53 protein-coding genes, 3 pseudogenes and 1 riboswitch are annotated in these 57,519 nt (G+C 42.6%); of the genes and pseudogenes, 16 read left to right on the forward strand and 40 right to left on the reverse strand.

The genetic code is table 11. The annotated features are described in order from the left end of the window. Positions 1-901: calcium-binding protein (locus V7K67_RS23525; protein WP_335168634.1), on the forward strand; the 901-nt coding region annotated here is incomplete at its 5' end. Between the two features lie 311 nt (positions 902-1,212). Here the strand turns inward: V7K67_RS23525 and V7K67_RS23530 are convergent. The 3 genes from V7K67_RS23530 to V7K67_RS23540 form a co-directional block, all read right to left on the reverse strand. Beyond that, positions 1,213-1,815: a superoxide dismutase gene (locus V7K67_RS23530; RefSeq protein WP_334706680.1), complete on the reverse strand. Its 603-nt coding sequence runs from the start codon at positions 1,813-1,815 to the stop codon at positions 1,213-1,215. 944 nt (positions 1,816-2,759) lie between these two features. Next, positions 2,760-4,367 carry a bifunctional pantoate--beta-alanine ligase/(d)CMP kinase gene (locus tag V7K67_RS23535; protein WP_335168636.1) on the reverse strand — a complete coding sequence of 536 codons (1,608 nt, stop codon included), beginning with the start codon at positions 4,365-4,367 and terminating at the stop codon, positions 2,760-2,762. 73 nt (positions 4,368-4,440) lie between these two features. Then, on the reverse strand, positions 4,441-6,291 hold the full coding sequence (locus V7K67_RS23540; protein ID WP_334730084.1) for a sensor histidine kinase: 1,851 nt from the start codon (positions 6,289-6,291) through the stop codon (positions 4,441-4,443). A 533-nt stretch (positions 6,292-6,824) separates the two neighbouring features. Between V7K67_RS23540 and V7K67_RS23545 the strand changes: the two genes are divergently transcribed. Further along, entirely contained in the window at positions 6,825-7,751 is a 927-nt protein-coding gene (locus tag V7K67_RS23545; protein ID WP_334730083.1) for a cobalamin-binding protein, read from the forward strand. 114 nt (positions 7,752-7,865) lie between these two features. Here the strand turns inward: V7K67_RS23545 and V7K67_RS23550 are convergent, their stop codons facing one another. Further along, entirely contained in the window at positions 7,866-8,168 is a 303-nt protein-coding gene (locus tag V7K67_RS23550; RefSeq protein WP_334709426.1) for a TMEM165/GDT1 family protein, read from the reverse strand. A gap of 14 nt (positions 8,169-8,182) precedes the next feature. Between V7K67_RS23550 and V7K67_RS23555 the strand changes: the two genes are divergently transcribed. Further along, positions 8,183-8,323 (forward strand): hypothetical protein, encoded by a 141-nt coding sequence (locus V7K67_RS23555; RefSeq protein WP_335168639.1) that lies wholly within the window; start codon positions 8,183-8,185, stop codon positions 8,321-8,323. A 102-nt stretch (positions 8,324-8,425) separates the two neighbouring features. Here V7K67_RS23555 and V7K67_RS23560 read toward each other — a convergent pair whose 3' ends face one another. Continuing rightward, on the reverse strand, positions 8,426-8,854 hold the full coding sequence (locus V7K67_RS23560) for a TMEM165/GDT1 family protein (RefSeq protein ID WP_334730081.1): 429 nt from the start codon (positions 8,852-8,854) through the stop codon (positions 8,426-8,428). 126 nt (positions 8,855-8,980) lie between these two features. Beyond that, a complete protein-coding gene (locus tag V7K67_RS23565) occupies positions 8,981-9,331 on the reverse strand; it encodes a YkgJ family cysteine cluster protein (RefSeq protein WP_334730080.1) in 351 nt (116 codons plus the stop codon). A gap of 345 nt (positions 9,332-9,676) precedes the next feature. Between V7K67_RS23565 and psb30 the strand changes: the two genes are divergently transcribed. Continuing rightward, on the forward strand, positions 9,677-9,820 hold the full coding sequence (gene psb30, locus V7K67_RS23570) for a photosystem II reaction center protein Ycf12/Psb30 (protein WP_069068686.1): 144 nt from the start codon (positions 9,677-9,679) through the stop codon (positions 9,818-9,820). Between the two features lie 195 nt (positions 9,821-10,015). Here psb30 and V7K67_RS23575 read toward each other — a convergent pair whose 3' ends face one another. After that, complete coding sequence (locus V7K67_RS23575) at positions 10,016-12,148, reverse strand: single-stranded-DNA-specific exonuclease RecJ (RefSeq protein ID WP_335168641.1); 2,133 nt, start codon at positions 12,146-12,148, stop codon at positions 10,016-10,018. A 104-nt stretch (positions 12,149-12,252) separates the two neighbouring features. Next, complete coding sequence (locus V7K67_RS23580) at positions 12,253-12,678, reverse strand: hypothetical protein (RefSeq protein ID WP_335168643.1); 426 nt, start codon at positions 12,676-12,678, stop codon at positions 12,253-12,255. A 622-nt stretch (positions 12,679-13,300) separates the two neighbouring features. Here V7K67_RS23580 and V7K67_RS23585 point away from each other — a divergent pair. The 3 genes from V7K67_RS23585 (at position 13,301) to V7K67_RS23595 (ending at position 16,650) form a co-directional block, all read left to right on the forward strand. After that, a complete protein-coding gene (locus V7K67_RS23585; protein ID WP_335168645.1) occupies positions 13,301-15,826 on the forward strand; it encodes a sigma 54-interacting transcriptional regulator in 2,526 nt (841 codons plus the stop codon). 137 nt (positions 15,827-15,963) lie between these two features. Continuing rightward, positions 15,964-16,302, forward strand: coding sequence for a hypothetical protein (locus tag V7K67_RS23590; protein ID WP_334709419.1), 339 nt, complete (start codon positions 15,964-15,966; stop codon positions 16,300-16,302). 156 nt (positions 16,303-16,458) lie between these two features. Continuing rightward, positions 16,459-16,650, forward strand: coding sequence for a hypothetical protein (locus V7K67_RS23595; protein WP_334730076.1), 192 nt, complete (start codon positions 16,459-16,461; stop codon positions 16,648-16,650). Here V7K67_RS23595 and V7K67_RS23600 read toward each other — a convergent pair. The 15 genes and pseudogenes from V7K67_RS23600 to nifH all read right to left on the reverse strand — a co-directional run bounded on the left by V7K67_RS23600 (position 16,623) and on the right by nifH (position 31,164). Beyond that, positions 16,623-16,877: a hypothetical protein gene (locus tag V7K67_RS23600; RefSeq protein ID WP_335168647.1), complete on the reverse strand. Its 255-nt coding sequence runs from the start codon at positions 16,875-16,877 to the stop codon at positions 16,623-16,625. The genes V7K67_RS23595 and V7K67_RS23600 overlap by 28 nt on opposite strands. 789 nt (positions 16,878-17,666) lie before the next feature. Further along, positions 17,667-18,251, reverse strand: coding sequence for a cytochrome c oxidase subunit 3 (locus V7K67_RS23605; protein WP_335168649.1), 585 nt, complete (start codon positions 18,249-18,251; stop codon positions 17,667-17,669). 145 nt (positions 18,252-18,396) lie between these two features. After that, positions 18,397-20,046: a cytochrome c oxidase subunit I gene (ctaD, locus tag V7K67_RS23610; RefSeq protein WP_334730075.1), complete on the reverse strand. Its 1,650-nt coding sequence runs from the start codon at positions 20,044-20,046 to the stop codon at positions 18,397-18,399. 122 nt (positions 20,047-20,168) lie between these two features. Continuing rightward, positions 20,169-21,110 (reverse strand): cytochrome c oxidase subunit II, encoded by a 942-nt coding sequence (locus V7K67_RS23615; RefSeq protein WP_334709432.1) that lies wholly within the window; start codon positions 21,108-21,110, stop codon positions 20,169-20,171. Positions 21,111-21,228: 118 nt separating this feature from the next. Then, positions 21,229-21,834, reverse strand: coding sequence for a DUF2231 domain-containing protein (locus V7K67_RS23620; protein WP_335168651.1), 606 nt, complete (start codon positions 21,832-21,834; stop codon positions 21,229-21,231). Next, positions 21,834-22,325, reverse strand: coding sequence for a DUF2231 domain-containing protein (locus tag V7K67_RS23625; protein ID WP_334730073.1), 492 nt, complete (start codon positions 22,323-22,325; stop codon positions 21,834-21,836). The genes V7K67_RS23620 and V7K67_RS23625 overlap by 1 nt, the downstream gene beginning before the upstream one ends. A gap of 509 nt (positions 22,326-22,834) precedes the next feature. Continuing rightward, positions 22,835-23,335: a phosphate-starvation-inducible PsiE family protein gene (locus V7K67_RS23630; protein WP_334709411.1), complete on the reverse strand. Its 501-nt coding sequence runs from the start codon at positions 23,333-23,335 to the stop codon at positions 22,835-22,837. Positions 23,336-23,524: 189 nt separating this feature from the next. Then, positions 23,525-23,758: a hypothetical protein gene (locus V7K67_RS23635; protein ID WP_334709410.1), complete on the reverse strand. Its 234-nt coding sequence runs from the start codon at positions 23,756-23,758 to the stop codon at positions 23,525-23,527. 512 nt (positions 23,759-24,270) lie between these two features. Further along, positions 24,271-25,092, reverse strand: coding sequence for an NADPH-dependent oxidoreductase (locus V7K67_RS23640; RefSeq protein ID WP_334730072.1), 822 nt, complete (start codon positions 25,090-25,092; stop codon positions 24,271-24,273). Positions 25,093-25,262: 170 nt separating this feature from the next. Next, on the reverse strand, positions 25,263-25,973 hold the full coding sequence (locus V7K67_RS23645; protein WP_334730071.1) for a 2OG-Fe(II) oxygenase: 711 nt from the start codon (positions 25,971-25,973) through the stop codon (positions 25,263-25,265). Positions 25,974-26,442: 469 nt separating this feature from the next. Then, positions 26,443-26,583 (reverse strand): annotated as a pseudogene (locus tag V7K67_RS23650) (TOBE domain-containing protein); the annotation flags it as partial. A 125-nt stretch (positions 26,584-26,708) separates the two neighbouring features. After that, positions 26,709-27,827, reverse strand: a complete 1,119-nt coding sequence (gene nifV / locus V7K67_RS23655; protein WP_334709431.1) for a homocitrate synthase — start codon at positions 27,825-27,827, stop codon at positions 26,709-26,711. Positions 27,828-28,039: 212 nt separating this feature from the next. Then, positions 28,040-29,323, reverse strand: a complete 1,284-nt coding sequence (locus V7K67_RS23660; protein ID WP_334730070.1) for a substrate-binding domain-containing protein — start codon at positions 29,321-29,323, stop codon at positions 28,040-28,042. A 388-nt stretch (positions 29,324-29,711) separates the two neighbouring features. Then, the gene (locus tag V7K67_RS23665; RefSeq protein WP_334730069.1) at positions 29,712-30,098 is read right to left on the reverse strand and encodes a hypothetical protein; all 387 of its coding nucleotides are present in this window, start codon (positions 30,096-30,098) and stop codon (positions 29,712-29,714) included. 166 nt (positions 30,099-30,264) lie between these two features. Next, positions 30,265-31,164 (reverse strand): nitrogenase iron protein, encoded by a 900-nt coding sequence (nifH, locus tag V7K67_RS23670; protein WP_334709405.1) that lies wholly within the window; start codon positions 31,162-31,164, stop codon positions 30,265-30,267. Positions 31,165-31,256: 92 nt separating this feature from the next. Here nifH and V7K67_RS23675 point away from each other — a divergent pair, with 92 nt between their 5' ends. Together V7K67_RS23675 and vnfD are read left to right on the forward strand one after the other, a co-directional pair. Continuing rightward, positions 31,257-31,715, forward strand: coding sequence for a hypothetical protein (locus V7K67_RS23675; protein WP_335168655.1), 459 nt, complete (start codon positions 31,257-31,259; stop codon positions 31,713-31,715). A 491-nt stretch (positions 31,716-32,206) separates the two neighbouring features. Further along, a complete protein-coding gene (gene vnfD, locus V7K67_RS23680) occupies positions 32,207-34,192 on the forward strand; it encodes a nitrogenase vanadium-iron protein, alpha chain (RefSeq protein WP_335168657.1) in 1,986 nt (661 codons plus the stop codon). Between the two features lie 698 nt (positions 34,193-34,890). On the opposite strand, the gene V7K67_RS23685 is transcribed toward vnfD, so the two are convergent. The 3 genes from V7K67_RS23685 to V7K67_RS23695 form a co-directional block, all read right to left on the reverse strand. Then, complete coding sequence (locus V7K67_RS23685; protein WP_334733186.1) at positions 34,891-36,441, reverse strand: metallophosphoesterase family protein; 1,551 nt, start codon at positions 36,439-36,441, stop codon at positions 34,891-34,893. Positions 36,442-36,559: 118 nt separating this feature from the next. Beyond that, positions 36,560-37,531, reverse strand: coding sequence for a YegS/Rv2252/BmrU family lipid kinase (locus V7K67_RS23690; protein ID WP_334709402.1), 972 nt, complete (start codon positions 37,529-37,531; stop codon positions 36,560-36,562). 404 nt (positions 37,532-37,935) lie between these two features. Then, positions 37,936-38,556, reverse strand: coding sequence for an NADPH-dependent FMN reductase (locus tag V7K67_RS23695; protein WP_335168659.1), 621 nt, complete (start codon positions 38,554-38,556; stop codon positions 37,936-37,938). Positions 38,557-39,083: 527 nt separating this feature from the next. On the opposite strand from V7K67_RS23695, the gene V7K67_RS23700 reads away from it, so the two are divergent. Then, a complete protein-coding gene (locus V7K67_RS23700) occupies positions 39,084-40,793 on the forward strand; it encodes a fumarate reductase/succinate dehydrogenase flavoprotein subunit (RefSeq protein WP_334733171.1) in 1,710 nt (569 codons plus the stop codon). A 164-nt stretch (positions 40,794-40,957) separates the two neighbouring features. Here the strand turns inward: V7K67_RS23700 and V7K67_RS23705 are convergent. Continuing rightward, positions 40,958-41,230 (reverse strand): annotated as a pseudogene (locus V7K67_RS23705) (REP-associated tyrosine transposase); the annotation flags it as partial. A gap of 101 nt (positions 41,231-41,331) precedes the next feature. Here V7K67_RS23705 and V7K67_RS23710 point away from each other — a divergent pair. Continuing rightward, entirely contained in the window at positions 41,332-41,559 is a 228-nt protein-coding gene (locus tag V7K67_RS23710) for a 4Fe-4S dicluster domain-containing protein (RefSeq protein WP_012408944.1), read from the forward strand. A 38-nt stretch (positions 41,560-41,597) separates the two neighbouring features. Here the strand turns inward: V7K67_RS23710 and V7K67_RS23715 are convergent, their stop codons facing one another. Next, positions 41,598-41,849, reverse strand: a complete 252-nt coding sequence (locus V7K67_RS23715; RefSeq protein WP_334733172.1) for a type II toxin-antitoxin system HicA family toxin — start codon at positions 41,847-41,849, stop codon at positions 41,598-41,600. A gap of 172 nt (positions 41,850-42,021) precedes the next feature. Between V7K67_RS23715 and V7K67_RS23720 the strand changes: the two genes are divergently transcribed. Both V7K67_RS23720 and V7K67_RS34575 read left to right on the forward strand, forming a co-directional pair. Next, positions 42,022-42,996: a HEAT repeat domain-containing protein gene (locus tag V7K67_RS23720; RefSeq protein WP_334733173.1), complete on the forward strand. Its 975-nt coding sequence runs from the start codon at positions 42,022-42,024 to the stop codon at positions 42,994-42,996. Positions 42,997-43,015: 19 nt separating this feature from the next. Next, positions 43,016-43,132 (forward strand): DUF4058 family protein, encoded by a 117-nt coding sequence (locus V7K67_RS34575; RefSeq protein ID WP_442943912.1) that lies wholly within the window; start codon positions 43,016-43,018, stop codon positions 43,130-43,132. Here V7K67_RS34575 and V7K67_RS23725 read toward each other — a convergent pair. Continuing rightward, the gene (locus V7K67_RS23725) at positions 43,078-43,551 is read right to left on the reverse strand and encodes a 2'-5' RNA ligase family protein (RefSeq protein WP_335168662.1); all 474 of its coding nucleotides are present in this window, start codon (positions 43,549-43,551) and stop codon (positions 43,078-43,080) included. The genes V7K67_RS34575 and V7K67_RS23725 overlap by 55 nt on opposite strands. Positions 43,552-43,770: 219 nt before the next feature. Between V7K67_RS23725 and V7K67_RS23730 the strand changes: the two genes are divergently transcribed. Beyond that, positions 43,771-44,844, forward strand: coding sequence for an Mrp/NBP35 family ATP-binding protein (locus V7K67_RS23730; RefSeq protein WP_334733175.1), 1,074 nt, complete (start codon positions 43,771-43,773; stop codon positions 44,842-44,844). Positions 44,845-44,859: 15 nt separating this feature from the next. Here the strand turns inward: V7K67_RS23730 and V7K67_RS23735 are convergent, their stop codons facing one another. From V7K67_RS23735 to V7K67_RS23770, 8 genes are all read right to left on the reverse strand, one after another. Continuing rightward, entirely contained in the window at positions 44,860-45,450 is a 591-nt protein-coding gene (locus V7K67_RS23735) for a Uma2 family endonuclease (protein WP_334733176.1), read from the reverse strand. A 57-nt stretch (positions 45,451-45,507) separates the two neighbouring features. After that, a complete protein-coding gene (locus V7K67_RS23740; RefSeq protein WP_335168665.1) occupies positions 45,508-46,488 on the reverse strand; it encodes a 2-dehydropantoate 2-reductase in 981 nt (326 codons plus the stop codon). A 108-nt stretch (positions 46,489-46,596) separates the two neighbouring features. Next, the gene (locus tag V7K67_RS23745; protein ID WP_335168667.1) at positions 46,597-47,115 is read right to left on the reverse strand and encodes a GNAT family N-acetyltransferase; all 519 of its coding nucleotides are present in this window, start codon (positions 47,113-47,115) and stop codon (positions 46,597-46,599) included. 194 nt (positions 47,116-47,309) lie between these two features. Then, positions 47,310-48,179 (reverse strand): inositol monophosphatase family protein, encoded by an 870-nt coding sequence (locus V7K67_RS23750; protein WP_334733179.1) that lies wholly within the window; start codon positions 48,177-48,179, stop codon positions 47,310-47,312. 301 nt (positions 48,180-48,480) lie between these two features. Continuing rightward, on the reverse strand, positions 48,481-49,158 hold the full coding sequence (locus tag V7K67_RS23755; protein ID WP_335168669.1) for a PEP-CTERM sorting domain-containing protein: 678 nt from the start codon (positions 49,156-49,158) through the stop codon (positions 48,481-48,483). Positions 49,159-49,161: 3 nt separating this feature from the next. Continuing rightward, positions 49,162-49,893: a cobalt-precorrin-6A reductase gene (locus tag V7K67_RS23760; protein ID WP_335168678.1), complete on the reverse strand. Its 732-nt coding sequence runs from the start codon at positions 49,891-49,893 to the stop codon at positions 49,162-49,164. 2 nt (positions 49,894-49,895) lie between these two features. Next, complete coding sequence (locus V7K67_RS23765; protein WP_334733181.1) at positions 49,896-50,312, reverse strand: DUF1636 domain-containing protein; 417 nt, start codon at positions 50,310-50,312, stop codon at positions 49,896-49,898. A 22-nt stretch (positions 50,313-50,334) separates the two neighbouring features. Then, a riboswitch (cobalamin riboswitch) is annotated at positions 50,335-50,509 on the reverse strand. A 168-nt stretch (positions 50,510-50,677) separates the two neighbouring features. After that, the gene (locus V7K67_RS23770) at positions 50,678-52,948 is read right to left on the reverse strand and encodes a RelA/SpoT family protein (RefSeq protein WP_334733182.1); all 2,271 of its coding nucleotides are present in this window, start codon (positions 52,946-52,948) and stop codon (positions 50,678-50,680) included. Between the two features lie 296 nt (positions 52,949-53,244). Here V7K67_RS23770 and patD point away from each other — a divergent pair, with 296 nt between their 5' ends. Continuing rightward, the gene (patD, locus tag V7K67_RS23775; protein ID WP_335168672.1) at positions 53,245-53,598 is read left to right on the forward strand and encodes a heterocyst frequency control protein PatD; all 354 of its coding nucleotides are present in this window, start codon (positions 53,245-53,247) and stop codon (positions 53,596-53,598) included. 323 nt (positions 53,599-53,921) lie between these two features. On the opposite strand, the gene V7K67_RS23780 is transcribed toward patD, so the two are convergent. Then, complete coding sequence (locus tag V7K67_RS23780) at positions 53,922-54,518, reverse strand: TetR/AcrR family transcriptional regulator (protein WP_334709387.1); 597 nt, start codon at positions 54,516-54,518, stop codon at positions 53,922-53,924. A 298-nt stretch (positions 54,519-54,816) separates the two neighbouring features. Here V7K67_RS23780 and V7K67_RS23785 point away from each other — a divergent pair, with 298 nt between their 5' ends. Further along, a complete protein-coding gene (locus tag V7K67_RS23785) occupies positions 54,817-56,406 on the forward strand; it encodes a DHA2 family efflux MFS transporter permease subunit (RefSeq protein WP_335168674.1) in 1,590 nt (529 codons plus the stop codon). A 132-nt stretch (positions 56,407-56,538) separates the two neighbouring features. On the opposite strand, the pseudogene V7K67_RS23790 reads toward V7K67_RS23785, so the two are convergent. After that, a pseudogene (locus tag V7K67_RS23790) lies at positions 56,539-56,649 on the reverse strand (DUF4277 domain-containing protein); the annotation flags it as partial. Positions 56,650-56,692: 43 nt separating this feature from the next. After that, positions 56,693-57,519, reverse strand: an 827-nt coding sequence (locus V7K67_RS23795) for a WD40 repeat domain-containing protein (protein ID WP_335168676.1), incomplete at its 5' end; no start/stop codon positions are given.

Raw genomic sequence — 57,519 nt, forward strand, 5'->3', positions numbered from 1 at the left:
AGGTGACGATACATTGAATGCTAGCGGTTCAAAAGGCGATAACCTGCTCTCTGGGGGCGATGGCAATGATTATCTTGACATCTCTGGCTATTACGACTACGACGAATTATCCCCTGGTTACAAAAGCGACTCTCGCTCTTTAGGGAATAACACCCTCAATGGAGGAACTGGTGACGATACATTGAATGCTGGGGGTTCAACAGGTAATAACCTACTCTCTGGAGGCGATGGCAACGATTTTCTTGACATCTCTGGCTACTCCTCCTCCCCCTTAGACTATCGCTCTTTAGGGAATAACACCCTCAATGGAGGAACTGGTGACGATACATTGAATGCTGGGGGTTCAACAGGTAATAACCTGCTCTCTGGAGGCGATGGCAATGATTATCTTGACATTTCTGGCAGCTACTACAACTCCAACGGCTCCTTCTACGACTCTCGGTCATCTGGCAATAACACCCTAGAAGGAGGTGCAGGTGACGATACATTGAATGCTAGCGGTTCAACAGGTGCTAATCTCCTAGATGGAGGTGATGGCAATGATATACTCATAGGTGGCAACGGTAATGATAGCCTCTATGGAGGAGCTGGTACTGATACTTTTGCTTTCAATAATTATAATGGAGGTGTAGATAGTCTTTATGACTTCAACGCCGCTAATGAACTGATTCAGGTATCGGCTGCTGGTTTTGGTGGTGGTTTATCACCAGGTTCAGTCTCAGCTAGTCAATTTATCATCGGAACATCTGCAACAACAAGCAATCAACGATTTATCTATAACAACACTACAGGTGAACTGTTCTTTGACCAAGATGGCAGTGCGTCTGGATTTACTCAGGTAAAATTTGCACAACTATCGGCTGGATTGTCACTAACCGAAAACAATTTTGTGGTTGTTTAATCGTAAATTAGCGTTTTTCAATCACTAAGCGGCACGGATTGCAAGGTACTTTCAATATTTTAAGTGATATAGCAAGCGGATTTCTGTGAACCATGAATTAGAATCCCCGTGCGTTCACGCCGGGGAGTATGTCAAATATTTAGTAAAAAGATAATCCCCATAAATAAATTTAGGGGATTTAATAAGGACGTATTATTTCATTCCATAAATAAATTTAGGGGCTTGTGACCATTTTGCTTTTTCTTTCTTTTGCCTTTTTACTTTTTACTTTTGCCTTGTTCGGTCACAACCAATTTAAGGCTGAGAGTTGATTAAGCTTTAGCAAAGTTTTCAGCAGCAAAGTCCCAGTTGGCCACTTTGTCTAGGAAATTCTTGATGAACGCTGGACGGGCATTTCTATAGTCAATGTAGTAGGCGTGTTCCCAAACATCCAAGGTTAAGAGTGCCTTCTGTCCATGAGCTAGTGGATTTTCTGCATTTGGTGTTTTAATTACCTTCAGCGTACCACCATCATCAATCAACCAAGACCATCCGCTACCGAACTGAGTTGCAGCGGCGTTAGAGAACTCTTCTTTGAATTTGTCAAAGCTACCGAAGTCTTTATCAATCTTGGCTGCAAGTTCACCAGTGGGTGCGCCACCACCTGCTGGCTTCAAGGAATTCCAGAAGAAGGTGTGGTTCCAAACTTGGGCGCTGTTGTTGAAGATTCCCGCTTTAGAGGAGTCTTTGAAGGAAATTTGGATTACCTCTTCCAAGGATTTATTCGCAAGTTCTGTACCTTCAATCAGCTTGTTTAGGTTGTCTACATAAGCTTTGTGATGCTTGCCATGATGATACTCTAAGGTTTCGCCTGATATACCATAAGGCTCTAAAGCATTCAATTCGTAGGGTAGGGCGGGTAGTGTAAATGTCATTTTATGAAATCCTCTCTTTATCGGTTTCCAGTTGAAAGCTATTGCAGAAGCTCAGGAAATTAGCAGCTTTTGTTTTTGACAGTTTTATGCTTTTCATAATGAAACATAAAACTTAACATCGTTATTCTACTACCAAAGTGAAGATGAAAACAAAGTACTTTTGTGATAAGTTAAATCACTAGTAATTACTGACTATAAATAAAAATGGCTAATATTTCACAAATTCCAGAGACTAATAAGTAATTAGCATTTAGCAATTAAGGCTTTCATACTTCCATCTTTGGTAGGATTATTGTGATGTGAGAAATCAGTCTAAAGCCAGATGATTTAATACTTAATTAATCTAATATTTTTAATACCAAGGCTCAAAGGTTGATTTTCAATCGAGATAGCCAATAGTCAAATTAGCTATTTTGTTTTTAAATGTGGTTTTGAGGATGGTAAGTGAATAATCATTCACCCACCACCCTTTGAAATTAAACAACTAATACCGTTTCTTTGTGAAGCTGCATATATTTCCCCCCGGCTACGCCGTACACACAAGTCCTTCTCACTCCGTCTAACTCCCCCTTGGTAAGGCTACGGTGTACAAGTCTGAAATAGCTTGGAATTTGGGTTTGAACTCTGGTTTTACCCCACCCTAACCCTCCCCGATATATTGGGGAGGGAAAGAGATTTCTGATTTCCCCCCAATATATCGGGGGGATTAAGGGGGGTAGTTTTGGGATACAAGGGGAAAATAGACTTGTGTATACACGGTAGCTTGGTAAGGGGGAGAACCGGATATTCCCCCCAATACATCGGGGGGATTAAGGGGGGTAAATCCAGGGTTTGGGCTTCATTACCAAGATGTGTGTACACCGTAGCCTTACCAAGGGGGGACTCAGGGGGGTATTATTATGTGCATCTTCATGCAGAATCGGTATAACAACAAACAGCGGTGATTACCACTGAGATAAACGCTGCTGGTAATAGTTAACGATTTGTGCTGTGACTTCAGATACGTCCAAACCATCGGTTTGAATTTCGATCGCATCTGCTGCTTTTTGTAAAGGAGAAACTTTGCGAGTGCTATCTTTCCAGTCACGTTGGGCAATGTCGTGTTCCAGCTGCTCTAAACTCACTTCGGGTTGACCTTGTTTGTTAAAGTCTTGCTGGCGACGACGGGCGCGTTCGCTGACTGAAGCAGTTAAGAAGATTTTCACTTCGGCATCGGGGAACACGTGAGTACCGATATCCCGACCTTCAGCGACTAAACCACCTCTTTTACCCCAGTTTTGCTGTTGTTTAACCAGTGCTTGACGTACAGCGCTTTGTGCGGCGATCGCCGATACTTGAGATGTTACCTCAATGGTGCGAATTGCCTGGGTAACATCGATACCGTCAATCCAAACCCGCACGGACGATTGTAAGTCTTGGGTAGGAGTAAGTTCAATTTTACACTGGTTAGTTAATTCCGCGATCGCACACTCATCATCAATAGCAATCCCTTGTTGTAGTACTAACCAAGTGACAGCACGGTACATCGCTCCTGTATCTAAATACACTAAACTCAGGTTTGCTGCCACTTGTCGCGCCACTGTGGATTTTCCAGCACCGGCTGGGCCATCAATGGCGATAATGGGTTGACGATCGCGCAATATTGTATTGTCAATCAAACGTGTAGCACCAAGACGAGCTGCGATCGCCAACATTCCTTCCTCCTCAACTTTTTCTAAAGACATCAACGTAGTCGGTTCAACCAATTCAATATATTCCACTGAGACCGTGCTGACCATTGCTACTTCTTGCTGTACCATTGCTATCAACTTGTTGCTATTGCGATCGCCTGCAATGAAAGCAGCTTCAGCTCGTTGCAAGCCACGATATAACACCGCTGCTTGCTCTTTTGCCGTTGCAGTCAAATATTGATTACGAGAACTGAAGGCAAGACCCGACGCTTCTCGCACTGTTGGACAAGCAACAATTTCTACTGGCAAATTTAAGTCAGCTACTAAGCGTTTTATAATTGCGAGTTGCTGACCATCCTTTTGACCAAAGTAGGCACGATTGGGCTGCACCAAATTGAAAAGTTTGGTAACAATCGTAGCTACACCCTGAAAGTGACCTTGGCGAGAACGACCACACAAGCCTGTTATCATAGCAGATGGGGGGATAACTTGTGTAACTTTTGATTCTTGTATACTCTTCTGGGGAACTGCCATTTCTTCCGGAGTCGGTGCAAAAATGGCATCTACCCCAGCTTGTTCGCAAAGTTGTTGGTCTTGCTCTAAAGTGCGGGGATAGCATTGGTAATCCTCATTGGGAGCAAATTGCAGGGGATTGACGAAAATGCTCACAATCACCGTAGAATTTTCTTGCCGCGCCCGTTGGATCAAGCTTAAATGACCTTGATGCAAATTCCCCATCGTTGGCACCAGTCCGACTGCCGTCTGATACCAGCCAGTAATGTCATCTAGTTTCAGATCCTCAGTAACCGCTATCTGTTTGTTTTCTAAGCAGCGTTTAGTTAAATAGCAGCGTAAAGCTGCCACTGTTGTCAGCAGGCGCACAAAAATACCCCTAGTTCTTATCGATCCCTCCCCCGTTAGTTTATATCTGAAATCGAGCTAAGAGTTAAGCTTCTCATATCATGTCTAGCTGAGGGGAGCAGGGGAGAGGGGGAGAGGTTTGAAAAGTGCTTTCCCCCTCTCCCCCATCTCCCTCATCTCCCAGATGCACAGAATTTGGTAGAAACAGAGTGAACTGACTACCCTTTCCTAAAGTCGATGTCACGGTAACATCTCCATCATGCAAACGCGCTAATTTGCGTGTTAATGCTAAACCCAAACCAGTGCCTTCATACTGCCGATTTAACCTACTATCAAGTTGTTTAAACGGTTCAAATAGAAATTGAAACTGATTCGAGTCTATGCCAATTCCAGTATCTGAAACTGTAAAGGTTATTCCTTGAGGTACTTTTTTGACTAGCAGCGATACCTGACCAGCTGGGGTGAATTTAATGGCATTGGTGAGCAGGTTGAGTAGCATTTGCTTGATGCGCCGTTCATCAGCAATGCAAATATCAGCCTCTCGATCAATTTCATAGGTGAGTTGCAATCCCTTTTCTAAGGCGCGATCGCGCACTGTCCAGATGGCATAATTACATAAATCTGACACTGGTAAAGATGACAGTAACAGTTCCTCTTTACCTGCTTCTACCTTAGATAAGTCAAGAATATCGTTAATCAGCGCTAGCAGATGTTCACCACTACTATATATAGAACTTACATATTCGTTCTGCTTTTCATTGAGAGAGCCAACTATTTCTTGTTGCAGCAATTGTGACAAACCCATAATCGCATTCAGAGGCGTCCGTAACTCATGGCTCATAGTTGCTAAAAATTCACTTTTTGCCCGATTGGCAGCTTCTGCTGCTTCTTGAGAGGCACGTAGTTTCAACTCTGTTTGCTTACGTTCAGTAATATCCTCAATCATCGCTAAAAAAAACTCAGGTTCACCATTGCTGCCTGGTATAACAGAAACAGAGATATGAGTCCAAACTAAGTTACCATTTTGATGCAAGCAGCGTCTTTCCATCTCAATGCGATGTCTTTCGACAAGCTGTTCCTGATGTATCGAGGCTTGAAGACCAAGGCTCGAATTTCTCTTGAAGTCTGTGCGAATTCCTGACATCAGTTGTTTGTAAAGTTTTAAATCACCCCTTTCTGTAGAAATGTAATCAGTAAAGCTCTTGCCGTATAACTCTTCTCGGCTATATCCTAAAATCTCGCACAGTGCTACATTAGCATCAACTATCTGCGCTTTCATATCTATGAGTCCAATGCCGATAGAAGAACGCTCAAAAATCGCCCGGAATTGCGCCTCACTCTGTCGCAGCGCTTCCTGTACGATATTTCGCTCGCTCGCTTCTATAGCCAGCGTCACAAAATCTGCAATCGAGCCTGCAAAAGTCTCTTCTTCCAAAGTCCATTGGCGACCTTTGCCTATATGTTCGTGACACACTACGCCTATCAAACGACCCTCTAGCCAAATTGGTGCATCTAGTAGGGATGTAATGCCCATAACTGAAAGATAAGACTTAGATAATTCTTGGGTTCTAGTATCGTTTATGGCATTATGTGCGGCAATGGTACGTTCCTCTTCTAAAGCCTGGAAATAAGCCGGATAATTTGTTTTTAAAAGCGAGTTACCAAAGGTATGCTCCTTAGTACTCACGTCATACAAATCAATGCATTCAATTTTTGAACGTTCTTCATTATATAACCATACCCCAACTCGCTCTACTAGGAGCGTCCCAGCAGATGTTTCTGTGATTTCTCTCAACACTGCATTGAGATTACCCTGCTGAAATGTCTTGCTTCTTGCTAGCTGCACTAGTGTCTGGCTTTGTCTTCGCCGACTATTTTCTCTGATTTGTAAAGCCTCTTGGGTCTGATTGTACTCTGTAATATCTCTAGCTGACACCACTTGCATTAGTTGCCCTCAAGAAGAAATAATTTTGCCTTGCAGCTCTACGCAAAAAGTAGAACCGTCTTTGTATAACTACAATTACTTGATATGGTTTTTCATAACCGGAAAGTATAATTTTTCTAATCAAATTTGATGACTATGGCTAATGAGTTCCGAGCTAGATATTTCTGATTACTTCTGTTACTTCATAGCAGTAATTTTTGCCAGGGGATAATTAGCATTGTAATGATCTTAAGTATCAAGTAATTCTACTATCAAGTAATCCCACTATCCAATGAAGATACTGTTAATTAGTATAATGTTTTGAACTTAGTTTTGAGGACTGGGAAGTGGAAAAATCTTTCTTAATCCTTAATATTTGATACTTAATTCTTAATATTTAATCCCTAATCTTCAGTCTCCAGTCTCCAATACCCAGTTAAAGTTATTGCTTAGTGCTGACTACTAAAACACCCTTGATTCTCCTAGAGAAAGATATCTAATGACTTAAATTTTGTCAAAATCAAGCTAACGGCAGCTTTTACGGAGGCGGAGCGATGACGGATAATAATGTAAGAATTGTTTCCCTGATTCCCGGTGGAACGGAGATTTTAGCGACACTAGGGTTGGTTAATGCGATTGTGGGGCGATCGCACGAATGCGATTACCCTCCAGAAATCCACAATCGCCCCATTTGTACCCAAGCACGTTTAAACTCCAATGCCTCTAGCAGCCAGATTAACGATGAAGTGAACAATTTATTGCAATCTGCTCTTAGTATTTATGAAATCAAAACAGATGTTTTAGAGCAGTTGCAGCCTACCCACATTCTCACTCAAGACCAGTGCGATGTTTGTGCTGTCAGCTTACACGAAGTTGAAAAGGCAGTTGCCACACTCGTTGACAGTAAACCTCAGATTATTTCTTTACAACCCAATATTCTCCAGGATGTTTGGGCTGATATTGAACGAGTCGGCAACATCTTTGGCGTAGACTCGGTAAAAGTCTTAGAAAATTTAGAAGCTCGCGTCAAAATTTGTCACCACAGAATCCAAGGACTTTCTTTACATGAACTCCCTACTGTCGCCTGTATCGAGTGGACTGATCCTTTGATGGTCGCTGCGAATTGGATTCCTGAATTAGTTAACTTAGCAGGAGGACAGTCTCTATTTTGCGCTACAGGTCAGCCTTCTCCTGTCTTGCCGTGGGAAACTCTATTAACAACGAATCCAGATGTAATTGTTTTTATGCCTTGTGGCTTTGATTTAAATCGCACTCGCCAAGAAGCCCAGTTGTTAACTCAACGCCCAGAGTGGGGAAAACTACACGCGACTGAAGCTGGTAGGGTCTACATCACTGATGGCAATTCCTACTTCAATCGCCCAGGGCCACGACTGGTAGATTCTCTAGAAATTTTGGCAGAAATTTTGCATCCAGAAATTTTTCAATACGGCTACAAAGGAACTGGCTGGGAAACTTTGTGAGGAAGAATTCAGAACTCAGAATTCAGAATTCAGTATGAATTCAAGCCTTTGGAGAATTCCAATCCTCCACAAAGAGTAATTCTGATTCCTGGATTCTGAATTCTGAATTCTTCTTTAGGGTGTTTGTTCAGAATCTACTGCTGGTTCATTGTTAAATAACAGCAGGCGTGCAGCAAGGATGGCAAATCCGACAGCCGCGATCGCTTTTAGGACGCGTGTAGGTAATAATTCGGCTACTGCACCCCCTGCTAACGATCCCAACAGGCTTGTCAACAGCAATGCGCCTGCTGCACCAAAAAACACTGCACGCGGAGAATTACAACGCCCTGAAAGTGCGATCGCTGCTAGCTGACTTTTGTCACCCAATTCTGATAAAAAAACTGTAATAAAGCTCAGTCCTAAAAGATGCCAATCCATATAATTAAGGGGGAATGGGGAATGGGGAATGGGGAATGGGTGAGATGAGGGAGATGAGGGAGGTGGGGGAGATGAGGGAGATGAGGGAGATGAGGGAGGTGGGGGAGATGAGGGAGGTGGGGGAGATGAGGAAGATGAGGGAGAATAACTTCTAACTTTTAACTTATGTACAGATGCGATTAACCGCGTCTCAACTCCTAACTCCTAACTCCTAACTCCTAACTCCTAACTCCTAACTCCTAACTCCTAACTCCTAACTAACCTTGGAATACATCCCAAAACAGCATTAAGGAAATTACCAACAACATCATACCTGCTGATTTTTCTACAGTTTTTGGGCTGAGTCGGCTGGCTATCCAACTACCTAAAAGTACGCCTAATAAGCTGGTGCTGATCAGCGCCGCCGCCGAACCGATAAATACCACCCACGGCGAATGAGATTCTGCACTCATTAACAGAGTGGATAACTGAGTTTTATCTCCAATTTCTGCTAGAAAAATAGTGACAAAAGTTGTACCAAAAACTACCAGCGCTGATTGCTGCTTTTGAGGACTATCGGCAACTACAGGATCAACTGATGGAGCGATCGCAGGAGTTAAGTTAAAATCATTACTGTCTTTTAGTTCTAGCTCAACCTCAGTCTGAGATATGCCAGGAATGCCCAAAGGTACAGAGTCAAGTTTCACAGGTAGTAGTTTTGGTTGCTAGGGTGCTTTCATATTTCTATCATATTCTCAGATTGTTGTAATAAATTGCAACTTCACAGATAGAGATAAAAAATTATGGGGTGTCTTTGCTTCTTTGCATACTGCTCACAGCCCAACAGCTTGATTAAAGCGTAGTATTTCCAGACTGCGATCGCCGTATACTCCTTCTATTTGCTGGTGACAGCAGTCAATAGCAAAATCGTTGACTTCTTCTGGTTCAACCCCGTACATATCTTGAAACACTTCTGATTCCACACGACAGAACCGAGGACGACTTGAATAGATGCGACATTCTCGCGTGGTATGGTCGAAATTAACGCACCATCCCCCTTCGCCTACCATGCTGAGGTAGAGTTCTAGTTCTGGTGGTGAGAGATACTCTTCTAAGTCTGGACGATCTGCTGGATCAAGATTACAGCAGGCTCCACATTGCTTTACACATTGCCAAGTTGACATTTTGGATTGGGGATTGGGGACTGGGGATTGGGGATTGGGGATTAGGGATTGGGAAGCAATACGGTTCGGCTAAGATTTTTTGATGAAAATTCGAGATCACAAAGACGCGATAAATCGCCATCAAAATGAAAGACTGATTATTGTAGAGACGCGATTCATCGCGTCTCTTGCCTTAACCGAACTAGTCCCCCAGTCCCCAATCCCCCTATTTTACGTTTTTATGTCTTTTCTTATAATTTTGTTAAGTAAATTAAATCTAACAACCCATAGCCAGATATGATCGATTGCGGGTTTTGTAATTAAGTTATTGAATTTTTTAAGACAATTGAAGGGAGAAAAGGAAAAATGTTTGATGCTGTGTCTGACTTGTTTAACGCTTTTACCAGTATCAATTGGGAAGTTATCTTCCAATTGCTGTCCGTGGCGCTAATTGTGATTGCTGGCCCAGCAGTAATCTTTGTGCTGGCATTTCGCAACGGCAACCTATAAGAGTGCTGAGTGCTGATTCAGAGTTAGGAGTGAGGAATTAAATTTTCTTTCTCAACTCATACTCGTAACTCATAAATCAGCACTCGCAGTGTCACAGTTACAAGTGATAAGTTAATTAACAACTGCTAATTGCTAATTGCTAATTGCTAATTGCTAACTGCTAATTGCTAATTGCTAATTGCTAATTGCTAACTGCTAACTCCTAACTGATAACGCCTGAAGGGCAGCTTGGATAATATTGTCATACTGTGGTTGAGAGATATCAACTTCTTTGGCATTTTGACGATTAGTGCCCAGCAAACCAATTATATGTCCTGGCTGCATGGCTAAGACTCTCCCTTCAGAATTTTTAATTCTTAATTCTGCTTCAATACCGTTTTTATAGAAACCACAAGTATACTGTCGCTGGTTGTACTCAAAGTTGGTGCTTGACTGAATAGGTGGCGAAGCAAAAAATTGTTGAAGCTGAATTGGCAACCTGACACCGATTAACTCTAGTTCAATGGTGGTGTTGTCGTTAAAGTAATTTTCTCTCAGTTTGTAGGCGATATCCACTCGCGATGGTAAGCGGAAATAGTCGCCCCAACGCCAGGCGATCGCTTTGATTTTATACTCCTGATTATCGATAGTTTGGGCAATTGTCAATTTGATGTGTCCCTTGCCGACGATTTTTTGCTCAACCACTTGGACATTAGGTGTCCAGAAAACTGGATCGGGGTTGTCCATACCGCAGGGGTGTAGGGCATTAAGCTGTTGATAAAGCTGCTGATTAATGTGATTGAGGTTGACTTCGGCATCAATTTTGAGCAGAGGCTTGAGATGCTGGGGCTCAAGACACTGGTTAGCAAACTCAATCAAACGCGATCGCAACACCTGTAAATTTTCTGCGGGTAGAGAGAATCCCCCGGCTGCTTTGTGTCCACCAAATTTTCCTAGTAAATCGTGACAATATTCCAAAGCTTCAAATACATGGAACTCTGGAATTGAGCGTGCTGAACCGCGTATATGTCCCTGATCTTCATAAGTGCCGATAAACACGGGAACACCGTAGCGTTCCACTAGGCGGGAGGCGACGATGCCAATAACGCCGTGATGCCAATTTGGTTGAACAACAATTAATACACGTTCATCTTGTAGAGATGCAACAAATTCTGTTTCTACATAAGCGATTGCTTCTTGTTCAATTTGCTGACACATCTCCTGACGAGAGGCGTTGACTTGTTCGCACTGCATTGCTCTTTCCAGCGCCACCCCCATATCATCTGTAGTCAGCAATTCAATCACAGTTTGAGGATTACCAATCCGACCAATAGCATTAATTCGTGGCCCCAGACGAAACCCGATATCTTCAGGCTTTAGCGATTTTGGATTTTGGATTTTGGATTTTGGATTGGAGATTTTCTCCTCTGCTCCCCTGCTCCCCTGCTCCCTTGCTTCCCCTGCTCCCCCTGCTCCCTCATCTCCCCTAGCCTGTACACCGCCTACCTGAATCAACGCCTGCACTCCAGGTAAGTTGGATTTGGGTAAATGCTGTAAACCACGTTTCACCCAACGGCGATTTACACCAGTTAAGGGGGCTAAATCTGCGATCGTTCCCAGTGTAAATAGTGCTAGCATCGGCTGAATTAAGCCCTTAGTCTGCCCTAGCTGTTGTGCTAGAGAAACTGCCAAGATGTAGGCAACGCCAACACCAGCAACACCCCGATAAGGTGAGGATTCAGCTATTAGTTTGGGGTTGAGGATAGCATTAGCTGGCGGTAATTTTTGGGGGATATCATGATGATCGGTGATAATCACTGCAAGACCAAGTTCTCTAGCTCTAGCAACTGGTTCAAACGCAGAGATGCCATTATCAACAGTGAGAATTAGCCCTACACATTCGCTGTGAAATTCTTCAACTATACGTTTATTAATACCGTAGCCTTCGTGCATCCGGCTGGGGATAGCATAATCTACTTGTGCGCCTAAAGTGCGAAGACTACGCAAAAGTAGAGCAGTGCTGGTCATTCCATCAGCATCATAATCACCACAAATAGCAATTTTTGTTTGAGAAGCGATCGCATTTTCCAACAACTCCAAACTAATTGCCAAATCTGGGAAATCTTCTAACGGCGAAGGCAAAACTAAAGACTCCGGCTCTAAAAATGCTTGTACCTGTTCTGGTGTTTCCATACCCCGATTAATCAACAACTGGCTGACAATGGGTGAAATATTTGTCAAAGCTGCCAGATTTTGGGCAAATTCTGGTTTTTGCGGATAAATCTGCCAGCGCTGATCGGGTAAGCGTCGGCGAGGCTTTGAAAGTTCAGATACAGGTCGGTCTAGCACAATACAAGTTAGGAGTTAAAAGTTAGGAGTTAAAAGTTAAGAGTTTTGAATTAAAAGTTATTTCTTAACTGATAACTCATAACTCCTAACTCCTAACTTGTCTGTTAAAACACGTTTATCCTACCATCATCCATAATATATAACGAGCGATCGCCTGGAGAGTGCCAGGTCGGCCGGAGTTCGAGCCGCAATGTCCCAAAGTTAGGTTTGGAGACAATTGCTTGTAGTGATAAACCCTTTTCGCTCCAAAATATCAGAGATGTATCTGGCTCAGTACCCTCTATTTGTTCTAGATTTAATTTCTGCCCTGGACTCAAGGATATTGCATCAGTCCTGGAGGGTTTTTGGATTTTAATCAGGTTAGGTGTGCTATTTATCACTTCAAATCGGATGTATTGCCCAGGTATAAACTGAATTGGGTGCGACCCACACTTAGAGGCACAAGTTCGAGCTAGGGTAGCACTGGGATTATTGATTGCTGCTACTAGAATGGTAGCTGCAACTAAAACAAATGACAGAGGCTTAAACATAATACACAGTATAAGTACTAGGCTTAAATATTACTTCAATTTCGAAATATTAAGCCTCAGCATATTTTCCAGAATTAAGCTAATGCAAAGCAACATCATTCTTCGATAAGCGATTTAATCGTGATTTAGCCAGTCGTCGAGTTGTTGTTGAGTCACTACTGGGTGCTATCGCTTCGCTATGCTAGAACACCGATTCAGTAATAAAACGCGAGGCTGGGAAACCAGATTTTTAGGTCATTTAAACCACAATTTCCTTCATCCGCCTAAAATAAACCCGAATTTTTCGTCATGGCTCTGAATACTGAATCGGTGTTCTAGTACAACACGGCGTAAATAAACCACCCATTTAAAATAGCCAGAAAGCTTACAAAATAAGCATTTTTTCTTTTTACTTTTGCCTTCTTGTACTAGTTGGACTGGTGTAAGCCATAATCAAGACAGAATTAGGAATCAGGAACTGTGGATACCAATGCCTTAAAAAGCGGGAACCGGAATCAAAGTCCCCCAATTTATCGGAGGATTTAGAGGGATCTCCAACTTTTGATACCGACAAGGGGACTTTTAAAACATCCTCTCAGGGATAATTCTGATTATACATAACAGCCTACACGGAGAATTTAAGATGACATCTCCAGAAACGGTTATATGGCTACAAGAACGCACCACTTTAGGAATTCTCTCCCCTGAAGTGTTAAATGCGATCACTCAAGTAATTGAAGAACAAGTTGTGCCGGCCGAAACTGACTTAGTTAGCGAAGGCACTTCTCCAGAAGCCCTTTATATTCTTGTGGAAGGTCAACTCGAAAGCAATAGCACCAATGAAACCAACCCCGCCTTAGCTTGCGGCTTCCTCCCCGGAGCAGTGATTCACCTCAAAGAATTGCTGTTGGAAGAATTAACTCTATTCACAATTACTACGGTGACAGAATGTCACTTATGGGTTATGCCTGCTGCTAAATTTCGTGCTTTAGTCACCCAATATCCCGAAATTGCTCAGGCTTTTTCCCGCCAATTGGTTCAAGAATTAGCTCAGGTTACATCTGCACTTGGCTATGAGCAAGAACGTTCCGTAGCCTTGCGACCCTACTTAGTTACCAAAGCGCAACGGGGAATTGTCGGTACAAGTCGCTATGCTGTGCGGCTACGGGAGCAAATTCGAGAAGCGGCTGCTGACCGCAAATCAGTAGATATTTTTGGAGAACCAGGGTTAGAAAAAGATAACATTGCAGCTCTCATCCACTTTGGTTCTCCAAAACGGCGAGAACCAATTATTAAAGTAAATTGTGGTATTCTCCAAACTAGCGGTGCAGATTTATTCGGTCGCACTGGCGGGAAAGTAGGACTGTTGGAATGGTTGGGGGAAGGTACTCTCGTTCTCAACAACATCCAAGAATTGCCCGAAGAATTATTAGCTCCGGTGACGCAGTTGCTCAAAACTGGGACATATACACCCGTCACTCGTTCTGGAGAGCCAACAGCCCCATCTCGCCCCTGTAAAGCCAGAATTCTGATTGTTTCAGAAAAAACTCAGCCAACGATTGAACGTTCTGTTGGTCACATTATTAAAGTCCCACCGCTACGGGTGCGGAAAGCTGATATTCAAGTACAGGTAGAATATTATACTAGTCTCTACACTCGATCTAGAGGCGTTTCTAAACCGCATATTACCCCCGAAGCCTTGCGTCGCCTACAATCTTATGATTTTCCTGGCAACCTCAAGGAATTAAAAAATCTCGTAGAAAGAGCGATCGTGCAAGCGGAGGGTGCTAATGAATTAACAGAAGAAATTTTCTGGCCAGCTGAAACGAAGAAAAAACGATTTCGATTGAATCTGTTAAATGCCTATCCGCCTTTACGGCGGTTTTTACGTAGTCCTTGGTGGCCCGATCGCATTAACTATAGTTTGACTGCAACGGCTTTTGCGATTATTGTTGCAGTGTTATTTATTGGGCCACAAACCCGCGATCGCAATTTCGTATTAAATCTATTTTGGGCTTGGTGGTGGCCTTTCTTCTTATTTCTCTTTCCCTTTTTAGGTCGTGTCTGGTGTTCTGTTTGTCCCTTCATGATCTACGGGGAAATTACCCAAAAGCTATCTTTATGGTTGTGGCCTCGAAAACTCAAGCGCTGGCCCAGAGAACAAGCTGAAAAATGGGGCGGATGGTTCATGTTTGGTTTATTTTCCCTAATTTTCTTATGGGAAGAACTCTGGCATTTAGAAAATACTGCCTACCTTAGTGCTTGTTTGCTGCTATTAATTACCGCCGGGGCGATGATTTTCTCGGCTCTTTTTGAGCGACGGTTTTGGTGTCGATATCTCTGCCCAATTGGGGGAATGAATGGTTTATTTGCCAAACTTTCCATGACGGAACTCCGGGCACAGCAAGGTATTTGTTCTGCCAGTTGCACCACCTATCAGTGCTATAAAGGAGGGCCGCAAAAGGGCGAAGGGCTGGAAACAAATGGATGTCCCTTATATTCTCACCCAGCGCAGTTAGAAGATAACAGAGATTGCGTACTGTGCATGACTTGCCTCAAAGCCTGTCCCCATCGTTCTGTTGAATTCAACTTGCGCCCTCCTGGTATTGAACTGTGGACAACTCATGTACCCCGCAGCTATGAAGTAGCATTACTATTTTTGCTGTTGGGTGGGATATATCTGCATCGCTTGCCAGAATTGCTATCTTGGTTGGAGTTACAAGTGGATTTAACTCAGTTTTGGCAGCACTTGGGATTATCGTTGCTAGTGTTAATTATCCCAGCAATTTTTACCTTCGCGGCTTATGGCTTGCTCCAAGTGTTCAATTTTAACCGTAAGCCTCGAAAATTTGTAGAACTTGCTTATGGCTACCTACCATTGGTATTGGGGGGAAACTTGGCTCACTATCTGCGCTTGGGCTTAGGCGAAGGCGGGCGAATTTTACCTGTTACCTTTGCTACCTTTGGTATGGGTGGTGAACAACTGCCAATATTGGTTGCTCATCCGGCAGTGATTGCCTTTTTGCAAGGTACAACAATAGTTTTCTCAGTGTTAATGACTATATTATTAACGCAAAAAATTGCAAAGCAACCAGTAAGAGCGCTCCTTTGGCAACACCTAGCAGCAATTGGGTTGGGAGTTAGTATGTGGGCAATTATCGTATTTTGAGCTTCACATATTCCACCAGGCGATGAAAAATCGCCTGGGCTAGATGCAAAATGTGAGTTAAAAACATTCTTCTTTCCAACGAACGTGATAGAAAATACTTATATGATTTTTCGCTCATAGTGTAAGGATTACAGATAATGCACGTTCTAAAAAGATCCATCAAACCAGCAACCTATATATCGTTCCTCCACATTTACCAAACTACTTGGGGGACCGCTGGTGATATTTGTTTAATCCGTGAATCTGTAGCTAATGATAGTACAGCGAAGTTTATCGGGCACAAAATCGAACTAGCAATTCCAAAAGGTTTGGAGCGCGATCGCATCGCCAACTGTCCGATAATCAAAGTTGCAGGCAATGTCGGCGACGGACATCCGAAAGAGCATCCCTTGGAATGGGAAGCTTATGAAGGTGTAGATCCAGAACTGGCTCTAGCGGCTCTCAAACCTTGGGGCTTCAAGTTAATTGAACTCTAATGTGGCCATTGGATTCCTCACTTTTTTGTAGTAAATTCAACAGGTCGCGCCCTTTACTTCCCCAACTTCTCCAAGAGACGCACTGTTAGGTCAGCCAAGCTTGAAAGTGAGTAATGGTGGAACTGAGGATTGGGGCTTGACGATAGAAAGTGCCTAATGCAGAATTCTTCCTTGGTTTTCGCAACGGCTCCTATTTTACCATTTGATGCTGGAGCGATCGCAGTTGATCAAAGAGTGCGATCGCAACAGATTCGTGTGTCCACGATGGATTTCAGAATAGCAACGGTCGGCATCCAGGCAGCCCTAGATATTAAAGGAGACTATTCTCCTGGCATCAGTAAGCGGTAAAGGAAGTTTTTACTTACTTGATTTTGTCTAGCCATTTCTAGAAGGAGAATATCTCCATTTTTGAGGAGGACAAAAAAGCATTGAGCATCGAGGTAATCATCGTTGCGTAATCCTTCATCAGCTACCTTTGTTTCCTCTATCTCTTCATAGTTCAAGTAATGCTCTTTGTCCTCAACATCTACTACATTAAATACGATCGGCATTGCTTTTAAAGTATAAGAGTACATTGTCGATCGTAAATCCTATAGTTGCTTCGAGTCTGTTGGTTTAGTTGCAAAATACAACCCTCCTGGAATGTCCTGGGAGGGTTCTCAATTAGGCAAGTTGGAAATAATCAAGGCAACCAAAGCACGCTTCAAAATGTCGATTTTGCATTATCGGTTGTTAGTTTTCATTAAAAAGCGGATGCTTTGTCTGTGTTTCCTAGTCACGCTCTTTTAGGGCTGATTTCAAATGCTGATTCAGAACGGTAAAAGCACACATCAAACGCTAATAAGAAATTCATGTGTCCTAAAATCACAGGAGCATTCCTATCTTGTGTCCAAGCAAAAGCTAGCTCTACAGTCGGAAATTGCTCAATAGATATCTCCAGAAATTAAATATGCGTTATCCAGAATCCTTGTAGAGACGTAGCAGTGCTACGTCTCTACATTCATTTTCACCAGATGTCTAATAGTTGCCGTTAAAACTAATGCTCGCGCCTCGAACCTAGCCAAATTACCACCTAACGGAACTGAGAGCCTTTGACAGTTTTCGCCTATCTTGCTTGCATTTGCCTGGACTCAATCGAGAGATACACCTATAATCCTTGGACATATGAACTTTTTTGCAGAGTTTAACGTGTGTTTTTATCGACATGAGCTAGCGTTTGAAGTTTGTCCAAGAGCAAAATGAAAGGTGTTGCACAACCAGCAGCCACTGGGGTATAGCACATCAAAATTAGCATTCAAACAAGGGTTTATAGCATACTTTGCGCTCGCCCATCATTTAACGATGTCAAATTATGTGCTAGTTTGTCATTGCCAGATATAAATCAGGACAAACAAAACAATCCAGATGACATCAACAAAGTGCCAGAAAATAGAAGTGGCATTTACACCAAAATGACCTGTGTCGTAGTTACCAGGAATGAAAGAGCGACCAAAAACAAGTATCTGTAACAAAATGCCAGTAAGAACGTGCAAACCGTGGAAACCTGTCAGTAAGTAGAACATCCCACCAAAGACACCTGTGGTAAAGCCAAAAGAAAGATGGCTCCACTCGATCGCTTGTCCGACTAAAAAGTAACTTCCCATTGCGATCGAAAGCATTAGAAACTGGCGAAATGCTATCAATTCATGGCGTGCAAGGGCACGTTCTGCCAAGTAGATGACAAAGCTACTAGAAACAAGAATTACCGTATTAATTGCCGGATCTCTGACTTCCAGTCCAGAAACGCCAGCTGGTAGCCAGTCAGGATTTGCTGTTTTATAGACAATATATGCTGTAAAAAAACCGAGAAAAATGAAAGTCTCTGACAGCAAGAAGACAATGAAGCCGAACATCTTGCTGCCTTCTTCATCATGGGTATGCTCGTGTGAGGGATTGATGGAACTGTCCATTGCTTGAAACTCCTATATATTTATCTCACGCAGAGGCGCAGAGAAAGAGAAGTAGTAGTTTGCGATCGCGTAATACCTCATCTCAAACTCTCTGCGTCCCTCTGCGTGAACCTCTGCGTACCTTTGCGTTTAAAAATCAACCATTTTAATGCTCGGCTACCAATGGTTCAGACTTACCGTAGCCGTATGGTTCACTTACAACAACTGGAATTTCCTCAAAGTTCTCAACAGGAGGTGGTGAAGAAACTAACCACTCCAGTCCAATTGCTCGCCAAGGATTCTTCGGTGCTTGCTGGCCATGTATCCAAGAACCAATCATATTCAGAATGAAGGGTAAGGTAGACACACCTAGCAAAAATCCGCCGATACTGGCGATAATATTCCAAAATTCATACTCTGGGGCATAAGAAGAAACTCGACGCAACATTCCCTGTAATCCTAGTGGGTGCATTGGGAAGAAGTTGAGGTTAGTGCCAATGAAGGCCAGCCAGAAGTGTAACTTGCCCAAGCCTTCGTAATACATACGTCCAGTCATCTTGGGGAACCAGAAGTAAATAGCAGCAAACATCCCCATTGTTACCGTGCCATATAGAACATAGTGGAAGTGACCCACCACATAGTAAGTGTTGTTGACATGGACATCAATGGGAACAGAAGAGAGGGTGATGCCAGTAATACCTGCAAATACAAACAATATTAATGCACCAAACGCAAACAGCATTGGTGTATCAAATCGGAGCTTGCCACCCCAAATCGTTGCAGTCCAGGCAAATACTTTAATGCCAGTGGGGACAGAAACGAACATGGTTGTGAGCATGAAAAACAGCCGCATCCACCCTGGAGTACCACTGACGTATAAATGGTGTACCCAGACTATACCGCTAACTCCAGCAATCAGGAGTGATGAAATAGCAACAATCTTATAGCCAAACAGAGGTTTACGAGCAAAAACAGGGAATATCTCTGAAAAGACTCCAAAGACTGGCAGAATGATTACGTAAACAGCAGGGTGGGAGTAAAACCAGAAAAAGTGCTGAAATAGAACTGGATCGCCTCCCTTGGCGGGGTCAAAAAAGCTAGTTCCAACTGTTAAGTCGAGTAAAAGCATGACTGCACCTGCTGTTAAGACAGGTAGTCCAAACAGTTGGATAATCTGGGCACTAAATACGTTCCAAACAAAGATGGGCATACGGAAGAATGTCATCCCTGGTGCGCGCATCTTCACAATCGTGGTGACAAAGTTAATCCCCCCCATAATTGAGGAAACACCTGATATTGCCACTGCTAGAAGCCAGATTACTTCACCATTGATTAAGTTGCCTGTCGGGTTTTGCAAGCTGACGGGAGGGTATGACCACCAACCGGCTTGCGCTGGCCCACCGGGTACAAAGAAACTGGCCATCAGTAGAATAGCAGCGATCGGTATCATCCAGAAGGCAACAGCATTGAGTCTGGGAAACGCCATATCTCGCGCCCCAATCATCAGAGGTACAAGATAGTTAGCAAAACCTGTAAGTATGGGGAATGTCCATCCAAATAGCATCACAGTGCCGTGCATGGTGAACATGGCATTATAAACACTACGGTCAACTAGGTCTGATTCTGGGGTAATCAATTCCCCACGAATGATCATTGCAAATATGCCACCAACTAAAAAGAGAATGAAAGCGGTAACAATATACTGAATACCGATAACTTTGTGGTCTGTGCTAAAGCTAAAGTATTGCTTCCAGTCTGTTCTCGGTTCCTGTTGAGGTGCGTCACCTGTAATGTCTTCAACGGAAATATTTGTCATTTGTCTTTTTTCCTTTGTTTTTTGTCATTTGTTTACTCTTTTCACGGTTGAAGGATAGTGAAAGATTTTTTTTCACGCGGAGGCGCAGAGGCGCAGAGAGGAAGGGAGTAAGACAAGTGACATTAATTGCTGTAGTTGACTACGGGGGCTTGTGCTGGTGCGACTGTAGCCCAGCCTTTGATTAATTCTTTTGATTCTTGGGCATATTCGGAAGCTGCTTGATTATTTGCAGTACATGGTTTACGATTTGCTGCTTGGTGCAGCCACTTCTTATAATCTTCAGGGGACTCGACAACAACATTTGCCCGCATGGTTGCAAAGTAAGTACCGCTAAATTCGGAATCGGTCAATTCATATTTGCCAATACGGATGGGGGTGAATTCAAAGTCAATGTTGCGGTTGGGAATAATGTCTTGCTTGACTCGGAAAGCCGGAATATAAAAGCCGTGGAGAACATCCTCTGACTGCATAGCTAGACGGATGCGATGATTGACGGGTAAATGTAGTTCGGTGCTGGTAATTCCTGTTTTTGGATAGCGGAAAACCCAAGCCCACTGTTTGGCATTAACTTCAATGTCTTCAAATGGCAGGATATTAACATTCCCCTCGTCCCCGTGTCCCCGTGTCTCCGTACCCTCATTTATCGGTGCAGCAGATGCCGATTTCATCCCTGTGGGAATATGTATATGCATAGCTTCCATTGGGCCTTGAATCCCCATTTGCTCGTAGATTTGGTAGCTGTAGGTGGCAATCCAAAACACTAGCAATACAGGAATTGCAGTCCAGACAATTTCTAGTGTGATATTTCCTTCAATTGGGGGACCATCGCTGGTATCATATTGCTCTGCTCGATGGAAAATCGCTGAGTAGATTAGCGTTCCTGTGACTCCAAGGAAGATAAATGCTCCCAGCGTGATTAAAAAACTAAACAACTTATCGACCAACTGCGATTCTGCTGCGGCTTGAGGAGGCATCCAGGAATATGTCCACTGACCTATCCAAAGACTAACAGCAGTTAAGGCGATCGCGATCGCACTCAATATCAAAATATTTCGGATTTTCATAGCCATAAAAGTCATTGGTCATTGGTCATTAGTCATTAGTCATTAGTCATTTACAAGGGACAAATGACATAGACGCCTTAGCGGCTTCCCGCAGGGTAGGACAAATGACTAACATCGATTACTTCAGCAGTAAGTTGGGGTCTTTACCCAAGCGCAACAATATATCAGCAGTATTGTGAACTCCAAACTCCGCAGCTAAGTGCGCCCCTAACGTACCGTGGATGAACATGATGAACATGATGAACAGTCCAGAAACTAAATAAGTCCACTGCACCTGTTGACTGTTATCCTGACGCCAAATATAGCGTTGAAATCCTCTCCAAATCGCCATCCCAAGAATCAGCGCTAGTAGAAAAACACCACCTACTCCATGCCAAAGCATTGTTTCCATTGCTTTTAATCCCCAGGCACTCTTTATCCCAGTGAGTGGTTCTGCCAACATAATTTCGTAAAAGCCTGCTGCTACTGTAAAAATTGTGATGAGTGCCGAAGCTAGCATATTGTACCAGCCAGCATCAAAGAAGCTAGAACGATTGGCAGGAACTGCTAAAAACTTGAAGATTGGTTCTTGTAGGGGGAAGAACACACCAATAAAATCAAAGGTAATGCCAAGGAAGAACAAACCTAGAGTAAGATGAACTAAATTTGGATGAATGGGTATAGTGTAGGGCAACCCGTTTGCTCCCATCTGAGTTTTTAATTGCTCAATAATTTCAGGGTTCATTACAGTAAGCCCTCCTTTATGGCTTCAACAACTGGTACAGTGTGCAGCCCATATACCCAAACCAATTCATCTCCGAAATACACTTGTACGCCTACCAAAACAGTCAAAAGTAGACTTACTACTAGGTAATAAACTGATATCTTTTCTGGAGTGCGGCAATGAATCACGTAACGCCAAGCTGTAATGGCTGCCAGAATTCCTGCAAGTGCCCAGCCAAGAATCATATGTAAATTAAGTACTCGTTCAGCTGCGTTATAAGGTTCTGCTAAACCTGCTTCAAATTGACCAAAAATAACGGCGACGAAGATGGAGATTGTAGCGAAAAACATATTCCACCAACTCACCTCGAAAAGACGGTAGTTGCTAGTAAAGTATCCAATGACATCACACAAGAAGGCAAACAACACCATCGCAATCACAAAATGGACAATGATGGGATGTATCGTATCAGGATACGGTAAATTATGGTTATTCAGAAGATTCTCAAGCATGGTATTCTACTGATATGTTAGTTAGTGTTTATTGCTTAACAAGCAATACTTCACAATCTTTTGATTTCTACAACAACTTAGATTGCACTTAAAATCCTTCTAAATAACAACAGCAATTCTGATGAGGAGAATTCTTTCACAGAGTAGCTTGATTCTGATAGGCAAAAGCTCGCTCAAATGAATATAGAATAGCAAGTTATCGAAAAAGGTTTTACTCGTTGGTAAATGCTCACAAACGAGTTACTACTTTGAAGTCAAACAATGTATTAAATAGAAACACAAGGATATTAAATCTCCGCAATATCGCTTGGAATCTGATACACCTGACTAAATAGGCTTTGGACATTATTATGCCCTAAGCTCATAATGATAATTGCTGGTTTTCGAGTGTACTTTATTTTTTTTGAAGAATTTTGTACTTTTGATTCTCCATATATAAAGAATATCATACATTTGTTAAAATTACTTGCGATCGCTAACTAATTTTCAAACAGTATTTATGATTACAATTAATCAGAAGCTAGAGAGCTTTTATCCAACAATTGCTTTTTTTCTGCTGTTTCTGGGTTAGCAATTTTGACCTGTTCAAGAAAACGAGATATCCAAGGTAAAGCCACCATAATTCCTGTTAAAACCATTAAAAATAGAGCTATTCCAAAAATTTGGTCACGGGGAATTTCGAGAACACCGCGTAAAATCACCTCTCTTAAAGCGGAGACAATAGTAATTTCTACTGCTGCGGTCACGGATGTTCGCTGTTGTTGTAGATGATCAATTAACAGGCGGAACAACTCTACTAAAATCAAAATAAACAGGATATCAGATGTTACTTGCCGCAAATCTAATGGATTCAAAAAGGAGAAGAACATATCTCCCAGTCGGATGAGCATCACACAGAATAAACCAAGGCAGAGAGAAATTATAATAAAGTCTTGGAAAAATTCCAGATTACGTACAATTGTATTTCTTTGTAACCAGTTGTTTAACTTGGAAGTTATCCCTTTTAGCATGGTATTTCCTAACAGGCTAGATTCATTTATCGAACAGAATTCAGGAGCGTCTCCGGCTCCGCTCCTGAATTCTGACTTCTGAACTCTTCTTCAACTTCATAACTTAAATAGTGCTGAGTATCTAGCATCGATTACTCAGCACTTGGAACTGTATTCAATCCCCATTTAGCTATGAGGTTCAACTTAGCCCTATTTTGAACCGTTGACGTTGAGTTTATGGACGGTTTCGGCGGTTTTCATCTTTGATGCTGCGGTTGTTAAGTTATTCGCAGCCTTGATGATCTCTTCTAAGGTTTCGTTAACCAGATTCTCATCAAGGGAGGTTTCTGATAAGTAAGTTTCTATGAAAATCTCCACTCGACTAACAATTATTTTGCTTTGAGAGCGTAGTCTGTTGAGGTCTTTGGTAGATAAATTATTCATTGTTTGAAGCTCCTTTGGTTTCGCGGGATAATTCTAGATTTTCGGTCAGCAATTCTCAGTCAAAAAGTGATTCTTACAGTTCAGCCCTTTTTTGAAAGAGAAATCTTGCTGGAATACCAGTTAAATCGTTCGCCTATTGACTACTTAAATGCCTTCAGATTCCCCAAATTCGTACAAAGGTTTCAAGCAGGAGATATTGCTATATCTGACAAGTTAGCGAGTCTATTTTAGGACTTACGCACTGAAAACTAAGGTTTGAGATTGCTTTGCGATCGCAGCACTCGCTATGACATAATTTTGTCACGGTGTGTAAGTTCTATATCTATTTTTTAGACTTACGCACCGAAATCATCTTTTGAGACTGAAGTGTAGGGTTTGGAGTCTTGAAGTGTCAAAAGCTTTGGTACAGATATCAGAAGTTATCCTCTAGTCGCCGTAGCGCATAGTCTACTTAAGACTAGAGGTACAGTGAATGCTTAGAGTTCTCTATGTCTTCTAGCTGTTGACTCCTTTTATAACAACTTGAAGCCGAAGTTATTCAGAGTCTCACGCAAATCCTTACACCCTTTTAAATAGTCTAAAGTGGCTATTCGCTCAGCTGAATGTTGCGACCAATCACCAGCGACATTCATCTTTTGTTCAGTGTAGAACTCTTTCATGATATCATTATAGTGAGCGATCGCATCATCTTGCTCTGCCAATTTATAGGTTTCCCGATGGAATACAGCTGGCTGGGGTAGGCGCGGTTTAACAACAGGTTGTACTTCAGGATTGGGATAACCCACACACAACCCAAACACAGGGAACACAAAAGGTGGCAAATTCAATAACGTGGCTACCTCTTGAGTACTTTTGCGGATTGCGCCGATATATACCGTTCCTAAACCAACAGATTCAGCAGCGACAATCGCATTTTGCGCTGCGACTGAAGCATCGACTATTGCTTTAACCAACAGTTCTACGTAATCCAGAGCTACGGGAGTTAGTCCGCGACTTAGGGCAACATGAGCCAGACGACCTAAATCTGCTAACCAAACGAAGAATACGGGAGCCTGGTTAATCCATACTTGGTTATTAGCCAGCCTGCATAATTCTGCTTTGCGCTCTTGATCTTCAACTGCTACTACACTCCAGGTTTGCATATTAGCTGAACTAGGAGCAGATTGAGCAGCTGCAACTAGCCATTCTAGGGTTCCTGGTGGTAAAGGATCGGATAGATAAGACCGGACTGAACGGTGGGCTATTAGCGTTTCTAGAGAATCGTTCCAGTCAATTTCGTGATTGAAGGGAACTTCACCGTAGCGCGATCGCAGTAGTTCTGTAGGATTAGTCATAGTCAGCTTTTGAATTTGAACACTTTTTGACGATTTCAGAGGGATTACTAACGACGAAAAACGTACCGATTTGGGATTTGGGATTTGGGATTAAAAAGTTTTTTGGACAAGTACCGAATGGTCTTTTTCAATCTAAAATTGCAAATCTAAAATCCAAAATTGTTTGATTGCTATGCAGCTAGCTGGGTTTCTCCAAAATCTGAAAGGCGATCGTTCCGAAAAAAAGCAACTCGTAAGGCTAGCCGAGACTCAGATGCAGGGCAATTAAGCGGAGTTACCGTATGCCAAGAATTGTCAGAACGTGCGATCGCAACTGAGGAATCACTAAGGGGTAGAATATCTTGGAAGGCAGATTCTGGCTGGGAGTCTTTGAGAATTCGCAAACAGCCTCCCCACTCTACAGACCATTGCTGATTGAAAAATAGCAGATGAGTTAAAACTTTGTTCGGCTCGTCTGTATGAGGGTGATGCAACTGTCCTAATTGATATCGGCGAAATCCAATATCCATTACACAGTCCTTTAGTTGCAACCCAGACATTTCAGCTATTGCTGCGCGGTAAGAATCTGTCCACAGTCCTTCTATCAACTGTCGCCAAACTTTACTCAGGTGTCTCAAGTCATAAGTAAGTCTGCCTTGTGCCATCCGCTCTCGCCAGCGATTATCGCTAGATTTGAGCATCAAGGAAATATCCTCGCTCTTTGCAAGCATCTTTCCCCAAGAGTATCCGTATCCCTCTCCCTCCGACAGGCGAAACTCTTCGTGGGGAAAACTCGCAGTTAGTTCTAAGCTGGCTTCTGGTGAAAGCAGGTTTTTGATCAAAGCCCAATTGTATGGGACTTTTTGCATTGCTGTGGCACGAATGGAATCAAAATTAAGCATGGTAGAAAAAAATGCTTTACTAAAATTAACCAATCCTGACTACCCTGGATATCAAGTGGTATTGAACTAGGGACTGGGGACTGGGGACTGGGGACTAGGGACTGGGGACTGGGGACTGGGGACTGGGAAGATTTAGATGGGAATTTAGATCCCAAGCGAATCTTACTCATATTTTCTTGCCCAGTACCCATTACCCATTACCCATTACCCATTACCCAGTACCCATTACCCATTACCCATTACCCAGTACCCAGTCCCGGAGGACCCGATCGCAATAATTTTGTAGGATTTGTCATAGTCAACTGTTGAACTTGAACGCTTTTTTACGATTTCAGAGGGATTACCCACCCTATTACAAATTTGTTTGGTTACAAAACAACTGGCTTTACCGATAGCGATTCTTCGGCACTGCTCAAAGTAAATCAAGATCAACTTCCCCAGAATCAAACTGCTTTCCCTGCTGTTTGAGTGATTTTGCTTGGAGACTACGCAATAAGGAGCGTAAAACATCAGTCTTAGTGCGTTGGAACTGCTTGCAATACTGCTCTAAAAGTTGCCGTTCTTCTGGAGACAATTGAAAAGTAATCCATCCTTGCTCTTTTCTCGGCATAGTTGCTACCAACATTATTGGTAGTATTCTAGCAGTTGCTACAATAGCTGCGCTCGTTAACCAGAGACGAAATTGTGATGATTTCTTAACCTTCCCGACTCCCCATTCCCCATTCCCCATTAAGTTCACCTTTGGGGAACAAAACTCAGGAGTTCTTCAACCGTGAGACTGCGCTTAACTTTTACTGACTCATGCTTTACAGCATCCAGCACTGATTGAATTTCTGGCTGACTGAGTATGATTCCATGTTCTTGCAGCACACTGATGATCAGATGCCGACCGGAATGTTTGCCTACAACAAGGCGACGTTCCCAACCAACATCTTCCGGCGCAAACGGTTCGTAAGTACCAGGATTTTGCAACACACCATGAGCATGAATACCCGACTCGTGTGCAAAAGTATTTTCACCCACGATCGCTTTCCAGGGAGGAACTGGCCAATTGGCAGCTTTTGCAACTAACCGTGAGAGTTCCAGCAGGCGTTTTGTATTAATACCGGTTGGGATGCTGTAGAGGTGTTTCAGTGCCATCACCATTTCTTCCAACGCCGCATTACCTGCGCGTTCGCCAATCCCATTTACCGTAGTGTTGACTGATCGCGCCCCTGCTTCAATACCAGCTAGGGAGTTGGCCATTGCCAGTCCAAAATCATTATGCGTGTGCATTTCTATGGGAATGAATAGATGATGCACAAGGGAGCGAACTTTGCTGAAAGTAGTCAGAGGGTCGAGAATTCCTACAGTGTCACAGAAGCGAAACCGGAAAGCTCCCAACTCTTGAGCGTAATAAGCCACATCCAGTAGGAAAGATTCATCGGCTCTGGAAGAATCTTCTCCGCCAACAGATACAGCTAAACCGCGATCGCAAGCGAAATTAATCGCATCCCGCAGCAGATCCAGCATTACCTGCTGCTTGCCCCCAAACTTCGCAGCAATCTGAATTTCTGAGACAGGAACGGAAATATGCACCCGTTCCAAACCACAATCTATAGATGCCTGAATATCGGACAATTTAGCACGGTTCCAGCCAAGTAATTGGGTATTTAATCCCAGATTAGCGATCGCTCGGATCGATTCTGCTTCTTCTTGCCCCATTGCCGGAACACCAATTTCCAATTCTGGAACACCAATGGCATCCAGAAAAGTGGCGATCGCAATTTTTTCTTCAACATTAAAGGCTACACCTGCGGCTTGTTCGCCATCTCGCAAGGTTGTATCGTTAATGTGAACAGGATGTTTATTCATCGTGAAGTCATGATTCATCATCGGCTAACTTGTTGGGTGATTTTGATTTGCTTGAGTAATTCATGATTGAAATACAGAGCAGCTAACTTGAATTGTGGAAACTAAAAGACATATTCCTTAACCGGAGGGTAACAATTACGAATTACCTTAGCGAGTCAGACGCTCAAAGATTCGCTAACGCTACGCTATCGAGCGTCATTACGAATTACGAATTAAGAAATATTTGCTACAACTTCCCCAATCTTGCTAGTGTCATAGCCGCCGAGGATCTCTAATTGCGATCGCACTAGCTGATGTCCCAAGATACTGAGGAATTGTTTTACTGGTTCTTCTTCCAAGTATTCTCTAATAATCACCAAGTCGTATCGCGCACTATGAAGGGGGATAAATCCCAACCCAAAGGCAGCAGCTATAGATGCTGTACTGATCCCGGCATCAGCCATTCCTGACACTACAGATAAGGCAACATCTTGATGGCTGTGGACGATATGGGTAAATCCTTTCACAGTCGGAAATGGCACTCCTTCTTCTTGGAGTTTCCGTTCTAAAAGCATCTGACCGCCAGAACCCGCTTCATGGGTGACAATAGTTGCTCCAAATTCTACTAAGTCGGAAACTGTTTTAATTCCCCTTGGGTTTCCTGGTGGGACTAACAAACCTTCTTCCCAAACTCCAAGGGTAATCAAAACGGCACTCTTGCCTGTTAAGGCTTCCCGCACAAAGGGAATGTTATGTTCTCTAGTTTTGGGATCGTATAAGTGCATTCCTGCAATATGAACTTCACCTTGGCATAGACTACGCAATGCCGCCTTGCTATGGGCGAAACGATAATGAATTCGCAGTTGCGGATGCCAACGTTCAGTTGCTCTTGCCAAAAGTGAAAGCACAGGTGTACAACCAGCAATCACAACTGTATTGTGCAGTTTGTCTATATCATCCAGAAGCCGAACCAGAACTTTATTTCTACCGTTCTGGCTTTGTGCTTCACCCTCCGATTGACGCTCATTACTAGCTACTTCTGACGCTAACGGCAATTTGCTGATCCTGGGTAACTCTTTTACCCTTACGGATGACGCTCCTACGTCGCTACCGCTTGCGCTAACCCCAGCATCAGGGTAGATCACTGCAAGCGTCTCACCATCAGCTGGAATCATTTCGATCCGAAAAGCATCGTTCCCAACGAGGGGATAAGCTATCCATTGATTCCCAACCCGCGCTAGACTAACTCGTGATTGCTGTTGCTTAGGGACTGATCCCGCAAGAATTGCCTCAACTTCTGGTAAATCTTCCTCAAACCAGAATAAGTCCTCGACTTGGCAACCAAGCGCCTTAGCTAAACGCAGTGACATAGCAACAGAAGGAGCATATTGCCCTAATTCCACACCACCAATACTCTGACGAGTTACGCCAGCTATATTAGCTAATTCTTGTTGACTCATGCCCAAGCGAGTTCTAATTGACTTCAGGTTATTGCAAAGATTCACATCCAGTTTCATGAGGCTGTATCTCTCCGTTAGAAAAAGCCGCAGCAGACAAACTTAAATTTGTTGGGTCAATCGCAAGGTTTTCTAGTGTTTGCCGTTTTTCTTGTCAAACATGTTGATGTTTTGACAATTTCACTTATTTGCTGCAAGCATAGCATACACTTTGCTAAAATACTTGCCTCATTGGATACTATTTTAGTGATTTAGCGATCGCAGTCGGCAAGCTACGTCACCAACAGAAAACTTAGTATAGCTTTGCATTAATTCGTAGCGAATGGACTTGTGCTATACTCTGCGCGACGGCAGTCGCTACAACAGGGAGAACCCCCGCAACGCGCTGCCTCCCCTTTGCGTTTAAATTTCAACCCTCAATTTGCCACGGTTTTACGCAAAGCTGTACTTAGTCCGAGTGCGGTAAATCCTGATCTAAATGCCAATTGCCTTTTTTAGTTGGTACCGCCACCCACTGGAGTTCCAACCATAAGATCGGGTTCTTTTCCTTCAACCTTGAGGCGGGGTCGCGGATAATGCGTGTGGCATTTATGCAAACAGCCTCACATATCCCCAAATCTTGGGCAACGCCTCTGAAAACATCTTTGTTGTCATTAATTGAGGCAAACAGCATATTAGGATAATAAACAACAAAATGTTGTATAAGTTTTGGAGGACAGCCCCAGTAAGAGTTTACGAGTTCGACGTGGCAGTACTGGAGCAACTCACCTACTTTGGCACAGCGTCCCTTGACTACGGTGATAAATTTTTGGACTAAAACCTCTTCGGTCAACATAATGAGTTCTCCTCCTTCAATGAGGTAGACGAATTTTGGCGTGGTTCAGAACGCCGATTTCTCAAATGGTGGTAAGAAGTTTACGCAGTTTTTCCTGCTTTTTCGAGTCAGAGATTGCCAATTGCTCCAGATACTTTGTATGAGGGATAACCCCTACTGCATCATCCTATTCAAGAGGCATCTCCGAGAATGAATCTGCAACGCTTGTGGAGCTTGGGCTGATACCTAATGTCTGGAGGTGTCTAAACAACCCAAACTGTACCAGCAGTTCCTCTAGCTGATCGTTAGACATAGATTTCGGAGTGACAAAATCTGTATTCTGGTCAATTGCCATTGCCAGGTTGCGATAGTGCTGTGCCTGTTCACACTCAGGAGCATACTCAATCACCGTCTTGCGGTGGAACTCTGCTTGCTGCACCATATTGTCTCTGGGTATGGAGTAGATCATTTGAGTCCCCAGTTTCTCTGCCAGAGCTTTGATCAAATCATCTTCCTCATCGACTTTGCGAGAGTTGCAAATCAATCCTCCCAGACGTATACCGCCTATGGGCGCATACTTTTGAATGCTTCGACAGATGTTGTTGACGGTATACATTGCCATAATTTCCCCAGAAGTGATAATGTAAACTTCTTGAGCTTTGCGTTCACGAATGGGCATGACAAATCCACCGCATACCACGTCACCCAGACCGTCATAAAATGTATAATCAAGTCTAACTGCATCATCATAAGCACCAAGTTGTTCCAGCAACCCAATTGATGTCAGAATGCCTCTACCTGCACATCCCACACCAGGTTCCGGCCCACCCGATTCGACACACAGCGTCTTCCCCCATCCCACCTGGCGGAAGTCTTCTAGATTCACATCATCATCTTCTTCTTTACGTAACGTATCAAGTACAATCTTCTGGTGGAATCCCCCCAAGAGGAGCCGGGTCGAGTCTGCTTTTGAGTCACACCCTACAACCATCACCTTACGATCCAGATCAGTGAGTCCAGCCACTACGTTTTGAGTCGTTGTGGATTTGCCAACTCCCCCTCTTCCATAAATAGCAATCTTCCGCATAAAAACCTCAATAATGGCGCAGACTTATTGATTCGGCTCCAAGATTATGGTGTAATCAAGCAGAGTATTGAATCAAATTGAAGTTGTAATTCTTGAAAGTGTTTACTACCCAGTTTGTGACTGCATTGATGCTGTTAGATAGTGGACATCAGGCGTCTATCCAGCACTATAAATATTGCAGTTATTTGCTAGAAGTTAAACAGCTTCTTACAGATATGGCAGTAAATATTAGTGGGATGCGATATACAACAAAGGTACTAAAAATTAGTCGGAATCCTGTCACTAACAATTCAAAAAACTTCCACAGATACGGCAGGTGTATGAAAAATTTTTACTTGATCACAGCAAAACAAGCATTATTTTGGCCGCAAATGAAGATATATAAAAAAATCAGTCCAGCCTACGCTATGGCAACAGCTTCGCCAAACGAAAAACCGATTTTTGGGCGGTTTTGCTCCACTTCGATTAACGTTATGCCGTCACCATTAACTGATGAGGCTGGTCTGATACTCACTTCAAAGGAATCTAAGGAGTTTTTGTTCTGGTATTAGATTCCCTATAAATTAAAGAATATCATACATCTGGCCAATTTACTTGCGCTGGCCGATTAATTTACAAACAGTATTAGTGGTTACAATTACTCATCAGCTAGAGAACCTCAAAGCCGATAATTGCGTTATTCTGTTGTTTAAAGTTGAGAGAATATAGTCAATTTATCCTTTGAGAGATATCTATAGTGAGGACAGAGATTAAATCATTTATCTCTTCACTTGCAGTTAGAATAGTCTGTCTATTTTCTTTAATAAAAGTCTTATATATAGAAGGCTATTTTTAGTTCAGATATAGACAGTTCTGTCTATTTTAAACTGGCTTTATTTCCATTTTGCAATATTAATTAAGTCAATTGTTATCAGATTTACTATTATTAATTAAAAAGGTTGATAGGATTTTGAAATCAAGGAACTCAAAGAAGTTTCTGACAAAAATCAAGATATAGAAGAATCTGTCTTCTTATCAGCTATTGCACAAGGAGCAATCAGCCATGCCAATGAAGTTGTTTAAGTGCGACGAAACCATCCCTGAACGGGAGAAGCACATATATATAAAAGAAAAAGGAGAAGATACAACCCAATTTCTCCCTAGCGCCCACGTCGAAACCATTCCTGGCTCATTATCAGAACGCGGATGCAGCTATTGTGGTGCAAAGCTAGTAATTGGTGGTGTCCTCAAAGACACTATCCAGTTGATACATGGGCCTGTAGGCTGTGCTTATGATACATGGCACACCAAACGCTATCCCAGCGACAACGGCAACTTCCAACTTAAATATGTCTGGTCATCAGACATGAAGGAACAGCACGTTGTCTTCGGTGGTGAAAAGCTGCTTAAAAAAGCGATGCTTGAAGCCTTTGCCGAATTTCCTGACATTAAGCGGATGATGGTATACACCACCTGCTCTACTGCTTTGATTGGCGATGATATTAAGCCTGTAGTCAAAGAAGTCGAAAAAGAACTTGGTGATGTCGATATCTTCACCGTTGAGTGTCCCGGTTTTGCTGGTGTAAGTCAATCCAAAGGACACCACGTATTTAACATGGGTTGGATGACTGACAAAGTAGGAACCTATGAGCCAGAAATTACCAGCCCATACACAATTAATGTGATTGGTGACTACAACATTCAAGGAGATACCTTTGTCCTTGAAAGATATATGGAAAAAATGGGTGTGCAAATTATCGCCCATTTTACCGGCAATGGTACTTATGACTCATTGCGTGGGATGCACAGAGCGCAGTTGAACGTTACCAACTGTGCGCGGTCTGCGGGATATATTGCCAATGAGTTAAAGAAAAAATACGGCATTCCCCGGATTGATGTGGATACTTGGGGTTTTGACTATGCTAAGGAAGGGTTACGCAAAATCGGGGCTTTCTTTGGGATTGAAGATAGAGCCGAAGCGGTGATTGCTGAAGAAGTCGCTAAATATGAGTCGAAGTTGGCTTGGTATAAGGAGCGCTTGACTGGTAAAAAGGTCTGTATCTGGACAGGAGGCCCACGTTTGTGGCACTGGACAAAGGCGCTAGAAGACGATTTGGGGATGAAAGTGGTGGCGATGTCGTCCAAGTTTGGACACCAAGAGGATTTTGAAAAGGTCATTGCCAGAGGTGAAGAAGGGACTATCTATATTGATGATGGTAATGAACTTGAGTTCTTTGAAGTGCTGGAGATGGTCAAGCCGGATTTGGTGTTGACTGGGCCACGGGTGGGTGCATTGGTGAAGAAGTTGCATTTGCCTTATGTGAATGGTCATGGCTACCACAATGGCCCTTATATGGGTTTTGAAGGTGCGGTGAATATGGCACGGGATATGTACAATGCCATTTATTCTCCTCTGATGAAACTCGCTAAAGATGACATCCGTGGTGAGCAAATGAAAACTGTTATCCCTGAAGAAAATAAGAAACAAAAAGAGAGCGAAGTACAACAGCCGAAATCTGTTGATATGAAATCAACCAAAGTGATGCCTACGGCGGTAAACTACGCAGGATTTGAAAATTCAAAAATTGAAGCCGAAGCATTGCTATCACCTGCTGATAAACCATTAAATCAGGAGAGCGAAGTACAACAACCGAAATCTTTTGATATGAAATCAATCGAACCTATCGCAGTACTTGAAAGTTCAAAAATTGATGAGCAACCATTACTTCAAGGGCAGCAAGTTGGCAGTAAGTTTTCTGAATTTTTAGGGCATCTACCTAAATATTTAGGTAGATTTTCTACGGAATACCAGTTGCCAATTATTTGTTTTGCTACAATTATTACAGCAACTATTGCAGTTAAGCTAGTTATAGCTGTATTAGATGTACTCAATGAAATTCCGCAGTTAAATCTAGTTTTTGAGTTGACTGGAATTGGTTACGCAACTTGGTTTATTTTCCGATATCTACTCAAAGCTTCTACTCGGCAAGAATTAGCTGCACAAATTAGTTTTATCCAAAAAGAAATTGTCCAGGGACAAGATTCATAAGCTGTTATGCCTTCACATTTGCTTTCTTTCATAGTGAAAGAAAGCACAAGGCAAACGAACGCATTCATGCTACCTAAAAACTTTTTCAGCAAGCCCTACTTATGAAATTTAACTTTGGTATAGTGCCCGCTGGTTTATAGTCTGGGTCAAAGAGCTTTACGTCAAGCCTTAGAGGATGTTTGAAAAGTTTTGGGCGAATATAATTCGCTACTACACTAGCATTGTCCGCCTCTGCGGACTAACACAAAATTAAGGTTTTCAACCCACGGAGGTGGGTAAAGTCTCGTGTAGCCGCGATTTCTAATCGCCTTTTCAAACAGCCTCTTAGAACGAGCGAAAAAAACTATTTATTGATAATCAGTTGGGTAAACCCACTTAAACTGAATCATCCCGCATTTATGCAACACAGAAAACTGCTATAGGAATCCGATTTGATTCCTGAAAAAATCTAAGTATATGTAGTGGCGTGGCAAGCAAAAAAATTGTGCATGAGACGTAGGTTGGGTGGAGCGGAGCGCAACCCAACATCCTGACATCTGTTGGCTTTGGCAAAGCCTCCAACGCCACTTGCTACAACGCTCTTAACCCGCGCAACGCAGTGGCTCCCCAACCGACAATTTTTTTACAACATTTTAGTCTTGACACGCCACTACAGTACCTAATTTTGTTCAAAAATCAAATAGTAATCCTATATATTACTAGATAATCAACGGTTCAAGTTCACGATTACGCCATTGCCGCTGATACCATTCGGCAACCAAAGGACGGACAATAAACTTAGGCTGTCCATCACCTTTAACGTCAATGCGTAAACTTGAATAAGGTCGTCGCTTCTGAGAACCTTGACCGTTGCGACCAATGAAGAGATGCGATCGCGCCACTAATCTATTCTCTTCCATCAAATCTGCTCCCTCAATCCGCTGGCGGCGCAAACTAAACCCGCTACCACCACAAATAATCCAATGGATGTAAGAATCAGCGTGTCCTGTATCCATTGTCTCAAGGTGTTCCAAGCAGTGCGCGTGACCGTTTAATACCAAATCTACCAAAGGACGCCCCTGAGTTAGAGAACCTATTTCTTTCGCTACCGCATCCAGCACATCACGTAGGCGATCGCGAACGATCAAAGTTTGTGCTTGTTGCCACTTCGTCGCCTCAGTTACATAAGGTGGATGATGGAAATAAATTACCCTTCCCCGAACTTCAGGATTATTCCAAGATGCAATTAATCTTTGCTTGAGCCACTCCAGTTGTTCGATATCAGTCAGCGTTGTTTTATTCGTGGCTAGTTGTTTATTGATATCAACAATAATTTCTTCAATTTGTGACATCTTGGCGTGGAAGTCGTCTAATTGGTCGGCTTCGCTGGGGTTTTCGGGACGAAGCTTTGATGAATTTTCAATGATTTGCAGCTTTTCTTGCTCTAAATCTTCACGGCGTTTTTCTAAGAGTTTGCGATCGGCATCACCCTCTTTTGTTTTAGGCAGCGGTGGTGGATCGTTAAATGTGTTAGAATCTAAAGCAAAGAAATCAATACCGCCATAGCGAAAAGTGTAGTAGCGATTGGGAAGACGGGTAAAGTGCCCAGGTTCATAGCAAAGACAACGACCCGTATCTGTCTTGGCTGTGTAGTATTCATCTAAGTGGCTGGCTAACTCTCCCGGAAGCTGAAACGCCTTAAGATAGTCCAGAAATGCTCGTGCATAAGCGTCACCTGTTCCTGAGCCATGCAAGCCCACATCTAAGTCTAAGCGCGATCGCAACAGGCGACGAATGGGTAATGTTGTTAGGGATGCCAAGCTCAATAAAATTGGCAAGTTATAGTAATCGTGATTTCCTGGTACTGGTAAAATGGGCAGCTTAAAAACCATCTGATCGTAAGCAATCTGTTTGGAATGCTCTGTGTCTAAGATAAACTCTTGGTAAGGCTGGATAAAGTTCTGTTGATAGTATTCACTCGACCCCACTAAATAGATCACATCCCCGGTATGCAGCATAAAACGGGATTCTTTGTGATGAGGCAGCATAAGTTCAGCCACCTGTCGCTGCGGATTGTGACCCCGGTGCTTACCAGAACCACTATCACCTACAACTAAAAATGAGAACTCAGAATTGTCTGTTTGACCATCCTCCAACACCAGCCGAGTTTGGTCGATATTCCGTTCCACAATTAACGGATCTTGCCACCGTACTCGCTGATTCATTTTACGGATTTTGTTAGCGATCGCCGGATCGGATACAAGTTTCAATGCCATTTACTCCTGAATTTTTTACAAGAGATGACGGAGGAGGGGGAGCAAGGGAGAAGAGTTTTCCCCTCCGCACCCTGCACCCCGCCCCTCTGCCTCTTTTCAATGCCCAATGCCCTCATTCTTCTGCTATCTCTTTCATCTCAATAGTCAGATTAGGGAGTCCTTCTAGTTTTTCTGTAGGTTCAATTTCTTCTACTAATGGCACAAAAATTCGTAAGCCTGCTGGTACACACTTAATTTCTACCGGTGTTGTGCCCACTATTTCACCATCTAAAACAACCTTTTGTGGTGGGTTAGTCGTAATTTTAAATTGTTTGGCTCGCAGGAAACCAATATCATTACGTTCGGCGGCGTTACCTGTAGAAGCCGTTTGAAAGAGATGAAATGTAGCAGCGATCGCTCCTGCTTTGTTAGCTGGAGCTACAATTGTTAAATCTAGTAACCCATCATCATAAATCAGACCTGCTGGCCCCTGAGCTAAGACTGAAGTGGCAGGCGCGGCATTTGCGACTGTCACCGCACAGGCACTAGTTTTAATAATCTTGTCTTCAGTTTCAATTTCAACATCAAAATTATGTAAGTTTCTTAATTGCTGGATGCCTGCTAAGATATATGCCATCATTCCAAAGCGATTCTTAGCATCGCGGTCTGCCAATTCTACAGTTTCAGCCTCAAAGCCAATACCTGCTAAGAGCACCATTGGCCGGTCGTTGCAATAGGCTACGTCTACATGGCGGGTTCCTCCCTGCAAAATTGTCTCACACGCACCTGCGATCGTGTCAGGAATTCCTAAAGCTGTGGCAAAAGCGTTTGCTGTGCCGCGAGAAATGATCCCAAATGGAATATCAGTACCCACTACAGCCGCCGCCGCCGCTGAGAGAGTACCATCTCCCCCCGAAGCAATGATTGCATCTACCCCTCGTTCTATCGCTTGATATGCCAGTTGATCGGCGTCAATTTCTTCAGTTGTGAGATAAATATCTAGGTCAATATCTGGCTCTAATATTGCCCGAATTTCTGCCAGTTCTATATCTGGGTCGCCCTGACCCGCAACAGGATTGAAGATTAGACAGGCGGAACGATTCATAAGGTATTACAACTAAGCTTAGATCATTAATGAAGATACCAAATTATTCTTAGCATTCCTGTAAATTTTCAGCTTCCCTTTTGAGGCTGAGTTTTCTGGATATATTGACCCGCATCATGCACCATATACCTCTTGCAAAAGTCCCTAATACCCCATCCCTTACTCCCCTTTACTCCCCAATCCATCGGCTACCGTGTACACACAAGTCTGAAATAGCTGAAAAACCCAAGGTTTTACCCCACCCTAACCCTCCCCGTATGTATTGGGGAGGGAACTAGATTTCTTTTTCCCCCCAATACATCGGGGGGATTAAGGGGGGTAATTTGACTTGTGTGTACACCGTAGAATCCATCGGGGGAGGGTGAGAGTGGGTTAAAACTGACACGAAATTCACAGCTACCTACTTAGTTGAGCTTTACCAATATTTTTGTTAAGCCATTACCTAACTGCTCAACAGATTCTTGCTGTTTAGGATCTTTTAACGTGCCATCAGGATTGAAGGCTTCGTAAGCTTTGGGTACGGCTATCTGGTCGGGAAGTACCAAAACTTTGATGTTTCCTAAAATAGACCGCAGGTGAACCAACCCTCGCAAACCACCAAGGGCACCAGGGGAAGTACTCAGAATGGCAGCAACCTTACCAGCGAAAGCTGCTAATGGTGCTTCATTTGGTGCTGGACGGGATGCCCAGTCAATGGCATTCTTGAGAACTGCTGTGAGTGAACTGTTATATTCCGGCGAAGCAATCAGCAATCCTTGATGAGAAATCAGCAAATCCTTGAAAGTACGGGCGTTGGCAGGTAGTCCTTGTTGAGCTTCCAAATCTTCATCAAACAGAGGTAAAGGCAAATCGCGGAGGTCTATATAAGTAACTTCTGCGCCTGCTGCCTTCGCGCCAGTAGCCGCGATTTTTACCAGTTTTTTGTTGTAAGAATCTATACGGGTGCTGCCAGCAAAGGCAAGGATTTTAGGTGTAGATGCCATAGTTCTAGGTTGAATGGGAAGGATTGGCCAGTTCAGCTGCATTATCCTGTTTTCAGGCGATCGCTATTTGCTACCTTTAGAGTTTCTTTAGAAACTTTCTCGTTATGGCGAATTGGTCAGACTCTTACCTCGGCAAGTTACCGAGGTCTAAACCCGGATTTCTCACCACATCTCTCAAAACCTTGTGCAGGGGAGCAGGGGAGCAGAGGAGCAGGGGAGAGATTTGTACAACAAGTTCTTTCCCCTCTGCCCCTCTGCCCCTCTGCATTTCAAGCTTGTGAGAAATGCGGGTAAAGCCCCGTCCAACGAGCGACGGCTTTTTGGTAGAATAGCGGCAAATTTCTGTTGTTCTAAAAATCTAGTGATTGAGATTTTAAGCAATACAATATAGGTTCACATATCTGTGAAACCCTACACATTTTTTCACATCCCATAAACGACTTCCAAATCAAAAAAATACCGACAAGATTGGATAATTTATTTTTTGTAAATACCGAAAAATGTTAAAATACAGTAACTTGCTAAGTTTACCGTATTTTGTGCAAAAACCTATAAAAAATACTTGATATATGAATATCAATACCCAGTGGATCAAAACAGATGTACTTGTCATCGGCGGTGGTACAGCAGGAACAATGGCAGGCATCAAAGCAAGACAAGCCAATCCTGATGCAGATGTGCTGATTTTAGAAAAGGCTAACATCCGTCGCAGTGGTGCGATCGCAATGGGTATGGATGGAGTGAATACCGCAGTCATTCCCGGTCATTCCACACCAGAACAATACGTGCGCGAAATCACCCTAGCTAACGATGGTATTGTCAACCAAAAAGCCGTTTATCAAACAGGCAAATTAGGTTACGAAGTCATCCAAGAATTAGAAAGCTGGGGTGTGAAATTTCAAAAAGATGCCCAAGGCAACTATGATTTAAAACAAGTGCATCGTGTGGGTAAATATGTCTTACCCATGCCAGAAGGTAAAGACCTCAAAACAATTCTTACCCGTCAAGTTAAACGCCACAAAGTCAAAGTCACAAACCGCGTCATGGCTACCCGTGTGTTAGTCAAAGCCGGACGTGCTATTGGTGCGGTGGGATTTGATGTCAGAAACGGCGATTATATTGTCATTCAAGCTAAAGCAGTCATCTTGTGTACAGGTGCTTGTGGCAGATTGGGATTACCTGCTTCCGGCTATCTCTACGGCACTTATGAAAATCCTACCAATGCTGGAGATGGCTATTCAATGGCTTATCATGCAGGTGCAGAACTTAGTAATATTGAATGCTTTCAAGTTAATCCTTTAATCAAAGATTACAACGGCCCCGCCTGTGCCTATGTTGCTGGGCCTTTTGGCGCACATACAGCTAACGCCGAAGGAAATCGCTTCATTAGCTGTGACTATTGGAGTGGTCAAATGATGTTGGAAATCTGGAAAGAATTAAACTCTGGAAAAGGGCCAGTCCAACTCAAAATGACCCATCTTGATGAAGATACAATCGCTGAAATTGAATCCATATTGTGGGCGAATGAACGACCAAGTAGAGAACGCTTTCATCAAGGTAGAAATGAAGATTATCGCACTCACGGCGTAGAGATGCACATTTCCGAAATTGGCTTATGTAGTGGTCATAGTGCCTCTGGTGTGTGGGTGAATGAAAATGCTCAAACAACCGTCCCAGGTTTATATGCAGCCGGAGACATGGCTAGCGTTCCTCATAATTACATGATTGGGGCATTTGTTTTCGGTCGCATAGCTGGAACTCATGCCATTGAATATATTCAAGATTTAGATTTTATCGAAGCAGATACAGATTTTTTAGAAGCTGAAAAAGCCAGAATTTATGCACCTTTAACTCGCCCGAATGGTGTACCTCACACCCAAGTAGAATATAAATTAAGACGCTTAGTTAATGATTATCTGCAACCACCCAAATCAGGTAATAAAATCGAGATTGGTTTAAAACATTTTGTTCAATATCAAGAAACATTAGATTTAATGGGCGCTCGTGATCCCCATGAATTGATGCGTAGTCTAGAAGTGCATTTTATTCGCGACTGTGCAGAAATGGCAGCCAGAGCATCATTATATCGCCAAGAGACTCGTTGGGGTCTTTATCATTACCGCTTAGATTATCCAGAGAAAAATGATGATGAATGGTTTTGTCATGTCAACTTAAAGAAAAATGAATCAGGACAAATGATATTGTTTAAGCGTCCTGTAGATCCTTACATTGTGGAAGTAGATGCAGTCAAAGAAGTCTATAATGTTGCCGTTAAGTGAGAGAATGTTTTCAAAGTTTTAGGAGAAATGTTTTTCACCTTTATTTTGACGTGATACAGAGATGTTTCCTTGATAAGCTGCCATGCATCTAGTTTTTTAGCTGACTCTAGGCTATGGAAGGGTTTTAGACCCAAAATTATACAATTTAAATGCACGACAGCTTATTGAATATCACAATTATGGGTAAAATAATTTTTGATTAATCGCCAGCGATCTGAAAAATCAGTGTCCCCTGGTGGTAACGTCCAAATACAGTGTATGTGGTTTGGTAATATGACAGTGGCATCTACAATAAATGGAGATTTGCTCATTACTTCTCTGAATGCTTGTCTTAACAGCAGAATATTCTCTACATTACAAAGAAACTCCCGGCGGTTATGAGTAACAACGGTAAAGAAAAATGTACCTCCTTCTATTTTGGCTCTGCGATATTCCATAATGCCTATAAACAACCTAAAATCATGAGATAATTGATGCAAGCTTACCCCATTTATTTGATCGTTTAGCAGTTGTCAGTACAAAATCATAGAGTTATTTTATGGCTTTAATCAATCAAAGAATAGATGTTCCTGTCATCGTTGATGAATCAAAATGTTTAGAAAAATGTACAGCCTGTATTGAAGTTTGTCCTTTGGATGTGTTGGCTAAAAATCCAGAGACGGGGAAAGCTTATATGAAATATGATGAGTGTTGGTTTTGTCTACCTTGTGAAAAAGAATGTCCAACTAATGCAATTACTGTACAAATTCCATTTTTGCTGCGCTAGTTGTGTAAGGTTATTAACTTGTTTGTAACCAAACTATCTTAGCTTGCAACTTTTTCTAAAAACCTATCAAAAGTATTCATGCTGATTAAATCATTTTCTAGCAATACTCTACGAACAGCTACCAAATGTACAGGCTGAACATACGCTTGCTGTTCGTAAGGCGGTAAGATGACTAAGGTTCCCGATGATGGATACTGATAGACTTGTTGAGAGCCAGTTGTTGCTACTTTTGCAAAACCTGCCTTTAAAAGCAATTCTTCTAGGTCAATAAACTGAATATTTCTAACCATTACGACGAATCACTCCCTTTAACTGCTTATGCTCTCTGGGTCGTTTCTTTTTTACCATTAATTAAGTTTACCTGAATCTTTCTTATCATCCTGCAAAAGTTTTCGTTAGATTGCAATCACTACTACTGGAAAGTAGTGGTAAAATAATTAACCATTTCTATTAGGATTCAAAATGTCTACAAGTAATAATTTGGAATTAAACCAATGGCTAGAAATGTTGCGATCGCCTGATATAAATGATCGGATAGTAGCTGTCAAAACTTTGCAGCATCTAGGCGATGACGAAACAATAGATGCTTTAATTATCGCTTTGAAAGATGAAAATGTTACTGTTCAGAAAATAGCAATATCTGCCCTTTGGGAAATTGCTAATCCTGTTGCAATCCCGGCTTTAATTGAATGCCTCGGTTCAGCAGATACAGATATTCGCACTGAAGCTGCATCAGCATTAAATGAGTTAATTACACAAGACGAATTGTTACTTTTACTAGATAAACTTCAAAGTAATGATGTAAATCTTCAATTAAATATTTTGGTGCTTTTGCGGAAGATACATGATATTCAATCTTTGCCATATATTTTGCCATTTTTAGAATCAAAAAATCCTGAGTTAAGAGAAGCAGCCGTTACAACACTGCGATATATCAATCAACTAGAAAAATGTCCACAAGCTTTAAATCTAATCTTTGACGATGAAGCAAGTGTACGTCGTGCTGCGGCTTCAACTTTAGAACATTTACAAGATACAGAAGTGATTACAATCCTTTGTCAAGCACTCACAAATGATAGTGATTGGCAAGTTCGCCGGAATGCAGCTAAATCTCTGACTATTCATGCAAATAATCAAGCAATTTCCGCATTAGAAATAGCTTTAAATGATGAACATTGGCAAGTGAGAAAATCAGCAGCACAAGCTTTGCAAAAAATTCCAGATATTCAAGTTATGCCGAGATTAATTCAAGCATTAACAGATGAATATGCAGATGTACGTAAAGAAGCAGTAATTGCTCTAGGAAATTTAGCTCATCCCAACGCTATCAACCCCCTACAACAAGCCTTAGATGATCCTGATAAAGAAGTATCTATCCAAGCGCAACGAGCGATTCAAAAGATTCAAACAGATACAATAGTCTCAAGGGAGCAGTAAATAACTAAGGGAAAACGCAATGGGAAATCCATTTCCTGGAATGAACCCGTATTTGGAACAGCTAGAACTTTGGCATCAAGTTCACTGCTCATCAGCAATATTTATCAAGTGGAGCTTATCGACAACACAACGATAATTTAAATCTAAATGCTGCACCTCTTTGAACACTTGCAAAAAATCATCTGTATCTTTTGTAAATACTCCTAGCGTTAAATGCGGAATAAATGGTATATTGCTTTTATAATATTCGGCTAATATACCTGCATATAATTCATTATGTAATTTGACAATATCTACATTTCCTTCTTCAACCATTAAAAACAGGTGTTTATCCCATGATTTTTGCAATCCTTTTAAAGAAATAGGAAATGTTTTCCACTTACTCAAGATACTATGAGTATGCATAATGAGATTATTTTCATTGATAGATTCGATTATGGGAAATACAAGTGTAATATGTGGTTCAATTAAACCAACTTGTGGGTCATATTTCTGCCTTATTTGCTGGATATGCTTTATGTTAATATTCGGGTAATGTACAAGTGCGTAAGACATACTGATAAAATATCAAAACCGAGAGAATGTTGGGTTTTGCAAAGCCTCAACCAATCTATAATTATTCTTAACTAAGTATAGCTTTAACTAAGTTCGTAGTGAATATAGTCAAACAAACTTTGCGCTCCTCTGCGCTCAACTCCGCGCCCCTCTGCGTTTAAATTTGAATCCTCAATTGACCACGAATTTACGAAATTGTGTACTAAGCTTCTCCTAACCATGTCTGATCACCAACCCCCATTTCAGCAATCAGAAATTAATGATCCTCGTCAGCAAAAAGTAGTCCAACTTCTCAAACAGGTTATCGAACCAACTTTAAAAAATGACATCGTTAGCTTAGGAATGGTACGAAATCTCCGTATAGTTGATGACTATATTTACTTGCGTTTATATATCGGTTCCCATCAGCAGCAATTACAGACAGAGATTCAATCTAAATTATCATTTATAACTTGGTGTAAAAAAACTTATATTCAAATTTGTACAATTCCTGGCGTTAAAATCACCCTAGCGGTTTCTAGTGGTAAAGGTGGCGTAGGCAAATCAACAACAGCCGTCAATATAGCGGCCGCTTTAAAATTACAAGGTGCAAAGGTTGGACTACTAGATGCTGATATTTATGGACCTAATGTGCCGCAAATGTTGGGTTTAGGACAGGCTGAGATTCAAGTAATTCATACTCCTACAGGTGATAAATTTTTACCTCTAGAAGTTCAGGGAATTAAACTGATGTCAGTTGGTTTACTTGTAGAAGAAAATCGTCCTTTGGCATGGCGTGGCCCTGTGTTGCATAAAATTATCACTCAATTTTTGCAAGATGTGGAATGGGGCGAATTGGATTATTTATTAATAGATTTACCTCCCGGTACAGGTGATGCTCAAATCACAATTATCCAAGAAAGCCCTGTTTGTGGAGTAATTCTCGTGACAACTCCTCAGCAAGTAGCGATCGCAGATGTCCGACGCAACATATATATGTTTCGCCAAGTGGGTGTTCCTGTTCTTGGCATCGTGGAAAATATGAGCTATTTAATTTGTGGTGATTGTGGCGCACGCACGCCAATTTTTGGCAGTGGTGGCGGCGAACAACTCGCAGCAGAATTACAAGCGCCACTGCTGGGGCAAATTCCCATTGATCCCAATATTTGTAGCGGTGGTGATACTGGAAATCCGATTGCAATCAGCGTAGGCGAAGCCAGCCGGAGGCATCGCACTTCGCCTGCAAGTGAAGTTTTTGTCCAAATTGCTACTGCGCTGAACGCAACTTTTACTAATTGCAGACAATTTGATTGAATTGGGGATTGGGGACTAGGAATTGGGAATATTCTGTCCAGTCGTCAAGACTTGGGCTGCGATCAAATTCAGCATTGGAAAAGTCACTGATCTAATAACGTCTGTTCCTTGAAACACAGCTTCTTCATACAGTCCATCTACCAGAGTCAGCAAGGTAATTCGGGCTTGAGCAGCGTCAACAATCCAATATTCAGGAATACCCCGTGCTGCGTACTCAGAACGCTTATAGCGATAGTCTCTATCCTCATTTACCTTTCCCGGAGAGACTACCTCAACCACCATTACTGGAGAAGGCATATCTGGAGTGATTGTAGCCCGTCCTCCTGCGATCGCTTCTAATAACTCCTGTGTCAAGATCATCAAGTCAGGTAGTCGCACACGAGTCCGGTTGCCTATGACCACAAGTTCTGTATCTTTATGGCGGATAAGTTGAATCGGGACAAACTTGAGAAACTGTGAAAGTAGATAGAGAGAGATTAGGTTATTTCTATCACTTTCCGGTGGCATTTCAACCAACTCTCCATCCACAAGTTCGTACTTAACATCTGTGCCATCATCGTAGGCAAGATATTCAACCAGAGTGAGTTTATTGACTGCTGTGGTCATAAACTTTTTTACTTAATTATCACTCCATAACCTATATTTTGTGTCTTGATATAAAAGTCAAGATTTGACTTTGGTTGCCTCCAGCAGCTTGATGCTGGCATAAATAGCATCAATATAAGGTGTGGGAATTTGAGTGAGTTTTCCCAATTCTGCCACCGCGCCAACAATCGCGTCTATCTCTGTAGCGCGTCTGGCTTCAATATCTTGTAGCATTGAGGTTTTGTGGGCACCAACGTTTTCTGCCCCATTAATTCGCTGTTCTAAAGTAATGCCAAACTTTATACCCAAATTTTCTGCGATCGCTTGAGTTTCTGTCATCATTTGCCGCGCTAGTTCACGAGTGAGGGGGTAGCGACAAATATCCTCTAGAGTCGCACCAGTTAGGGCGCTAATAGGGTTAAATGCCACATTCCCCCACAACTTGATCCAAATTTCCGTGCGAATTTGATTGCGGATTGGTGCTTTGAATCCTGCCTGTTTTAAAGTCTGTGCTAATAATTGGATGCGTTCTGTTTTAGTACCCTCGATTTCACCGAGAGTAAAGCGATCGCCTTCAATATGCTTAATTACACCTGGTTCAATTATCTCAGTTGCCGGGTAAACTACACAACCGATGGCGCGTTCAGCACCGATACTAGCTTCAATAATCCCATCTGGATCAACAGATTGAATCCGCGTACCTTCATACTCACCGCCATGCTGACGGAAGTACCACCAAGGAACGCCATTTTGGGCTGTCACCACCATTGTGTGAGAATTGTAGAGTGCAGGTAGAAGAGGTGCGATCGCAGGTACACTGTGAGCCTTCACAGTTAAAATTACTACATCCTGTGGCCCTGCTGACTGAATATCGCTAGTTGCCAAAGTTTGAGTAGCAATTTGGCTAGAACCGTCTGACATGAGCAACTTCAGCCCATTTTTTTGAATTGCTTCCAAATGAGTACCACGCGCAATCAGCGTCACTGCTTCACCAGCCAGGGCCAGTTTTGCCCCTAAATATCCACCAATTGCACCCGCGCCAACAATACAGATTTTCATTTTGTCAAAAGAATATGAGTCGTGGAAGACGGTATCCAGTCGCTTTTACCCTCAGCAAAAAGCGGGGTGAGATTTGTAGAAAATGGCATTATCTGAATTAATTATCTATCAGGATTTGCGGTACTGTACTTCGTGGTTGAATTTATCTTGGTGAGACTCAATATTTTGAAAAAATGTCGATCTGACAAATCCCAGATTATGTAATAAGGCAATAGAACGATGATTTTCTACATCAACGTTAGCGCGAAAATTAAGATTTTGGTATGTCTCAACTAAATAATTAATCATGCACTCCACCGCTTCGAGCGCATAACCTTTTCCCCAGAAATTAGGGAAAAACACATATCCAAGCATTGCACTATTATCTCTAGTAATTGTTGCTTGAACATATCCAACGTAGCATTTCTCTACAAGAGAGCAGACAGCCCAGTTCAACCAAATCTCCGTTCCATCTGGTGATTGACGACGTGCCAAAACCATGTAGCGATCGCGAAGCGATTGAACGCTTTGTGGCGGCACATCTTCAATAAAATCGTATATACTCGCACTCTCTAATCCATCAAAAAGCAGTTCGGCATGATACGGTTCTAGTGGTTCTAAACAGAGTCGTTGAGAGTACATTTTCATTAGACATCTCCGAAAATGAATGTAGAGACGTAGCAGTGCTACGTCTCTACAAGGACTCTGGATAACGCATATTTAATTTCTGGAGATGTCTATTTGTGATCTAGATCTGCCCTCACAAGCTAAACAGAATACTTGGACTAACTCATCTTCAATATCAACCTGTAGATGCAACAGTACCCGATATTGATTAACCCTCAAACAGCTAGGCTTTGCATCGCTGACAGCAGGTGTTGATGAACAGATTTTGAGGCCGCTACTATCAATCCAGGCAGGCTATAGTTTTTACAAGTATGCAGTGGCGGTAAAGTCGAACCGTCGAGAGTAGTCACAATCCAGCCAGCCTCTTTCGCAATAAAAGCGAGTGCAGCACTATCAAGAAATTTGCCCGATTTGATGACTGCTCCACTCAAGTCGCCACTGAGAATACCATTAAGATTGGGAATCTGAATATCACTAGAGTAATCGGCCGCTATATCGATTACTTTATATCGATCTTTTAGTAAATGAGCAATAGAATTCATTCCCCATCCCAACAAAATAGCAGGTTGAGCGGATGTTATATGTAATGGGGCACAGGCTTCTAAGCTCATCTCCAACGTCCCTTTAAAAGCACCTTCACCTCGAAGGGCGTAAAAATAAATGTTTTGGGCAGGAGAAATAGCAATTACTGCTTCAAAGTCATCCGAATTTAGAATACTGAGAATAATTTGGTAATTAGAATGTCCATCCATGTAAAACTTCGTGCCATCAATCGGGTCGAGTGTGACTAAGTAATCGCCTTCTGAACCGAGTTCGTTAGACCGAAAATACTTGGTATTATTAGAACTTTCATATTCTTCACCATAAAAGCGAATATCTGGGAAAGTGGCCAGTAATACTACTTCTATTAGATTTTGAATAGCCACATCTGCATCAGTAAGGGCAGCAGCAAAAAAGTTTTTTGCTTGTTCTTTGGCAGGAAGTGCAGCAATTTTTGGTTGCAGAAAATTGGCATAGGCTGCTGCTACTTTGAGATGGGGGAGTAAAGTCTCTAAGATTAATCGAGTAGTTGGTGTTGTAGACATTGCAGCAAACTCCTTTTAGAAATAATCTACCCTTAGTAGGGCGATAGAATTCTATATCTAGACAAAATTACGGTATCATTTGAATGCAATGATACCACCGTTGCTATATTACTCTAATCTGTAGAGCCTATAGAGAAATCGCAATTTTTATTGTATTTTTAAGGGTATAAGAGCGAACGTTAAAACATAGCGAAAGTTACCCTGAGGGATCTTGCTACAGTCAGGCTTGAAATCTCCATCTGAAACTTTCTTCTCTACGAGATGTTCTGTAAGAGTACAATTTTCAATTGTTATGATTGTTTTAGGAAACTTTTTCGAGCTTCCCCTGAGTGAATTTGGATAGCTTGTGACGTTTGAGTACTGAAGATGCGCCCAGAGTGCCGAGGACTAGTAAGCTAAAAATAGAAGTGGATTCAGGGATGGTGATTATGCTCGCAGAAAAACTAATGGGTAACTGACTATCTTCCAATCCCAAATTTTCAAAACCTGGTATGATTGGCGGTGCGGAAAAAACCTCTAAATAAGTTGGTGTCGGCAAAAAACTCGCGAAAAATGGATTAGAATAGTTTCCTGCCGAAGTAGAATACCCAAAACCATCACCTGTTAACTGCTGAGTATTAAGACTAATTAAATTATCAACATTAAAAGGTTCGTTTCCTGGTATAGGAGTCCCGGCGGGTTGCAGACCAGTAATTGTTTCACCATTTCGTGTACCAGTAATTCCCGAAATCAGGTAAAAACCCAAATCGTTAGGGGTGTCATTAGTGGTAAAAGTACCGTTTGCCAATATGCCATCACCAGAATAATTCCAGTTCCAATTTAAAGCAGAGGCGGTTTGCATTTTCCCGAAAGCGAATCCAGATACGGTGGTGAGGGCTATAGCAGATAGAACTAGATTTTTCATGGAAGTCGTTAGTGCGATCGCGGATATTCTAAAAGTTTCCCATGTATTATACGGAAATTGGGCATCACTTCCCATTCCCTACTTACATAGCCACGCCAAAGCATCATCAACATTACTAACCTGCTCTCCTGGCGGTATTGCTGGGCGATTTACCATCACAACCTTTATGCCCAGTTCTCGCGCGGCAATAATCTTGGGTTTTGTGGCATCGCCACCGCTATTTTTACTGACGATGGTATCAATGTCGTTGTGAATCAGGATTTGTCTTTCATTATTGAGAGTAAACGGCCCGCGATCGCACAATACCATCCCCGGCGGTACTAAAGCATCATCGCCAGGAGGGTCAATCATCCGCATCAGAAACCAAATTTTCTCTAGGTGAGCAAAAGCTGCGAGTTCTTGCCTGCCAACTGTCAAAAAAACGCGCTGTGCCTGGTTTTGCAGGGTTGTTGCTGCGGCTTCAACGCTCTCAACTTCAATCCAGCAATCGCCACTGACTTTTTCCCAAGGCGGACGAATTAACATTAGACGGGGTACTCCGACTTCCGTTGCCGCATTTGCCGCATTGAAGGAAATCTGATTAGCAAAAGGATGGGTTGCATCAATTAATAAATCGATTTGCTCCCCCCGCAGATAGCTAGCCAATCCAGCCACACCACCGAAGCCTCCAACCCGTAAATCGCCCAAGGGTACTGACGGTTCACGGGTGCGACCAGCTAAGGAGGTGATTACTTCTAACCCTTGGATAGTCGCAACTTTGGCAGCTAGTTCTGCTGCATCTCCCGTCCCACCCAGAATCAAAACGCGCATCATTAAGATAAAGGTGGAATTTTTGCTAAAATGCCCTTCTTCATTCCTTCTGGACGCTCTGACCAAGGCAGTAAACCATCTGCTTTACCATAGTATTGACTAGCACATTGCAGTACCGCAAAAGCACTACCATCAACGGCTAAGTCGCCAAATAAATATGTTAATTTGCCTTTGGCAGCAAAGGCGACTACACAAGAACGATTACAAGCACTCATACATTCAACTTCCTGAATCGGGAATTCATCTCGTAAGTCCCAATCTTGTGCAAGCTGCTGAAGTTGGTTTAGAAGTTTTTGACCACCACTTTCACCGAAAGGTTTGCCATTTTGCCAAACACTGGCACAGGTTTTGCAAACAAATAAAGTATGTTCCGTAACACCCAAGGGAGTGGTTGGGGAAATATTTACAGTAGTAGTCATCTGTACCTCGCAGATATGTGAAACTGATAAATCTATTTCGGCGGGCATCCTGACTCACTCAATTTGGGATTTTCGATTACTGAGTTCCTTAATCTCAAATTGGTTCACAGTTGCGGGACAGCGCCGGATTTGCACCGAACTTTCCCCGTTACCTCTGGTAGCTGACTCCCACCAGAACCGAATAACCTTATCGATCATACACTACGCTCATCTGAGAGTAAGAAATGTCGTGTAGATTGAGTAGTGAGGTGAAAAACCAGCTTAAAATAGCCCATTAGACGTCGTTTGGATTGCGCGGAGCGCCACCCAACCGACAATTTTTTTGCAACATTTTAGCCTTGCCACGCCACTACTAATTGGCACATCTATTCGTCAATTTGACCAACGCGGCGGATATTCAAAATATCGCTCATTTTCTTAATTTGGACGAACACTTGCTCTAGTTGCGAGCGATCGCGTATATCTATTCCTAAGTCCATCAATGCAGGTTGACCAATAGAGGTTTTCACCTGGGCATGGCGGACGTTGATCCCTTGGTCACTCAACCGTGACAAAATATCCTTTAGTACCCCTACACGATCTAGAGCTTCAATTTGTACATCCACTGGGTACGTGTGCGGACGACCACTATTTTCGGCGCCTGGGTTCCATCTAACTGGTACTAAGCGTTCATACTCCACACACTCCAGATTATGGCAGCCTTGGCGATGAATTGAAATCCCCCTACCTCGCGTTACCACACCAATAATCGGTTCGCCAGGAATCGGGGTACAACACCCAGCTAAATAATACACCAACCCTTCCACCCCAAAAATTGGCGAATCTGTGGAACGTGAGGTAGTTGGAGGTGCATCTCGCAAAGCTTTTGATGTACTCGGTTCTTTGGGGATAAATGGCGACACAGTGGCAACTGGTTGTTGTCCTTTCGCCACTTCTCGCCAGCGATTTAGCACTAGGTTCAGCGTAATTTCTCCGTAACCCAAACCAGCAAGTAAATCGTCAACACTGTGATAGTTGCACTTTTCAGCAACAATTTGCATCGCATCCGACTTCAGCAAACTATCAAAACCAGTTTTACCAAGTTCTTTTTCTAACAACTCCCGTCCACGGGCGACATTTTCTTCCCGGCGCGATCGTTTGTACCATTGTTTAATCCGATATTTCGCCGCCGAAGTTCTGACAAAGTTCAACCAATCTAAACTTGGATGGCAGTTCTTTTGGGTTAGAACTTCTACAATATCGCCATTTTGCAGCCGCGTTGACAGTGGCACCATTCGCCCATTCACCCGCGCCCCTGAACAGTGGTTTCCCACTTCTGTATGAATGCGATAAGCAAAATCTACAGTTGTAGCACCAGGACTTAAAGGAACAACATCCCCCTTAGGGGTGAAGACATAGACATCATCTTCAAATAGATTGTCCTTGACACTATCAAGATATTCTTGTGCATCCTTGAGATCGGTTTGCCATTCTAGCAGTTGCCGCAGCCAAGTAAACTTGTCATCTGTCCCTGTCAAATGGCTAATACTAGAACCACCTGTTTCTTTGTACTTCCAATGGGCGGCAATCCCGTACTCGGCAATGTGATGCATTTCGATTGTCCGAATTTGCACCTCTAAAGGACGGCCAGTTAATCCAATTACCCCAGTGTGCAATGACTGGTAACGGTTAGGCTTTGGTAGTCCAATATAGTCCTTAAATCTCCCAGGAATTGGGCGAAAAGCATCATGAACCACCGCCAACGCCCGATAGCAATCTTGATTAGTTTGAACAATAATTCGCAGCGCCGCCAAATCGTAAATTTCATGAAATTCCTTTTGCTGCCGATGCATTTTTTGATAAATGCTATAAAGGTGCTTGGGACGACCACTGATATCTTGAAAGTGAATTCCGGTTTGCTGCAAACGTTCTCGCAAAATGTCTGTAGCTTTGGCCAGTTTCTCTTCTCGCGCCGTCCGTTTTTCGGAAACATACTCCTGCATTTGGCGAAAAGCTTCTGGTTCCAAATACTTAAAAGCCAAATCTTCCAGTTCCCATTTTATCCGCCAAATCCCCAAGCGATTAGCTAAAGGCGCGAAAATATCTCGCGTTTCTTGGGCACTGCGGCGGCGGCTGGCTTCTGACATGTATTGTAAAGTTCGCATATTATGCAAACGATCTGCCAATTTCACCACAATTACCCGAATATCTTGCGCCATTGCCAAAAACATCCGCCGGAAGTTTTCGGCTTGGCTTTCGGTTTTGCTGGTGAAATTAATCTTAGAAAGCTTGGTCACACCTTCCACCAATTGCCGCACTTCTGGGCCAAAGCGTTCTTCTATTTCTTGACTTGTGACTTCTGTATCTTCGACAACATCATGGAGAAATCCAGCTGCTATCATAGCAGCACTACCCCCCAAGTCACGCAGCAAGTCAGCCACAGCAATGGGATGAGCAATATATGGTTCTCCAGATTTGCGGTATTGACCTTGATGCAGTTGGTAAGCAAATTCAAAGGCGCGACCAATTAATACTGCATCACTATGCCTTCGGTCATCTTCAGCTGCGTCGCTACTTGTCGATGACTCCTTCAAACATTTTTTCAACCATTCCGGAATGGCTAGATCAACTGATGAATTAATAGCTAGACTGCTCATAAAATAGGGTTTAGAGTGGATCGGTAGATAAGTGAAAAATAAATAAAACTGGCAGCATCGCCTTAAGAAGATGCTGTCACCCAGAGAAGGGTAGAAAAAGCAGTGTAAGGATGATTCTCCAATTGCTGATGGTAGTCATCCAGTTTGGGTTTCATGGATCATAAAAAAAGAACAGCCATTGATAGCAAACAAAGCCTCAAACCATGATTTGAGGCTTTTAATGGTGATAAGTCTTTAAGAAAGTTTATTGTAGAAGAAAAATTACTTGACATTAATACTATCTTAACTAGCACTGGATGTCTTTAAACCGTGAGAAATATCTGGCATTCGTAACTTTGTTAGAGCAATTACGCTCCGATGCCACAACAACCCAAATCGTTGCGCCCGAACTGCGGCAGCGTGTAGCCTCGTTGCAGCAATTTTTCGGCCAGCAGATTGTGCCTTTGGCTGATGAAAACTGGCGAGTGCAGTCTTATCAAACGGAAATGAGCAAGCAATTGCGCCTTTTGGCAATAGATGTGATGTTTTTCCAAGGAGCGCGGCAAGCATCGACTGCACAAACGAGACTTCAAACGATTAGCGATCGCTTGACAACCCTCATTCAGTACTGTAATGCTATTCTGCAACCAGAAGCGGAAGGAGAAAAATAACAATTGTTCACCTTTTTCTCTAATTAATCCATCATCTCATTTACAACCGTTCGTGAAAAGTTATTTTGGCAACAAGTTGGAAATGGGAATGGGGCATGGGGCATGGGGGAAACACTTACTGCAACTTCCCTTCTGCTTCCTTACTTTCTTGTGCCCAACAGACATCTCCAAAAATTAATTATGCGTTACCTGAAACCCTTGTAGAGACGCGAATTGTCATGTCTCTACATCTTTTTCGGAAATGCCCAATCCCCAATCCCCAATCCCCAATCCCCAATCCCCAATCCCCAATCCCCAATCCCCAATCCCCAATCCCCAATCCCCTATGCCCCATACCCAATACCTTTGAGGAGAAGATTCATTGTGCGGCGCATATACGCTTCTACTGGCTCGGTTATGGGTTTAAAAATAAGTGCATAGTAGAGTGACCCACTTAAAAGGTCGATAACTAGATCAATGTCCGCATCCTTGTGAATTTCATTTCTAGACTTTGCACGCTTAAGTACTTTAGACAAGGCTTCACGTCGGATTTTAGTATATTTTGTCCAGTAAACCTCTGCAAATTGAGGATTGCTAGACGCGGTACTAATTATCAGGGCAATCGTCTGACGACCAAGGGGACTATCTATTTTTTGGGCGGTATGATTGATGAGGATATCCATATCTCCCCAAAAGCTGCCAGTATCGGGGATCGCTAAATCATCTCTCAGACTTTCGATCGCGTCTGCAACTAGTTCTTCTTTGGAAGTATAACGCCGATAGATGGTTGTTTTACCAACTCCAGCACGAGAAGCGATCGCTTCTATGCTCATATTTTCATACCCTACCTCTGCAAGCAAATCCAAAGTTGCTTGCAGAATCGCTTGGTCTGCGTGGATGCTGCGTGGGCGTCCAGAGGTGCTATTAATTTGCTTACTCATAAAAATATCATCCCTAAGCAATATCTTTTTGGCCATTTACTCCACTGTTGGGCATAGAACATAGCTTCTGGGAAACAAATAAGCCTGATAACCCAATTCTTATGCACGAAAACAGCAGCAATGACCATCCATCTTTAGCATAGGTATTTCTGCCGCTTTTCAGGAAGAACTCTCTTGACCATTTTTATATGATACGCTACCGTAGCGTATGTATACAAAATTTAATTTTAGCTTTGGCGTCGGCGTAGGCTAACCAAGGCATGGTTTGACATTTCTCAGATATTATTTGTGCTAAATAATGGCTACCAACATTAAAGGTTCTAGTATTGACCAATTTGGTTATGTCCACGGGCCGTTGAAGTGGGCGATCGCATTTACGGCTTCCCTTGGTGCAATACTAGAAGTAATTGATACTAGTATTGTCAACGTAGCTCTGACTGATATCCAAGCAACTTTGGGTGCAACAATTAGTGAAGTGGGTTGGGTAGTTAGCGGATATGCGATCGCTAACGTCGTCTTAATTCCCTTATCTGCATGGTTAGGAGATTATTTTGGGCGCAAAACCTACTTTATCTTCTCGCTGATTGGTTTTACGATTTCCTCTATTTTATGTGGGCTGTCCTTCAATCTACCGATGTTGATCGTGGCTCGAATTCTCCAAGGTTTATGCGGTGGTGGGTTGCTAGCGAAAGCCCAGGCGATTTTGTTCGAGACTTTTCCCCCAGCTGAACAAGGTTTAGCCCAAGCAGTTTTTGGCGTGGGTGTAATTGCTGGCCCGGCAATTGGCCCAACCTTAGGAGGATTCTTAGTAGATGGTTTAGGCTGGCGCTGGATTTTCTTTGTTAACATTCCCTTTGGGATCATTGCAGTCCTGATGTCTTTGGCGTTTTTGCCAAAGAATAAAGACAAGAACGATACCCAAAATCAAGCTGTTGATTGGTGGGGAATTGGGTTTTTAATTGTGGCTGTCGGTAGCATACAAACTGTATTAGAAGAAGGCGAAACAGACGACTGGTTTTCCTCTAGTTTCATCGTCTCTCTGACTATTCTCGGTATTATGGGCTTGGGGTTGTTTATTTGGCGAGAACTGAAAACAGATCACCCAGCTGTGGATTTGAGAGTTTTGCGTCACCGTTCTTTAGCTGCGGGAAGCGTTCTCTCATCAGTGGTGGGTATGGGGCTTTATGGCGCACTCTTTGCTGTGCCGATATTCGCTCAGAGCGTGCTGCAATTTACGGCAACACAAACAGGACTATTGTTAGCACCTGGGGCTTTAGCCTCTGCGATCGGGATGATTTTATTAGGCAAACTGACTAGTATAGTTGATGCCAGATTTTTAATTGCGGTCGGCGCTGTCGGCTCATCTGGAGTCATGTTTCAGTTGGCAGCTATTACCCCACAAAGCGGGACAGACGATTTATTTTGGCCATTGGTATGGCGCGGAGCTTTTACTGTATTTATGTTTCTCCCTTTGAGTTTGGCAGTTTTAGGCCCGCTACCCAAAAAAGATATTTCTGCCGGTTCTGGTTTCTACAACCTGACTCGACAACTAGGTGGCAGTATCGGCATTGCCCTACTTACTACTCTGCTTGACCGCAGACAGACTTTTCATCGAGATATCCTGTTAGGAAAACTTAGCCCTTATGACCCAGAAACCAGTCAACGTCTCGACTTGCTCAATGGGGCACTTCAAGGACAAGGCATGGATGCGGCAACAGCGCAACAACAAGCACTAGCTTTATTAAGTCAAACAGTAAATACTCAAGCTGCTGTTTTATCTTACGCAGATTGCTTTCGAGTCGTAGGCATAGGATTCCTTTGCTCATTACCCCTATTATTATTCCTGGGTAAAGGCGGTGCAGGAGTGAAAGCACCAGTCGGTCACTAAGTACAACATTTCATTAATTCATAGCGAATTAACTTTGGCAAAACTCTGCGTACCTACCCTGCGGGAAGGCGTACCCCTACGGGGATCTTGCTACGCGTAGCGTCTCCAAGAGTTGCGCCTATGCGTTTACCTTCCCAGCAGTCGGTTAATTTGTTCTACTAGATTCATCTCATCACAGATGCCTGCGACTATGCCGCAGTGGTCAATATCTTGTACCCTGATATCTGATGGTGATGCTATCATGCTTCTAAAATGCAGCATTTAGGTCATTTTTAAAATACAGCATTTACGATCGCACCTGCGGAATCTGGGTTTTAACATCCCAAAAACATATCTTTTGGGCATTATAATTACTGGTCGCAATTATTTTTCCATCAGGGCTAAAAGCAATTGAATTGACTCTATTAGTATCTTCAAGATTGATTTTTAAATGCTCATCTGAATTAATATCCCACAGACGTATAGTTTCATCTTCGCCTGCACTAGCAATAATTTGCCCGTCTAAACTGAAAGATAATGTTCGTATAGAATTGGTATGTCCTGTTAAAGTTTTTAGAAGTTGACCTGTTTTTAAATCCCATAATTTTATAGTTTTACTTCCCCCAGCAGTGGCAAAAATATTACCATCTGGACTAAAAGCGATTGACCATATCCAAAGAGTATCCGCTTGAAATGCAAAAATTTGTTTCTCTTCTCCTATTTTCCATAGGTAAATTTGACCTATTGAGTCACTTGCCACTAAAAATTTACCGTCAGGACTAAATGCAACACAATGAACTCTGCTAAAAAGTTGAGTAAAAGTTGAATCAACTAAATTCGTTCCGTTAAAATTAACATACTGTAAGCGAGCATTACTAAAATCAGCACCCTTTATTACTGTGTCACTAAAATCTCTCCCTTCCAACGCAGCCTGATCAACTTTCACTGCTAACGTCGCTGCATTCCCGCCAATATAACCCGCTTCATGCTCACTTTTGCCCCGTGTCGCCTCAATAACTTTAATAAGAAACTCGTTATCACTGGAGTTTAGACTAAGCCATGCAAAACGACTCAGCAGGGCTGAGTTAATCAGAGACGTAGTGAAACTATGAATAATCTTGAATATTAAACAGC

The sequence above is a fragment of the Nostoc sp. genome, assembly GCF_036917155.1.
Classification (GTDB): domain Bacteria; phylum Cyanobacteriota; class Cyanobacteriia; order Cyanobacteriales; family Nostocaceae; genus Nostoc.

Coding starts and splice junctions, on each gene's coding strand:
- V7K67_RS23530 (WP_334706680.1), bottom strand. CDS start 1,815: ATGACATTTACACTACCCGCCCTACCCTACGAATTGAATGCTTTAGAG.
- V7K67_RS23540 (WP_334730084.1), bottom strand. CDS start 6,291: ATGCAAGTGGTGTCAGCTAGAGATATTACAGAGTACAATCAGACCCAA.
- V7K67_RS23545 (WP_334730083.1), top strand. CDS start 6,825: ATGACGGATAATAATGTAAGAATTGTTTCCCTGATTCCCGGTGGAACG.
- V7K67_RS23550 (WP_334709426.1), bottom strand. CDS start 8,168: ATGGATTGGCATCTTTTAGGACTGAGCTTTATTACAGTTTTTTTATCA.
- V7K67_RS23555 (WP_335168639.1), top strand. CDS start 8,183: ATGGGGAATGGGGAATGGGGAATGGGTGAGATGAGGGAGATGAGGGAG.
- V7K67_RS23565 (WP_334730080.1), bottom strand. CDS start 9,331: ATGTCAACTTGGCAATGTGTAAAGCAATGTGGAGCCTGCTGTAATCTT.
- psb30 (WP_069068686.1), top strand. CDS start 9,677: ATGTTTGATGCTGTGTCTGACTTGTTTAACGCTTTTACCAGTATCAAT.
- V7K67_RS23580 (WP_335168643.1), bottom strand. CDS start 12,678: ATGTTTAAGCCTCTGTCATTTGTTTTAGTTGCAGCTACCATTCTAGTA.
- V7K67_RS23585 (WP_335168645.1), top strand. CDS start 13,301: ATGACATCTCCAGAAACGGTTATATGGCTACAAGAACGCACCACTTTA.
- V7K67_RS23590 (WP_334709419.1), top strand. CDS start 15,964: ATGCACGTTCTAAAAAGATCCATCAAACCAGCAACCTATATATCGTTC.
- V7K67_RS23595 (WP_334730076.1), top strand. CDS start 16,459: ATGCAGAATTCTTCCTTGGTTTTCGCAACGGCTCCTATTTTACCATTT.
- V7K67_RS23600 (WP_335168647.1), bottom strand. CDS start 16,877: ATGTACTCTTATACTTTAAAAGCAATGCCGATCGTATTTAATGTAGTA.
- V7K67_RS23605 (WP_335168649.1), bottom strand. CDS start 18,251: ATGGACAGTTCCATCAATCCCTCACACGAGCATACCCATGATGAAGAA.
- ctaD (WP_334730075.1), bottom strand. CDS start 20,046: ATGACAAATATTTCCGTTGAAGACATTACAGGTGACGCACCTCAACAG.
- V7K67_RS23615 (WP_334709432.1), bottom strand. CDS start 21,110: ATGAAAATCCGAAATATTTTGATATTGAGTGCGATCGCGATCGCCTTA.
- V7K67_RS23620 (WP_335168651.1), bottom strand. CDS start 21,834: ATGAACCCTGAAATTATTGAGCAATTAAAAACTCAGATGGGAGCAAAC.
- V7K67_RS23625 (WP_334730073.1), bottom strand. CDS start 22,325: ATGCTTGAGAATCTTCTGAATAACCATAATTTACCGTATCCTGATACG.
- V7K67_RS23630 (WP_334709411.1), bottom strand. CDS start 23,335: ATGCTAAAAGGGATAACTTCCAAGTTAAACAACTGGTTACAAAGAAAT.
- V7K67_RS23635 (WP_334709410.1), bottom strand. CDS start 23,758: ATGAATAATTTATCTACCAAAGACCTCAACAGACTACGCTCTCAAAGC.
- V7K67_RS23640 (WP_334730072.1), bottom strand. CDS start 25,092: ATGACTAATCCTACAGAACTACTGCGATCGCGCTACGGTGAAGTTCCC.
- V7K67_RS23645 (WP_334730071.1), bottom strand. CDS start 25,973: ATGCTTAATTTTGATTCCATTCGTGCCACAGCAATGCAAAAAGTCCCA.
- nifV (WP_334709431.1), bottom strand. CDS start 27,827: ATGAATAAACATCCTGTTCACATTAACGATACAACCTTGCGAGATGGC.
- V7K67_RS23660 (WP_334730070.1), bottom strand. CDS start 29,323: ATGAAACTGGATGTGAATCTTTGCAATAACCTGAAGTCAATTAGAACT.
- V7K67_RS23665 (WP_334730069.1), bottom strand. CDS start 30,098: ATGTTGACCGAAGAGGTTTTAGTCCAAAAATTTATCACCGTAGTCAAG.
- nifH (WP_334709405.1), bottom strand. CDS start 31,164: ATGCGGAAGATTGCTATTTATGGAAGAGGGGGAGTTGGCAAATCCACA.
- vnfD (WP_335168657.1), top strand. CDS start 32,207: ATGCCAATGAAGTTGTTTAAGTGCGACGAAACCATCCCTGAACGGGAG.
- V7K67_RS23690 (WP_334709402.1), bottom strand. CDS start 37,531: ATGAATCGTTCCGCCTGTCTAATCTTCAATCCTGTTGCGGGTCAGGGC.
- V7K67_RS23695 (WP_335168659.1), bottom strand. CDS start 38,556: ATGCAGCTGAACTGGCCAATCCTTCCCATTCAACCTAGAACTATGGCA.
- V7K67_RS23700 (WP_334733171.1), top strand. CDS start 39,084: ATGAATATCAATACCCAGTGGATCAAAACAGATGTACTTGTCATCGGC.
- V7K67_RS23710 (WP_012408944.1), top strand. CDS start 41,332: ATGGCTTTAATCAATCAAAGAATAGATGTTCCTGTCATCGTTGATGAA.
- V7K67_RS23715 (WP_334733172.1), bottom strand. CDS start 41,849: ATGGTTAGAAATATTCAGTTTATTGACCTAGAAGAATTGCTTTTAAAG.
- V7K67_RS23720 (WP_334733173.1), top strand. CDS start 42,022: ATGTCTACAAGTAATAATTTGGAATTAAACCAATGGCTAGAAATGTTG.
- V7K67_RS34575 (WP_442943912.1), top strand. CDS start 43,016: ATGGGAAATCCATTTCCTGGAATGAACCCGTATTTGGAACAGCTAGAA.
- V7K67_RS23725 (WP_335168662.1), bottom strand. CDS start 43,551: ATGTCTTACGCACTTGTACATTACCCGAATATTAACATAAAGCATATC.
- V7K67_RS23730 (WP_334733175.1), top strand. CDS start 43,771: ATGTCTGATCACCAACCCCCATTTCAGCAATCAGAAATTAATGATCCT.
- V7K67_RS23735 (WP_334733176.1), bottom strand. CDS start 45,450: ATGACCACAGCAGTCAATAAACTCACTCTGGTTGAATATCTTGCCTAC.
- V7K67_RS23740 (WP_335168665.1), bottom strand. CDS start 46,488: ATGAAAATCTGTATTGTTGGCGCGGGTGCAATTGGTGGATATTTAGGG.
- V7K67_RS23745 (WP_335168667.1), bottom strand. CDS start 47,115: ATGAAAATGTACTCTCAACGACTCTGTTTAGAACCACTAGAACCGTAT.
- V7K67_RS23750 (WP_334733179.1), bottom strand. CDS start 48,179: ATGTCTACAACACCAACTACTCGATTAATCTTAGAGACTTTACTCCCC.
- V7K67_RS23755 (WP_335168669.1), bottom strand. CDS start 49,158: ATGGGAAGTGATGCCCAATTTCCGTATAATACATGGGAAACTTTTAGA.
- V7K67_RS23760 (WP_335168678.1), bottom strand. CDS start 49,893: ATGCGCGTTTTGATTCTGGGTGGGACGGGAGATGCAGCAGAACTAGCT.
- V7K67_RS23765 (WP_334733181.1), bottom strand. CDS start 50,312: ATGACTACTACTGTAAATATTTCCCCAACCACTCCCTTGGGTGTTACG.
- V7K67_RS23770 (WP_334733182.1), bottom strand. CDS start 52,948: ATGAGCAGTCTAGCTATTAATTCATCAGTTGATCTAGCCATTCCGGAA.
- patD (WP_335168672.1), top strand. CDS start 53,245: ATGTCTTTAAACCGTGAGAAATATCTGGCATTCGTAACTTTGTTAGAG.
- V7K67_RS23780 (WP_334709387.1), bottom strand. CDS start 54,518: ATGAGTAAGCAAATTAATAGCACCTCTGGACGCCCACGCAGCATCCAC.
- V7K67_RS23785 (WP_335168674.1), top strand. CDS start 54,817: ATGGCTACCAACATTAAAGGTTCTAGTATTGACCAATTTGGTTATGTC.